This window comes from Parvimonas sp. M20, from assembly GCF_035282425.1.
Classification (GTDB): Bacteria; Bacillota; Clostridia; order Tissierellales; family Peptoniphilaceae; genus Parvimonas.
In genome coordinates this window covers 1-57,671 of sequence record NZ_JAYKBQ010000008.1, presented here as the reverse complement: position 1 = coordinate 57,671, position 57,671 = coordinate 1, and the positions used below count along the sequence as shown (strand labels likewise).

At 29.4% G+C, this 57,671-nt stretch carries 52 protein-coding genes (1 of these 52 running past the window's edge); 3 read left to right on the top strand and 49 right to left on the bottom strand.

The window, feature by feature from the left end:
* The 11 genes from VJI93_RS04965 to VJI93_RS04915 all read right to left on the bottom strand — a co-directional run.
* A protein-coding gene (locus VJI93_RS04965; protein WP_323999359.1) for a UDP-N-acetylmuramoyl-tripeptide--D-alanyl-D-alanine ligase crosses the window boundary here: on the bottom strand, positions 1-871 show its 5' portion. 500 nt of this gene lie to the left of the window's left edge; only the first 871 of its 1,371 coding nucleotides appear in the window; it begins with the start codon at positions 869-871; its stop codon lies beyond the left edge, outside the window.
* A gap of 2 nt (positions 872-873) precedes the next feature.
* Positions 874-1,947 carry a D-alanine--D-alanine ligase family protein gene (locus VJI93_RS04960; RefSeq protein WP_323999358.1) on the bottom strand — a complete coding sequence of 358 codons (1,074 nt, stop codon included), beginning with the start codon at positions 1,945-1,947 and terminating at the stop codon, positions 874-876.
* Between the two features lie 424 nt (positions 1,948-2,371).
* Positions 2,372-3,142 (bottom strand): YwaF family protein, encoded by a 771-nt coding sequence (locus VJI93_RS04955; RefSeq protein WP_323999356.1) that lies wholly within the window; start codon positions 3,140-3,142, stop codon positions 2,372-2,374.
* Positions 3,143-3,144: 2 nt separating this feature from the next.
* A complete protein-coding gene (locus VJI93_RS04950) occupies positions 3,145-4,050 on the bottom strand; it encodes a C39 family peptidase (protein WP_323999355.1) in 906 nt (301 codons plus the stop codon).
* A gap of 3 nt (positions 4,051-4,053) precedes the next feature.
* Positions 4,054-5,124 (bottom strand): peptide chain release factor 1, encoded by a 1,071-nt coding sequence (gene prfA, locus VJI93_RS04945; RefSeq protein WP_323999354.1) that lies wholly within the window; start codon positions 5,122-5,124, stop codon positions 4,054-4,056.
* Between the two features lie 287 nt (positions 5,125-5,411).
* The gene (locus VJI93_RS04940; RefSeq protein ID WP_324009213.1) at positions 5,412-6,494 is read right to left on the bottom strand and encodes an ABC transporter ATP-binding protein; all 1,083 of its coding nucleotides are present in this window, start codon (positions 6,492-6,494) and stop codon (positions 5,412-5,414) included.
* Complete coding sequence (locus VJI93_RS04935) at positions 6,495-7,022, bottom strand: ABC transporter transmembrane domain-containing protein (protein ID WP_323999351.1); 528 nt, start codon at positions 7,020-7,022, stop codon at positions 6,495-6,497. It abuts the gene before it with no gap.
* 50 nt (positions 7,023-7,072) lie between these two features.
* Positions 7,073-8,668 carry an ABC transporter ATP-binding protein gene (locus VJI93_RS04930; RefSeq protein ID WP_323999350.1) on the bottom strand — a complete coding sequence of 532 codons (1,596 nt, stop codon included), beginning with the start codon at positions 8,666-8,668 and terminating at the stop codon, positions 7,073-7,075.
* A 379-nt stretch (positions 8,669-9,047) separates the two neighbouring features.
* Positions 9,048-10,352, bottom strand: coding sequence for a betaine reductase selenoprotein B (gene grdH, locus VJI93_RS04925; protein WP_323999349.1), 1,305 nt, complete (start codon positions 10,350-10,352; stop codon positions 9,048-9,050).
* 11 nt (positions 10,353-10,363) lie between these two features.
* Positions 10,364-11,689, bottom strand: coding sequence for a glycine/sarcosine/betaine reductase component B subunit (locus VJI93_RS04920; protein ID WP_323999348.1), 1,326 nt, complete (start codon positions 11,687-11,689; stop codon positions 10,364-10,366).
* Between the two features lie 24 nt (positions 11,690-11,713).
* Positions 11,714-13,210 carry a BCCT family transporter gene (locus VJI93_RS04915; RefSeq protein WP_323999347.1) on the bottom strand — a complete coding sequence of 499 codons (1,497 nt, stop codon included), beginning with the start codon at positions 13,208-13,210 and terminating at the stop codon, positions 11,714-11,716.
* 415 nt (positions 13,211-13,625) lie between these two features.
* Here VJI93_RS04915 and VJI93_RS04910 point away from each other — a divergent pair, with 415 nt between their 5' ends.
* The 3 genes from VJI93_RS04910 to VJI93_RS04900 all read left to right on the top strand — a co-directional run bounded on the left by VJI93_RS04910 (position 13,626) and on the right by VJI93_RS04900 (position 15,934).
* A complete protein-coding gene (locus tag VJI93_RS04910; protein WP_323999346.1) occupies positions 13,626-14,279 on the top strand; it encodes a TetR/AcrR family transcriptional regulator in 654 nt (217 codons plus the stop codon).
* 147 nt (positions 14,280-14,426) lie between these two features.
* Positions 14,427-15,032: a TetR/AcrR family transcriptional regulator gene (locus VJI93_RS04905; protein WP_323999345.1), complete on the top strand. Its 606-nt coding sequence runs from the start codon at positions 14,427-14,429 to the stop codon at positions 15,030-15,032.
* Positions 15,032-15,934: an alpha/beta fold hydrolase gene (locus VJI93_RS04900; protein ID WP_323999344.1), complete on the top strand. Its 903-nt coding sequence runs from the start codon at positions 15,032-15,034 to the stop codon at positions 15,932-15,934. Before VJI93_RS04905 ends, VJI93_RS04900 begins: the two co-directional genes overlap by 1 nt.
* Before the next feature lie 54 nt (positions 15,935-15,988).
* On the opposite strand, the gene VJI93_RS04895 is transcribed toward VJI93_RS04900, so the two are convergent.
* The 38 genes from VJI93_RS04895 to VJI93_RS04710 all read right to left on the bottom strand — a co-directional run.
* Positions 15,989-16,369, bottom strand: a complete 381-nt coding sequence (locus VJI93_RS04895; protein ID WP_323999343.1) for a hypothetical protein — start codon at positions 16,367-16,369, stop codon at positions 15,989-15,991.
* 67 nt (positions 16,370-16,436) lie between these two features.
* Positions 16,437-17,522 carry an MGDG synthase family glycosyltransferase gene (locus VJI93_RS04890; protein ID WP_323999342.1) on the bottom strand — a complete coding sequence of 362 codons (1,086 nt, stop codon included), beginning with the start codon at positions 17,520-17,522 and terminating at the stop codon, positions 16,437-16,439.
* A gap of 49 nt (positions 17,523-17,571) precedes the next feature.
* Positions 17,572-21,213 carry a DNA-directed RNA polymerase subunit beta' gene (rpoC, locus tag VJI93_RS04885; RefSeq protein ID WP_323999341.1) on the bottom strand — a complete coding sequence of 1,214 codons (3,642 nt, stop codon included), beginning with the start codon at positions 21,211-21,213 and terminating at the stop codon, positions 17,572-17,574.
* A 23-nt stretch (positions 21,214-21,236) separates the two neighbouring features.
* On the bottom strand, positions 21,237-24,995 hold the full coding sequence (rpoB, locus tag VJI93_RS04880) for a DNA-directed RNA polymerase subunit beta (RefSeq protein WP_323999340.1): 3,759 nt from the start codon (positions 24,993-24,995) through the stop codon (positions 21,237-21,239).
* A 488-nt stretch (positions 24,996-25,483) separates the two neighbouring features.
* Complete coding sequence (locus tag VJI93_RS04875) at positions 25,484-25,660, bottom strand: hypothetical protein (protein ID WP_323999339.1); 177 nt, start codon at positions 25,658-25,660, stop codon at positions 25,484-25,486.
* Positions 25,661-25,766: 106 nt separating this feature from the next.
* Entirely contained in the window at positions 25,767-25,946 is a 180-nt protein-coding gene (locus VJI93_RS04870) for a hypothetical protein (protein WP_323999338.1), read from the bottom strand.
* A gap of 139 nt (positions 25,947-26,085) precedes the next feature.
* The gene (locus tag VJI93_RS04865; RefSeq protein ID WP_323999337.1) at positions 26,086-26,523 is read right to left on the bottom strand and encodes a GNAT family N-acetyltransferase; all 438 of its coding nucleotides are present in this window, start codon (positions 26,521-26,523) and stop codon (positions 26,086-26,088) included.
* Between the two features lie 96 nt (positions 26,524-26,619).
* Positions 26,620-26,940, bottom strand: a complete 321-nt coding sequence (locus VJI93_RS04860) for a DUF1294 domain-containing protein (RefSeq protein ID WP_323999336.1) — start codon at positions 26,938-26,940, stop codon at positions 26,620-26,622.
* A gap of 51 nt (positions 26,941-26,991) precedes the next feature.
* Positions 26,992-27,417, bottom strand: coding sequence for a Fe-S cluster assembly sulfur transfer protein SufU (gene sufU, locus VJI93_RS04855; protein WP_323999335.1), 426 nt, complete (start codon positions 27,415-27,417; stop codon positions 26,992-26,994).
* The gene (locus tag VJI93_RS04850) at positions 27,407-28,636 is read right to left on the bottom strand and encodes an aminotransferase class V-fold PLP-dependent enzyme (RefSeq protein WP_323999334.1); all 1,230 of its coding nucleotides are present in this window, start codon (positions 28,634-28,636) and stop codon (positions 27,407-27,409) included. Before VJI93_RS04850 ends, sufU begins: the two co-directional genes overlap by 11 nt.
* A gap of 1 nt (position 28,637) precedes the next feature.
* Positions 28,638-29,669, bottom strand: a complete 1,032-nt coding sequence (locus VJI93_RS04845; protein ID WP_323999333.1) for a SufB/SufD family protein — start codon at positions 29,667-29,669, stop codon at positions 28,638-28,640.
* An 11-nt stretch (positions 29,670-29,680) separates the two neighbouring features.
* The gene (gene sufB / locus VJI93_RS04840; protein ID WP_323999332.1) at positions 29,681-31,096 is read right to left on the bottom strand and encodes a Fe-S cluster assembly protein SufB; all 1,416 of its coding nucleotides are present in this window, start codon (positions 31,094-31,096) and stop codon (positions 29,681-29,683) included.
* Between the two features lie 2 nt (positions 31,097-31,098).
* Positions 31,099-31,839 carry a Fe-S cluster assembly ATPase SufC gene (sufC, locus tag VJI93_RS04835; RefSeq protein WP_323999331.1) on the bottom strand — a complete coding sequence of 247 codons (741 nt, stop codon included), beginning with the start codon at positions 31,837-31,839 and terminating at the stop codon, positions 31,099-31,101.
* Between the two features lie 96 nt (positions 31,840-31,935).
* Complete coding sequence (locus VJI93_RS04830) at positions 31,936-32,301, bottom strand: hypothetical protein (protein WP_323999329.1); 366 nt, start codon at positions 32,299-32,301, stop codon at positions 31,936-31,938.
* On the bottom strand, positions 32,292-33,575 hold the full coding sequence (locus VJI93_RS04825; RefSeq protein WP_323999328.1) for a DUF1576 domain-containing protein: 1,284 nt from the start codon (positions 33,573-33,575) through the stop codon (positions 32,292-32,294). The genes VJI93_RS04830 and VJI93_RS04825 overlap by 10 nt, the downstream gene beginning before the upstream one ends.
* 402 nt (positions 33,576-33,977) lie before the next feature.
* The gene (locus VJI93_RS04820) at positions 33,978-34,505 is read right to left on the bottom strand and encodes an isochorismatase family cysteine hydrolase (RefSeq protein ID WP_323999326.1); all 528 of its coding nucleotides are present in this window, start codon (positions 34,503-34,505) and stop codon (positions 33,978-33,980) included.
* Between the two features lie 21 nt (positions 34,506-34,526).
* Positions 34,527-35,615, bottom strand: coding sequence for a type II secretion system F family protein (locus VJI93_RS04815; protein WP_323999325.1), 1,089 nt, complete (start codon positions 35,613-35,615; stop codon positions 34,527-34,529).
* 1 nt (position 35,616) lies between these two features.
* The gene (locus tag VJI93_RS04810) at positions 35,617-36,807 is read right to left on the bottom strand and encodes a GspE/PulE family protein (RefSeq protein WP_323999324.1); all 1,191 of its coding nucleotides are present in this window, start codon (positions 36,805-36,807) and stop codon (positions 35,617-35,619) included.
* Positions 36,808-36,815: 8 nt separating this feature from the next.
* Entirely contained in the window at positions 36,816-37,622 is an 807-nt protein-coding gene (locus tag VJI93_RS04805; protein WP_323999322.1) for an HAD family hydrolase, read from the bottom strand.
* 47 nt (positions 37,623-37,669) lie between these two features.
* A complete protein-coding gene (gene glmS / locus VJI93_RS04800; RefSeq protein WP_323999320.1) occupies positions 37,670-39,496 on the bottom strand; it encodes a glutamine--fructose-6-phosphate transaminase (isomerizing) in 1,827 nt (608 codons plus the stop codon).
* 189 nt (positions 39,497-39,685) lie between these two features.
* Positions 39,686-40,135, bottom strand: coding sequence for an ASCH domain-containing protein (locus VJI93_RS04795; RefSeq protein WP_323999319.1), 450 nt, complete (start codon positions 40,133-40,135; stop codon positions 39,686-39,688).
* Between the two features lie 24 nt (positions 40,136-40,159).
* Complete coding sequence (locus VJI93_RS04790; RefSeq protein ID WP_323999318.1) at positions 40,160-40,696, bottom strand: GNAT family N-acetyltransferase; 537 nt, start codon at positions 40,694-40,696, stop codon at positions 40,160-40,162.
* A gap of 353 nt (positions 40,697-41,049) precedes the next feature.
* Entirely contained in the window at positions 41,050-41,334 is a 285-nt protein-coding gene (locus VJI93_RS04785; protein ID WP_323999317.1) for a CC/Se motif family (seleno)protein, read from the bottom strand.
* A gap of 64 nt (positions 41,335-41,398) precedes the next feature.
* On the bottom strand, positions 41,399-42,355 hold the full coding sequence (locus tag VJI93_RS04780) for an RluA family pseudouridine synthase (RefSeq protein WP_323999315.1): 957 nt from the start codon (positions 42,353-42,355) through the stop codon (positions 41,399-41,401).
* Positions 42,356-42,462: 107 nt separating this feature from the next.
* Entirely contained in the window at positions 42,463-43,047 is a 585-nt protein-coding gene (locus tag VJI93_RS04775) for a TetR/AcrR family transcriptional regulator (protein ID WP_323999314.1), read from the bottom strand.
* Positions 43,048-43,142: 95 nt separating this feature from the next.
* On the bottom strand, positions 43,143-45,203 hold the full coding sequence (gene fusA, locus VJI93_RS04770; protein ID WP_323999312.1) for an elongation factor G: 2,061 nt from the start codon (positions 45,201-45,203) through the stop codon (positions 43,143-43,145).
* A 223-nt stretch (positions 45,204-45,426) separates the two neighbouring features.
* The gene (locus VJI93_RS04765; RefSeq protein WP_323999311.1) at positions 45,427-46,311 is read right to left on the bottom strand and encodes a hypothetical protein; all 885 of its coding nucleotides are present in this window, start codon (positions 46,309-46,311) and stop codon (positions 45,427-45,429) included.
* A 190-nt stretch (positions 46,312-46,501) separates the two neighbouring features.
* The gene (locus VJI93_RS04760; protein WP_323999309.1) at positions 46,502-47,392 is read right to left on the bottom strand and encodes a hypothetical protein; all 891 of its coding nucleotides are present in this window, start codon (positions 47,390-47,392) and stop codon (positions 46,502-46,504) included.
* Between the two features lies 1 nt (position 47,393).
* Positions 47,394-49,475: a T7SS effector LXG polymorphic toxin gene (locus tag VJI93_RS04755; RefSeq protein WP_323999307.1), complete on the bottom strand. Its 2,082-nt coding sequence runs from the start codon at positions 49,473-49,475 to the stop codon at positions 47,394-47,396.
* A 243-nt stretch (positions 49,476-49,718) separates the two neighbouring features.
* Positions 49,719-50,552 carry an RnfABCDGE type electron transport complex subunit B gene (locus tag VJI93_RS04750; protein ID WP_323999305.1) on the bottom strand — a complete coding sequence of 278 codons (834 nt, stop codon included), beginning with the start codon at positions 50,550-50,552 and terminating at the stop codon, positions 49,719-49,721.
* 10 nt (positions 50,553-50,562) lie between these two features.
* Complete coding sequence (gene rsxA / locus VJI93_RS04745) at positions 50,563-51,138, bottom strand: electron transport complex subunit RsxA (protein ID WP_323999303.1); 576 nt, start codon at positions 51,136-51,138, stop codon at positions 50,563-50,565.
* Positions 51,138-51,752 carry an electron transport complex subunit E gene (locus VJI93_RS04740; RefSeq protein ID WP_323999302.1) on the bottom strand — a complete coding sequence of 205 codons (615 nt, stop codon included), beginning with the start codon at positions 51,750-51,752 and terminating at the stop codon, positions 51,138-51,140. The genes rsxA and VJI93_RS04740 overlap by 1 nt, the downstream gene beginning before the upstream one ends.
* 10 nt (positions 51,753-51,762) lie before the next feature.
* The gene (locus VJI93_RS04735) at positions 51,763-52,341 is read right to left on the bottom strand and encodes an RnfABCDGE type electron transport complex subunit G (RefSeq protein ID WP_323999301.1); all 579 of its coding nucleotides are present in this window, start codon (positions 52,339-52,341) and stop codon (positions 51,763-51,765) included.
* On the bottom strand, positions 52,341-53,798 hold the full coding sequence (locus VJI93_RS04730) for an RnfABCDGE type electron transport complex subunit D (RefSeq protein ID WP_323999299.1): 1,458 nt from the start codon (positions 53,796-53,798) through the stop codon (positions 52,341-52,343). Before VJI93_RS04730 ends, VJI93_RS04735 begins: the two co-directional genes overlap by 1 nt.
* Positions 53,799-53,808: 10 nt before the next feature.
* Positions 53,809-55,134, bottom strand: a complete 1,326-nt coding sequence (gene rsxC / locus VJI93_RS04725; protein ID WP_416384086.1) for an electron transport complex subunit RsxC — start codon at positions 55,132-55,134, stop codon at positions 53,809-53,811.
* A 392-nt stretch (positions 55,135-55,526) separates the two neighbouring features.
* Entirely contained in the window at positions 55,527-55,751 is a 225-nt protein-coding gene (locus VJI93_RS04720) for a helix-turn-helix transcriptional regulator (protein WP_323999296.1), read from the bottom strand.
* Between the two features lie 88 nt (positions 55,752-55,839).
* Positions 55,840-56,175 (bottom strand): SdpI family protein, encoded by a 336-nt coding sequence (locus VJI93_RS04715; RefSeq protein ID WP_323999295.1) that lies wholly within the window; start codon positions 56,173-56,175, stop codon positions 55,840-55,842.
* A 281-nt stretch (positions 56,176-56,456) separates the two neighbouring features.
* On the bottom strand, positions 56,457-57,671 hold a 1,215-nt coding region (locus tag VJI93_RS04710; protein ID WP_324009212.1), incomplete at its 5' end, for an Ig-like domain-containing protein.

Here is a 57,671-nt window from a genome sequence, read left to right as displayed (position 1 = left end):
CAACAGAAACATTGTAGATTTGATGTTTTCCTATAAAAGGAATACTATAAGCATACTCTCCGATTGAAAAACTGCTTCCCTCTTCATCGGAACGAATAGGTCTTATAATTACGTCAGAATCTTCTCTTGTTCCTATTTTGATAATTCTTTGAGGAATTGTATATTTCTTAACAACTTCTCTTAAAACTTCATCATCATTGTTATAAATAAAGACTCCATCAGGCTTTAATCCTTCTAAAATTTCAAACTTAGCCCTGGCAATATTTTCTTTAGTTCCAAGTTCTTGTAAATGACTATCTCCAATATTTGTGATAACTGCAATATCAGGTTTTGCAATATTTGTAAGAGTTCTAATATCTCCAAAATGATCCATTCCCATTTCTAAAACTATTGCCTGATCATCTAAATCCATTTCCATAATAGTTTTTGAAACACCTATTTCATTATTAAGATTTTTTGCAGTCTTATGAACTCTATATTTTTCTTCTAAAATTGCAGCTAAAATATCTTTAGTTCCTGTCTTACCATTTGAACCGGTTATTCCAATAACTTTAGCTTTTGTCGCCTTTAAATAACTACTTGCAAGTTTTTGATATGCTTGTAAAGTATCATCTACAACAATAATTCCAGCATCAAGATAAGGTGTAGGATGTTTTCTATCCCACAAAGTAGCAACTGCACCTTTTTGAATAGCATCAAAAGCAAAATTATGTCCATCAAATTTTTCTCCTACAAGAGGAATAAATAAATTATTTACTTGTATATTTCGCGTATCTGTAGAAATCCCTTCAATCACTGCATCTTTCATACTTACAGTAACTAAATGTCCTTCAACTATTTTAGCAATAGTTTCCAAAGTTGCTTTTAACATAATTACCCCCTATTTGTTGTCAAAGAATCTTTTTCTCTTTTATTTTCAATGGCAAGTTCAATCAACTCATCTAAAAAATCACTATAAGTCTTTCCGAAAGTTTTCATATACATTGCTGGTGCCATAGAAACGGCAGTCATTCCAGGGATTGTATTAATTTCATTAACTAGCATTTTTCTATCACTATCTCTTACAAAAATATCAACTCTTGCAAAGCCCTTACAATTTGTAACTGCATAAGCTCTCTTTGCTACAGATTGAATTTCTTTAATTTCTTCATCAGTTAAATCCCAAGGGATAATATGATCTGTAGTTTCGTCAAAATATTTTGCTTCATAGTCAAAAAACTCTCTAGTAACTTTTACGCCACCAGGTAAACTAGCTTTTAAAATATTATTCCCCATAACTAAAACTTGAAGTTCATCTCCAACAACTGCCTCTTCAACTAAAACTCTATTATCATACTTAAAAGCTTCAATTAGAGCTTGTTCAATTTCTTCTTTTTTAGTTACCTTTGTAACTCCGACACTTGAGCCCGCATTACAAGGCTTTACAAAAGAAACTTCTCCGATTCTTTCAAGAATATTTTTAATTTGTAAATCTTTATTTTTGTCAAACTCATACTTTGTAACTAAATAATATTCAGGTTGTAAAATTCCATTACCTGCAAAAACATCATTTGCCATTCCCTTATCCATACAAACGGCAGAAGATAAAACATTATTTCCCACATATGTAAGATCCATTATATCAAAAAAACCTTGAATAGTTCCATCTTCAGAAAATGTTCCATGCATTGCAGGAAAGAAAATAGCATTTTCATTTACAAAATTAGTTGCAAAAAATTGCGAAATAGAATCTGCAACATTTCCACTTCCTTTTACAACTAGCTCTTTTTCATTTTCAATATTTTTAGTATTTTCTCCTAGGTAATTCCATCTTCCACATTTATCTATATAAATAGGAAATATCTTATATTTTTTTCTATCTAAATTATTTACAACAGACTTAGCAGTTAAAACTGAAATTTCATGTTCAGTACTCTTCCCTCCATATAACAAATATAAATTTTTCATAATAAAACCCCTTCTTTATAATATAAATCTTATCTTATAGTATACCATAAAATGAGATTTTTTCATAATTCGATAAAAATATTTTTTGCTAAATTCAGTAAATAGCATCACTAAATCTATATTATTTTTATATTGTGTAAATACAATGACTATATATCATAATATTATTAGTATTTTTTTAACTTTTATCATCATTTATATGACTTCTGTTATATTCTCAACATTAGCTATAGTTTCCATAGCTGAACCTTATGTATCAAAAAAAAATAGTAATACAAAATCTAATTTAAATTACTAGAATTTCACAATAAAAAAGTACTACTCCCAAAACGCGAAAACAAGTAATGGATGCAGTACTTTTTATTGTAATTTATAATAGACTCTTCTATTTACTATTTCACTATTAATTCATCGTCAATTTTTTCTAATTCTCAATCTTTCTATTTATTATTTTAAATTTTCCATCTCTTGATTTCATAAAATATGAATGTACAAGGTATAACGCAAAATTTAATATCAACATCATTATCGCTATATATGTTAATGGATGCAATCTAACTGCTACATCTTTAAAAATTGGTGGTTCTGATAAGAAAGCATAATTACAGTCTGTCAGATTATTAAAAATAATAATCGCTATATGCAAAATATTTGTAAAAACAAAAACTTCCATATATTTTTTAAATGAAATTTCTATTTCCTCTACAAAGAATATATAACAACTTATCCAAAGTAACAAAGTATGTCCAACAAAAAAACTTATCCAAGTATAATGTGGAAATATAAATTTATCTAACTCTGGTGTTATAAGAGCTACAATCGAGCCTACAAAGCCTAAGTAGATACCTATTCTTTTCATTTTATTACTATTCAAAAATACCCCACAAATCAAACATAAAATCGCCACTCTACAATCATACAGAGGTAAACTTGTCTCTATTGAGAAAGCCCCACTTAATATATACCAAGCATATAATATTATTTGTTGAAATAATAATATTATAACAAAGATTTTCAAAATATTTTTATTGCCATTTTTAATTTTTTCTCTATATTTATAAATTAAAATTGCTCCTGTAAATGCAATTAAAACAAGTAAAATATGCGTTAAACCATATTTTTCTATGTCATATCCCTCAGGCTTTGACCTAAAGAAATAAATAAAAAAATCTAAAATTCTTTCTAAAAAATTCAACCCTACTCTCCTTTAGTAAAAGACCAAGCATTCTTTATCTGAGATTTTAATCTTTCAAAACTCCACTTTTCGCTTGTATTTGTAGGACTATTTGGGTCATTTATTATGAACATACCATCTTCATCAACTCCAACCAAAACAATATAATGTCCTATTGAAGAAAAATCTCCAGGCCCTACATTCGCAATTATAGGTCTTCCACTTTTTAATTCATTTTTAAAAACTTCTTCATCTGTCTTCAAATCTTTAACTTTTAATCCATATTTTTTGGGAACTTCTTTAAAATAATTCCAACCCGTTCCTGATCCTTCAGCGTATTCTTCATATTTTGCCAATTCAACAGGAGTTATGGAATTATCTTTCAAAAGTCCAGAAACAACCATTGCCATTGAAGTTGGTCCACAACCATTTATTGCTATATTATCATCAGTATATTTCTTTTGTCCCCAACGTCTATCCCATTGTAAATAATATGGAATATCTCTTTTAAAATCAACACTTTCGCCAGTAAAATTATCAACTGTTCTATTTTCAAGCTTGTCCTTAACAAAAAGTTTTGCAGAAGGATTTTTATAAAGCATAGCTAAATAACCATAACTTAATTTATCTTTGCTTTTTAATATTTCTTGAATATCTGAATCCTCACTATTTTTAAGACCTTCAAGAACAGTTTTTTCAGTTAAAATACTTGCCTTTTTACCTGTATTAACTTTTGTTGAAAGTTTAGTTACATCTATTCCATTAGCATTTAAAGGTTTTGGCTTAGTTTCAACCTCTTTCACTGTATTAACTACAGCTTTATTTTCTTTTTTCGCAAAAACGAAATTGAAAAATACGAAAACTCCAAATATATACAATACAAGATAAATACCAATTTTAGTTAATTTATTTTGTAAATTTTGATTCATAATCTACTCCGCAATTGCTAGCATCTTTTTAGCTTGATCACTTGTAATTAGAGCATCTATCATATCTGAAATATCTCCGTTTAAGAAACCATCCAATTGATAAATAGTCATATTTATTCTATGATCTGTAACTCTTCCTTGAGGGAAATTATATGTTCTTATTCTTTCAGATCTATCTCCTGACCCTATTTGTGATTTTCTTGCATCTGCAATGTCCTTATTTTGTTCTTCTTGATACTTTTCATAAAGTCTTGATTTCAAAATCTTCATTGCCTTATCCTTGTTCTTAAGTTGCGACTTTTCATCTTGACAAGTTACAACAACTCCTGTAGGAATATGTGTAATTCTAACAGCAGAGTCAGTTGTATTTACACATTGTCCACCATTACCACTCGCTCTATAAACATCAATTCTAAGATCATTTTGATTTATAACAACATCGACATCTTCAACTTCCGGTAAAACTGCAACAGTTGCTGCAGAAGTATGTATTCTTCCACTTGATTCCGTAGCAGGAACACGTTGAACTCTATGAACACCACTTTCATATTTTAGTTTTGAATATGCACCCTGACCTTTAACCAAGAAAACAACTTCTTTTATTCCTCCGACACCTTGTTCTGAAATACTCATTATTTCAGTTTTCCATCTTTGTTTGTCAGCAAACATTCTATACATTCTAAGCAAATCTTCTGCAAAAAGTCCCGCTTCATCTCCACCAGTACCGGCTCTTACTTCCATAAATACATTCTTTTCGTCATTAGGGTCTTTTGGTAATAATAAAATTTTAAGATCTTGTTCTTCCTTTTCAATACTATCTTCCAGCTCAGAAATTTCTTCCTTGACAAGTTCTTTCATTTCATCATCCAGACTTTCTTTTAACATCTCTTTATTTTCTTCAAGTTCTTTCTTATGCTTGGAATATTCTCTATATTTTTCAACAATCGGCTTCATATCGCCATGTTCTTTAGCAAGTTTTTGCCAAACATTCATATCTTTCATAATTTCAGGATCTATGATTTTCTTTTCAAGTTCCTCAAATTTTTCCACTAATAATTCTAATTTATCAAACAAAGTATATCTCTCCTTTTGTAACTACAATCAACTTTAATTTATCTTAACAATTTATTTTTATCTAAAATATGTAGCTTTATCAACAAGTGTAAAGCTAATAATTAAATCACAAATCCTTTTTGATTATTTTTTATGCTTGTTATGATGAAATATAAGTAGCTTTGCCATTGGGCGCAAAGTTACCTATATTATATCACATATATACACATATTGTAAATTTTTTTCACTAAAAAATCTGCTATAAAACAACCCGACACATAAGTATCGGGAATGAAATTCTTTTATCTTTATTTAGAAAGTTCTAAATTTTTGTTATTTATAGTATAAATTTCATCAGCAATTTCTTCATAAAGCAAATCGTGAGCTATTAAAATCATTATGCTTTTTCTCTTTTCTTCTTCTAGAAAATCTCTTAAAATAGCTTTTGATTCAACATCTAAATTTGCTGAAGGTTCATCAAGTAAAATAATACTCTTTTCTTGCATAAATGTTCTTATCAAAAATAGTTTTTGCTGTTCTCCAAGTGAAAGATTTGCAGGATTTGTTTTAACTTCATAATTTTCATCTTTTGCATTAAATCTTTTCAAAAGATTTCGCATCTTTGAAATTTGTTCTTCCCTTTCTATCTCAGTTAAAACTATATTTTCTCTAACAGTTCCGTTAAACAACATTGCAGGATTATATAAGTAGGAAATATCCTCTTTTTTATCCTCGGATATTCTAAAATATCCACCTTTTTCCTTAATTTGTTTTATGGAATAAACTCCTGCAAGTAAATTTAAAAGCGTAGTTTTTCCTGTTCCATTATCACCTTTTAGAATATAAAGCCCATTTTTAGAAATTGTAAAATCATCTATTTTAAATAATAACTCATCTTTTGCATTTGTAATTTCGACATTTTTAATTTCTATAGAATTTTCTTGTTTTACAAAAAGTTTTGAATAATTATTTTCTTCATTTTCATAGTTTAAAAAGTTTCTAATTCTTTCAAAACTTGCTACTGAAGAATTTGCATTTGCCTTTAAATTTGCAATGGACGTTATCGGAGTATAAATCATTTGAGCATATTGTAAAAACATAATCAATGTTCCAATAGTAAAAATTCCTCTATGAACAAAACTTGCCCCCAAGATTAACACTATAAAAGGGCTAAGAGTTGAAATAAATTTTGGAAATTCCATATTTAAAATTAAAAATTTATGTTTTGTACCTGTAATATTCCAACGTTTTTCTGCTATATAATTAAATTTCTTAAAAAACAAGCCCCAAGCCTTAAACAACTCAATACTTGTTTTTTTATAAACAACATCTTCTTCTTGCTCAAAAATTTTGTCATTTAATTTCATCTCTTCACTTGCAAGTTTTTCCATTCAATTTTTATTAAAATAATTTCCAAGATAATAAATCGGTATTAATACAAAAGTTATTATTGCAAGTATGTAATTAATTTTTATCAGTATAAGAGCTACTAATAAAATCTTTATAGAATCCACTACTAAATCTATTTTTAAATTAATATATGTATAAATTACAGCTATATCATAATTCAAAAGATTCAATACCTTAGCCTTGCTCATCCCCTCATAGTCCGGTGTATTTATCTTAGAAATCTTTTTTACAATTTGTTTTTGATATTTTAAAGCAGTTTTATTACAAAATATCTGATTTAGATAATCACATAAATAGCTAATTCCATGAACAAAAACTGCAAATACAATTATCCCAAATATGTATAAATATAACTTTCCACTGTCCATATTCCCTACATTATCAAGAATACTCTTAAAAATATAAGGAAAAATAAGTGAAATAAAATAAACTCCCAGCGAAAAAATACATAGAAAAATAACACTGGATTTTTTTAACTTAATCGGCAAATAGAATTTTGAATTTTTCATTAGAAAACAACTCCTCCTTAGGAAATATATATTTAACTTAGATACATTTATCAGTTTTTTATTATATTAATTTTTTCTCCTGTAAATTCTAAAATATAGTCATACATTATTAAATTTTCTTCTGAATAATTGTGAGAAATATTAATAAACCCTAAGTTTTTATCACTTAAAATCATTTTTTCAATTATTGAAATTGAATTTTTATCAATATTGCTCATGGCCTCATCAAATACCAAAAAATTACTATTTCTAAGTAAAGCTCTAGCAATTATAATTTTTTGTTTTTCACCACCGGAAATTGAAAGATTCAATTCATTCAAATTTTCGTTTCTATTTTCTATAAGTTTTTTATCCAAATTCACTTTATTTAAAATATCATAAATCAAATTATCCGCAAATTTTTTAAATAAAGTTATATTTGAAACTATATTTTCATTGAATAGGAAAGAATTTTGTTCAACATAGACAAGATTTTTTGAAATATTAGGATAATCCTTTATATTTTTACCATTTATCTTTATATTTCCACTATAATTTTCAAACTCCCCAAACAATAATTTCAAAATTGTACTCTTACCGGATCCATTTTGACCTCTTATGAGATACTTTTTCCCACTTTCAAAAACATTTGAAAAATTATCAATAATATATTTATTCTCATTATAAGAGAAACTTACATTTTCAAATTCAATTTTCTCAACTCTCTCTTGCTTATTTTCTTCAAACTCACAATCGGATAAGGTATTAAATAAATCATTTTTAACTTTCTTTATAGAAAATACAGTTATCAAATAGCTGGAAATGGTATTAATCGGATAGATTAACAACTCTGATAATTGCAATATGGCAATAAAAGCACCTATTGTTTCTTTTCCGCTGACAATAGAGCTGATTACAACATAATAAATTAGAAACTGGGATATAAACGAAATTGCTCCCATGCTAATTTCTAGAACTGCATTTTTTATGCTATATCTATAAGCATATTTTTGTTCATCAGATGAGATAGACTCCATTTTATCATTTATATTTTTTTCTACGGAATATCTTTTTATAGTGCCTATTCCCTCAACAATATCGTAAAAAGCTGTATTTAATCGTCTTAGTCCTAAAATGCTCTTTTCCCTTATTCTTTGCATATCTATTTCAAAAAAATAAGGAATTAGAATTGATATAATATTTGTTCCTAGAATAATAAATGATGCAATAATATTTAATGAAAACAGCAAATACATATACCAAATAATAGATACTGCTTGAAATATAATATGTGGTATTGTTAAATAGTATTCTTCTACAACAGATTCTATCTCATTATTATAAATAGAATAAAGCTCTTGAGGATTTTCTCCCTTTTTACCTTTAAACAAAATTCCTCTGACAAAAAGATTTCTAAGCTTCATGTATAATAATCTTCTATACTTAGCATTCAACAATTTACCAACAAATTCAGAACACAATACTAAAACTATTAGTAGTGCATATTTTACAAAATATCCAAAAATTTTATCAAATTGTTTTTCTGTAATACTATCAGTAATTTCCTTAATTATCATTGGCATATTAGCATTTGAATAAACTGTAAAAATACTAAAAATAACAATTAATATAGAATATAAATAAATATTTTTCTTTAATTTTTTCATAATAACTAATACTCCATAAATTTCAATTATACAAAATAATTTTTCAATATTTTACATAATCATTGTATCATAGTAAATGAGTTTTTTCAACGATTTAATAGTTTCTTATCTTTGTCTATAATATAGCTCTTGAATAAAAAAATAGCTATGCAAAAATTTTACATAGCTTATTTTCTATAAATTTTAAGTGTGGTATTTACATCCTAATAATATGATTGTGATTAGTGTGTTTATATTTGTTATTTTAAATCTATTCAAAATAATTATTACTTAAGAAGTAAATGTATTTTCAATATACCCTTTCTTAATAAAAAATATTTATTTTATAAAGATTTCTTCTAAAAATATTAAATCTTAAATCTATTCTTTATCATACTACTTAAATTTTAAATACAGTTTGTTCTTTAATATCAGTTGTTAATGCTTCTAAAGCTAATTTTGTTCTTGAGTAACGTAACTTATATTGTTCTTCTTTACTTGTACTAGGATCTCCTAGTGGATAAGGAATTGATATTGTAGGAACAATTCTATTTGTTCCTACTGTAATAGCAACTGGAACCAAATTACACATTTGTACGATTGGAATTCCTGCCTTTTCAATTTCTTTTACTATCGTTGCTCCGCAACGTGTACAGGTACCTCAAGTAGAAACCATAATACATGCATCAACTCCTGCCTCTTGAAGTTTAGCTAGCATTTCATGTCCCATTCTCTTTGCTTCTGCTTGTGTAGTTCCAGTTCCTACTGTTGAATAAAAATATTCATGTAACTCGCCGAATACACCTTCCTTTTTAAGCTCAACCAGCACATCCCAAGGAACAATTACATTAGGATTAGCATCTGCTGCCGCAGGGTCAAATCCGGCATGAATTGTTTTAAATTCTCCACCTTTTAATCTTTCCATTGATGAACAGTTATAACGTCCCCATCTTGTTGCTGATGCAGATTGAATCCTATCAGGATTGTCAACAGGAACAATACCTCCTGTGTTTAATACGGCAATTTTAGCTTTTTTCAAATCTTTTATAGGACTTGCTATTGGTACTAAATCTTTTTTAGGGATTGGAAGTTCTGTAATATATTCTTCTCCTGCAATCTTCTTAAGAAGCATATCAACTCCACGTCTTGCTGCTGAAACAGGTTCTTCCAACCAAACTTGATGTCTAATTCCCCTTTCGAAATATCCTTCAACTTTTGCACCTTTTGTTTCTTTTCCTAACAATATTTTATTTACATAAAGAGCCATTTTTTCTGTATCCTTTTTAACAAAAGCGGCTGAATTTCCTCCTTCAAAAATGGGCATCTTAAGTTTAAACATTTCTACACCTGGATTTTCAACATGCATTGAAGTTACAACAGGAACGTTAAATTTTTCTTTTACTGCTTCACAGATGTTTCCACAAGCAACACCATAACGTCCAGCTTGAAATGCAGGTCCTGCTATAAATACATCAAACTCAATTTTTTCCAACATTCCTAAAATTTCATTGATAGCATCTTGAGTATTAGAACCCATGTAGTTATCTCCACAAACAACTGTATGAGTTATTTCAGCATCCAATTTTGATTGTAGCGCAATACCGGGACCGATTTTTCCCTCTTTTAATTCAGGCTTGTAATCAGCCTTATCTTCTCCACCAATACCAGCAAAGAATTGATTTATATAATGAACAACTTTTTTCATATTAACACCCCTTAAAATTCTTTCATAGTTTTTATAGACCATCCTGCAATAGCGTCTCCACAGAACATTGCATTATTTTCCATAATTATAGAACCATCTTCTTTTACTGATGAACCTAGAATTTCATCAAAAGGCCAACCACCTGATAATCCATCTCTCGCAAGAGCTTCAAGTTCTCCAATAACTTTCTTTCTTGGTGGCAACTTAATTAATTCAGAAACATTTCCTGAAGAAACTAATGCATTAGCTTTTTCGTCTAAAACTACAAGTGGTTGAGATGCTCCATCACGACCTGTACATTCATTACTGATACCTACAGTTTTAACTCCAATATCTTCTAAAGCTACTATACATCTAATATAATCAGTATCAGGATTACCATATCCCTCTTCCGTAACTATTGCAGCTTCAGCTCCCAAATATTTTGCTATATTAGACATTATAATTGCTGATCTTTCTTTTTGATCTAAAGCAACATTTAAGTTAGACATTATAACTCCTACAAAGTTAATTGTTTTTCCGTGTTCTTTATATAGTTCTCTGATTGTTGGGAAATTTTGAAAATCATAAGTTGACCATTTTGATGAACAAGGCATAAAACTTCCTGAAATTATAGCTCCATCAAGCACTTCACATGGATTCATAAATGTAGGTACAAAATGATTCATATCCCATCCATAAATTAAATCATTATATCCCATTTCTTCCATTTGTGATTGAGGTTGCATTACCAAAACAACTTTAGGTAAACTATTTATTTTTTCACTTCTATTCAAGACTGGATCAAATTCAAAAACTTCTGTCTCTTCTGGATTTAATTCTTTTACTGTTTTTCCTAAATATTCTGCAAATTTGTGAGTTGCCCATCTAATTGCATGATTTTTCTTTTGTTGTTCATGTCTTTCAAATTCTTCATCAGTATCTGCAACAATGCAAATGTTAATTAACTGCCCAAATATAGTGTATTTTTGCCCTTCTCCGCACATATCAATCAATCCGTCTCCAAAACTTCCCCAGTGCATACCTACACCAAGAACACTTACACCTTTAAGAGCATGAAGTTTACCTTCTCCACAAGGAACTATATCTCCTGTTACACCCGGAAATAAGGTTCTTCCATCAACTCTAACTCGAGGTTCAACTGCTTCCTTTATAGGAACAATTCTAACATCTTCTCCCGGTTTTGCAATTTCTATATCAACTTCTGTGATATGTTCGTCTTGTAAAATAAATTTACAAGCCTCTTTTTTGTTAATTGTTAAAATTCCGTTTTCAAAGAAAGTTTTATCTCCAAAAACAACATCTTTAACATGAAAATTACCTATTTCTAATTTCATAGAAAACCTCCTTATTTTTAATTACTAAATTTTATTATCTATTATAAACTCATCTGTTTTCAATGCTTTCACAAGGGAATACATACTTAATAACATTATAAATGCAAACGGAAATGCAGCTATAATTGAAATAGTTTGTAACATTTTTAATCCACTTGTTGAACCTATCATAAGTGATAATGCAAGAGCTGACTGAACAACTCCCCAAATTGTTTTCTTTGTATTTGTAGGATTCAAATCTCCTTCTTGCGATAACATCCCTAAAACAAAAGTTGCAGAATTTGCAGACGTTATAAAGAATGTGAACAAAAGGATTATAGCAACAAATGATAGAATAGCCCCAAAAGGAATTTCACTCATTACTATAAAGAATGCAGTTGCTGAGCTTTTACTTGCTTCAAGTAAAACTTTTCCAGCAGTAGAAAAGTCAATTCCTGCAAAAATTGAAAACCAAATAAATGAAACTATTGTAGGAACCAACATAACTCCTGCAATAAACTCTTTTATGGTTCTTCCTTTAGAAATTCTTGCAATGAAAATTCCTGTAAATGGTGCCCAAGCTATCCACCAAGCCCAATAGAACACGGTCCAGTCACCAAACCATGAATTTTCTCCAAAAGCACCGACTTCCAATGAATTTTGAATAAAATTTTGAATATAAAGTCCTGTTCCTTCAACGAAAGTTCTTAATATTTTAACAGTTGGTCCAAGAAGAAATGATCCAACTAACAAAACTACAACCAAAATTAAATTCAAATCCGAAACAGTTTTAATTCCTTTTTCAACACCTGAAATAGCTGTCCAAGTATAAATTAAAGTAATTGAAATAACTAAAATTATCTGAACAATAGGAGTTTCAGGAACTTTGAACATATAATTCAATCCACTGTTGATTTGTTGGGTTCCAAGTCCTAAAGAAGTTGCCATTCCTGCAGCAGTAGCAAATACAGCCAAAATATCAATTATTTTCCCTAATGGGCCTCTAACCCCTTTTTCCCCTAATATAGGAATAAATATACTACTTATTAAACCTGGTTTTCCTTTTCTAAATTGCATATAAGCAAGTCCTAACCCTAATATACAATAATTCGCCCAAGGATGAAGTCCCCAGTGTAAAAATGATTTTGTAATTGCAAACTTAGCTGCTTCTTCTGTCATTCCTTTCCCATTTATTGGATTTAGATAATGACTTAAGGGTTCAGATATTCCAAAGAATACTAATCCAATTCCCATACCAGCAGAAAATAACATTGCAAACCAAGATGCATTTGAAAATTCCGGTTTTGAATCATCTCCACCTAACTTTATGTTTTTATACTTACTAAAGAATCCAATCCAAATTGCAAACACAATGAACGAAGTCATAGTAAAAGTGTAAAACCAGTTAAAATATGTAGATAAAAATTTAAAAGATGCATTACCAGCCGTTTCAAAAGATGACGGACTTAAAAATCCCCAAAAAACGATTGCTAATGTCAATACTATTGAAGCATAAAACACGGTATTACTTTTTTTGTTCATTTTTTCCTCCTTTTTTCTTTTTTAAATTCTTTTTTCTATCCTTTAAAATATAAAAAACCCACAAAAATTTCAAACTCTTAATTTTAATCATAGCAAATCTTTTTAAATTAAGTTATTTTATAATCATGATTATTTTTTAACCTATAATAAATATATCATAAATTTTAATCGTTTGCAATAGATTTTTATAAAAAAGTAATTTTATTTTTCTATTATTTTATTTTAAGTTGATATTAGATTATCAATTTTTTTCTAATTGAATTACTTTAAACGATATATAACAATTCAAAAAATATATTTTAACAAAAAAATACAAAGTTGGTTAATATTAATATATTTTTTAAATACTAAAATTGTTATATTTGATATTATCTCAATTTTATGTTAGAATAGTACGGTATATAGGAGAGTTGATATGAATGCTTTAGATAAAAAAATGATACAAAAATCTCGAATGGTAAAATATTTTGTTGATGCCACGATAGATATAATAGAAAAAGATGGCTATGATGCTGTTACAATACGAAAAGTTGCCGATATAGCCGGATATAACAGTGCAACCATTTATAATTATTTTGACAACTTAGAACATTTATTATTTTTTGCATCAATGCATTATTTACAAGAATATATAGATGAACTGCCAAGTTATGTAAAATCAGCAAATGATTCTAGGGATATATATTTGCTTGTTTGGCAATGTTACACAGATTGTGCTTTTAGAAGACCTGAAATTTATTATACTATTTTCTTTTCAAACTTAAAACAAAATTTAGAACAGTATGTTGAAAGTTATTACAGTTACTTTCCTTTAGATATTAAACAATATCCAAAAGCAGTTAGAGAAATGCTTTTGTCTAAATCTATAAAAACAAGAAGCTTTTATTTGATGCAAGATTGTATTGAAGAAAATATAGTTTCAGAAGAGAGAGCTGAAATTATTGATAATTTAGTAATTTGTGTATTTGAAAGTATGCTATTAAAAGTTTATAGTGAAAGTATAAGTGCTTCTGTCGCAAAAGAACTTGTAAATAATTATATAATTGAAATATTTGATAAAATGAGATAAGTATTTATCTCGTTTTTTTATAGGAAAATTTAGAATTATTTTGAATATAATATATTTGTAAAATAAAAACTCTTAAAACTTGACAGCTAATCGAAATTAGCTTATAATATAATTAAGCTAATCATAATTAGCTCGAGAGGAGAATTTATGAATACTAAAGATAAAATAATGTATGAAGCCTTAAAACTTTTTGCTCAAAAAGGATACTCTGATGTTTATGTAAAGGACATTGCAATGATGGTTGGTATTAAGGCTCCTAGCTTATATAAACATTTTAAAAGTAAACAAGAAATTTTTGAGAGCTGTATAGAAATATTTTATAAAAAAATGAATGAGAAACGAGATATACTTTTATTGCCTAGAAATTCTAACAACAGTGATATGTATCTTAATAAAAAAAGAGAAGATATTATTGAAATTTCAAAGGAATTATTTGAGTTTTATATTTTAGATGAAATCGCTTCAAATTTTAGAAAAATGTTAATAATAGATCGTTATAGAGAAAGTCAAATCAATGATTTGTATGAAAAAATCTTTTTAAATGAACCCATAAAATATCAAACACAAGTGTTTTCTCAATTAATCCCACCTAAAAAACTGAAATCTACCAGTGCAGAAGATATAGCTAAAATATTTTATTCCCAAATCTATTTTTTACTTCAAAAATATGATTGTAAAAAAGAAAGTTTAGAAGATGGAAAAAAAGAGCTTGAACACTTTATAAACCTATTTTGTAATACTTTGGAGTTGTGATGAAAAATTTAAAACTATTATTTGTTATTATAATTATATCTATATCATTTTATACTATAATTATGAGTATTAAGCTGACTATTGATTTAAAAGACGCTAAAGAACAATTAAAAAGCTATCAACCGAGTCAAATGATTCTATCTTATGGAAATATAGAATATCTCGACAGAGGAGATGGAGAAGTTTTACTAGTCTGCCATGGTATCTTTGGAGGTTTTGATCAGGGTTATGAAAGTTTAAAAGATTTAACTAAAGATTTTAGAATATTGTCCCCATCACGTTTTGGATACCTAAACAGTCATGTATTAGGAAAAGGAACTCCTGAAGAACAATGTAAAGCATATATTGAGCTTTTAGATAAATTAAATATCGATAAAGTATTTATTGTAGGGACTTCAGCAGGAGGAACTGTAGCAATTCGTTTTGCACTGGACTATCCAAATAGATGTAAAGGACTTATTCTATACAGTTCTGCAATGCCTGAGACAGAAAAACCTAAGAAAATAAATTTATATCAAGCACCTCCTAATTTTTTATGTAATAATCTTCCTATGTACTTGATTAGTCCTTTCTTTAAAACTATTATGGGTATGGAAAGGAATGTAGTCAAAACAATGTTACCAATTGATAAAAGAAAAAAAGGAGTAAAAATAGATGGAGAAATTACTAATCCAGATATGGCAGTGAATTATGATAATTATATTATTGAAGAAATTGAAATCCCAACATTAATTTTTCAATCAAAAGATGACAAAATAACAAAATATGAAAAATTTATTACTTCAGTAAAAAGATTTAAAAATAGCACTTTGAAAATATTTGAAACTGGTGGTCATCTTTTAGTAGGGCATGAAAAAGAAATTAATGACACAGTAAAAAATTTTATTAATGCTCATAAGTAAGTAATAAACAACAAAAAATGAGAGTTAACAAACTCTCATTAAAAATATATAATATTATTTTTGGGATCCTCCACTTTTTGATTCTTTTACATTCTTAATATAATTTTCAGCAGCCTTTCCTAATTTAATTACTTCTTCTTTATCAATTTTGTCTTCTTTAACTTGAGCAATTAAATTTTCATATTTTTTTTCAATGCTTTCTTTGTCAGAATCCTTTAAATTAGGAATTGTCAATTCAAGTGCTTTTTGTTCTTCTAAAGCCTTAATAGTTTTATTCTTTTCTTCTTCAGAAGCCTTTTCCTTCTTAGGTTCTTCTTTTTTTTCTTCCTTCTTTTCTTCTGCTTTCTTGTTTTCAGCTGGTTTTGATTGACAAGCAACCATTGATCCCATTAGGAATATAGCCATAGCAGAAATTAAATATTTTTTAATTTTCATATAAAACCTCCTAAAAATCTTTGTCCACAATGGATTATACTATAAGAAAACATTTTTGTCAATGAATTTAACTAATTTTTTCAACTAATTCTGCAATTTTGTCTACAGAAAATCCATCTGCAATATCTTTCATATTCAAAGCCATATATTCTACTCTTCTTCGATTTTTGTAAAACTTTTTTATTTCCTTTATAACAGCATCAACACTATTTGCATAAACACCTATTTCTTCCTCGACAATAAAATTTTTATTTTCTTCTTCATGTCCTGGAATAAAAAATGGGATTATAAGAGGAATATTTTTAATAATTGCCTCTGAAACTGTAAGTCCACCAGGTTTTGTAATCAAAATTTGATTTTCTTCCATCAGTCTTGCTATTTCATTTGTATAACCTAAAATTTCAAGTCTATTTTCATCTACAAACAGACTGTATTTTTTCTCAAGTTTTTCTTTTAATTCCTCATTTTTACCACAAACCATAGTAAGTTTGATATCATTTGAAATATCAAGTATCGGCATTATATATTCTGAAAAATCATTCATTCCCAAAGTTCCAAATATAGTTAAAATATTAAAGCCATCCTTTTTTTCAAAATGTCTTTCCTTAAAACTATCACTTATAGGAATTCCAAAAGCACAAATCCTATCTTGTTTTATTCCGTCGTCAATCATTCTATTTTTCGTGAATTCACTTGCTACAACATAATAATCCACATAGTCACTAAAATACATCTTATGTGTTATAAAATCTGTAATTACAGAAATGAAAGGAACATCATAATATTTTTTTTGCTTTATATGTTCCATTACCCCGATTGCAAAAACATGAGTACCTATAACTACATTAGGTTTTCTTTCTTCTAAAATAGGTAATATTTTATTGCTTAACATATTTAAAATCGGTTTTGAAAAAATATTTTGCGACTGTGTTATATTCGTTCCTTTGTATATAAGTCCGAAAATTTCGGGAGTTTTTGTTACTATTCCCAAATATCCACCAACAAGTAAACTATCTAACTTTTCAGAAATTCCTTTTAATAAATCTATTTCTTCTACATCAAAATCTCTTTGTTCGAGCTTTTCTCTTATATTATTAGCTGCCTTATTATGTCCACCACCAAAAGATGCTGTCAAAATTAAAGCTTTTTTCATCTTAATCCTCACTTTATAGAAAGAGTCGGAAAATTTCCGACTCTAAATATTATTCTTCAACTTTTTCCACGATTTCAACTTCTTCAGTTTCAACTTCTGTTTCAGTTTTTTCTTCTAATTCTTCTTCGATTGAATCGTCAACTTCTTGAATTTCTTCAGAATCACTATGTTCAAGAGTTTCTTCTCTAGCAAGTCTTTCTTCTTCCTCTAGTGTTTCATAATCAATTTCGATAGATTTATAGACTTTCATACCAGTTCCGGCAGGGATAAGTTTACCTAAGATTACATTTTCTTTTAATCCTATTAGTCCATCTGCTTTTCCTTTAATAGAAGCATCAGTTAAAACTCTAGTTGTTTCTTGGAATGATGCTGCTGATAAGAAACTTTCAGTAGCAAGCGATGCCTTAGTAATACCTAACAATACATTATCAAAAGTAGCTGGCATCTTGTCTTCTTCAAGCATTTTTCCATTAACAGCTTCTACTTCTCTGAAAGGAACTAAGCTTCCTTCTAAGAAATTAGTATCTCCTGAAGTATCGATTTTAACTTTAGAAAGCATTTGTTTTATAATGATTTCGATATGTCTATCATCGATGTCTACCCCTTGATTACGATAAACTTTTTGAACTTCTTTAGTGATATATTCTTGAACTCCTGTTGGACCTTTAATGGCTAAAATGTCATGTGGATTTATAGAACCCTCAGTAAGCATATCGCCTGCCTTGATTTCTTCTCCATCTTTAACTTTAATTCTAGCTCCATAAGGTATAGCATAAATTCTTTCATCACCATCGTCGGCAGTTACAACTATATCATATCTCTTCTTATTATCAACTAATTTTACAGTACCATCAATTTCAGTTATATAAGCAAGTCCTTTTGGTTTTCTCGCTTCGAAAAGTTCTTCAACACGCGGAAGACCTTGAGTGATTCCAACACCGGCAACCCCACCAGAGTGGAATGTTCTCATTGTAAGCTGAGTACCAGGTTCACCGATTGATTGAGCAGCTATAATTCCTACAGCTTCCCCAATGTTAACTGGATTTCCTGTTGCAAGGTTACGTCCGTAACATTTTGCACAAACGCCATGTTTGGATTTACAACCTAGAACAGAACGAACTTTTATTTCTGTAATTCCAAGTTTTTCAACTTTTTCTGCCAGACTTTCAGTAATCATTTCATTCTTATGAATTAAAATTTCTCCTGTAGTAGGATTTAATACGTCTTCGAATGAATGTCTACCTACAATTCTATCAGCAAGTTTTTCAACTATAGCATTTCCATCTTTAAAGTCTGTAGCTAATACATATTCATCTGTACAACAATCATCTTCTCTAACAATAACATCTTGAGAAACATCTACAAGTCTTCTTGTTAAATATCCAGAGTCAGCCGTTCTAAGAGCAGTATCTGAAAGTCCTTTTCTTGAACCATGAGTTGAAATAAAGAACTCTTGTACAGAAAGACCTTCTCTAAAGTTTGCTTTAATAGGAATTTCTACGATTCTACCAGTAGCAGAACTCATAAGTCCACGCATTCCAGCTAACTGTCTAATTTGGTTAATATTACCTCTGGCTCCTGAGTCAGCCATGATTGAAATACTATTTGTGGGATCTTGTTTTTCAACAAGAATCTTTGTAATATCTTCTGTAGCTTTTGTCCAAACAGAGATCACATATTCATATCTTTCTTGTTCAGAAACTAAACCATCTCTAAACAATTCTTCATAAACTGCAATCTTTTGTTCTGCTTCTTTAAGAATTTCCCATTTTTCTTCCGGAACTATTACATCATTCATTGAAATTGAAATAGCTCCAACAGTTGAATATTTATATCCTGTAGATTTTATATAGTCTAAAACTTCAGCAGTTTTTATATTTCCGTGTTTTCTAAAACATTTATCTACAATTTTACCAAGCATTTTTTTATCTACAAGTCTATCAACTTCTAATGAGTATTTATCTTTATTTCTATCAACAAATCCTAAATCTTGTGGAAGATGTTCATTAAATATAAATCTACCAACAGTTGATTTTACGATTTGACTTTCACCTGTTTCTTCATCTCTATATAACACATTAACAGTATCATGAATTTTAACATTATTTGTAGAATAAGCCTTAAACATTTCATCATAGTCCATAAATGAACGAAGAGCTTGTTCTTCAACAGTTCCACTTGTTAAATAATATGACCCCAATACCATATCCTGAGTAGGAGTTGTAATAGGCTTACCATCTTTTGGTGCCAAAATATTATTTGTAGAAAGCATTAAAAGTCTTGCTTCAGCTTGCGCTTCAGTTGATAAAGGTAAATGCACAGCCATTTGGTCGCCGTCAAAGTCGGCATTATATGCAGTACAAACCAATGGATGTAATTTTATTGCCTTTCCTTCAACTAAAACCGGTTCAAATGCTTGAATACCAAGTCTATGAAGAGTCGGTGCTCTGTTTAGAAGTACAGGATGATCTTTGATAACTTTATCCAAAATATCCCAAACATTTGAATTTAATCTTTCTACATATTTTTTCGCACTCTTAATATTATGAACAATTCCGTCTTCCACTAATTGTTTCATAATGAAAGGTTTGAATAATTCAAGAGCCATTTTTTTAGGAAGTCCACATTGGTGGAATTTCAAATCCGGACCTACTACGATTACAGAACGTCCTGAATAGTCAACACGCTTTCCGAGTAAGTTTTGTCTAAATCTTCCCGTCTTTCCCTTTAACATATCTGATAAAGATTTAAGCTCTCTATTTCCCGCCCCTGTTACAGCTTTTCCATGTCTACCATTATCAATTAATGTATCGACAGCTTCTTGTAACATTCTCTTTTCATTTCTCATAATGATTTCCGGAGCATGAATTTCTATAAGTTTTTTCAATCTGTTATTTCTATTTATAACACGTCTATACAAATCATTTAAGTCTGAAGTTGCAAATCTACCACCTTCAAGTTGAACCATAGGTCTTAAATCAGGTGGAATAACAGGGACAACATCAATAATCATCCATTCAGGTCTATTTCCTGATTTTCTAAAAGCTTCACAAACTTCAAGTCTTCTTGAAAGTCTAATTTTCTTTTGACCAGTTGCATCAACAAGACCCTTTTTCAATTCATTTGAAAGCTCATCTAAATTTATATTTTCCAAAAGCTCTTTAATAGATTCAGCACCCATTCCAACTCTGAAATTTTCTGCACCGAATTTTTCACAAGCTTCTCCGTATTCGCCTTCAGTTAGTAATTGTTTAACATAAAGGTCAGTATCTTTTGCATCAAGAACAACATAATTTGCAAAATATAGGATTTTTTCAAGAGCTCTTGGGCTCATATCCAATATAAGACCCATTCTTGAAGGTATTCCTTTAAAATACCATATATGAGAAACTGGAGCAACAAGTTCAATATGTCCCATTCTTTCGCGTCTTACTTTAGCCTTTGTGATTTCAACTCCACATTTTTCACATACGTTTCCCTTGTATTTTATTCTTTTATATTTACCACAATTACATTCCCAGTCTTTTACCGGTCCAAAAATCTTTTCACAGAAAAGTCCATCTTTTTCCGGTTTTAAAGTTCTGTAATTTATAGTTTCTGGTTTTTTAACTTCTCCTCTTGACCAACTTCTTATCTTATCAGGTGAAGCTAAGCCAATTTTCATTGCATCAAAATTATTTAATTCCAACAAGGAGTCCACTCCCTTCCTCTATGTTATTGATCAATATCTTCTTCTATAAATATTTCGTCTTGTTCTACTTCTTCTGAACTACTTTTTCCTTTTTCATCTTTATCCTCTAAGAAACTAAGGTCAAAACCGTCAAAATCTTCTTCCTTATTTCCAGACTGATCATAGAATGAATCAAAGTCAAAATCTTCTTCCTCTTCTTCGTTGGCATACTCTTCATTTAAAACAAGTTGAGCCTTGATTTCATCGGAATTTTCTCTAAGTTTGATTTCTTCTCCTTCTTCATCAATCAATTTAACATCTAAGCATAATGATTGTAATTCTTTCATAAGAACTTTGAAGGATTCAGGAATACCCGGTTCAGGAATATTTACACCCTTAACAATTGATTCATAAGTCTTAACTCTACCTACAATATCATCACTCTTAACAGTCAACATTTCTTGTAAAGTATGACTCGCACCATATGCTTCCAATGCCCAAACTTCCATTTCCCCAAATCTTTGTCCACCAAATTGTGCCTTACCACCAAGTGGTTGTTGTGTAACTAAAGAATAAGGTCCGATAGATCTTGCATGAATCTTTTCATCTACCAAATGGTGAAGTTTTAACATATACATATAACCAACAGTTACAGGATTGTCAAATTCATCTCCAGTTCTTCCGTCTCTAAGTTTTATTTTTCCTGATTCAGGACAACCAGCAAGCTTTAATGCATCAAGAACATCAATATCACTTGCTCCGTCAAATACAGGTGTTGCAACTTTCCAACCAAGTCTTTTAGCTGCAAGTCCTAAATGCACTTCAAGTACTTGTCCGATGTTCATACGAGAAGGTACCCCTAATGGATTAAGAACGATTTGTAAAGGAGTTCCATCTGGTAAGAATGGCATATCTTCTTGAGGCATTATTCTTGAAATAACCCCTTTGTTACCATGTCTACCACACATTTTATCCCCTACATTAATCTTTCTCTTAGTGGCTACATAAACTCTAACTACTTCATTAACTCCTGGTGGTAATTCATCTCCATTTTTTCTACTGTAACATTTAACATCTACAACAATACCAGTTTCTCCATGAGGAACTCTTAAAGAAGTATCTCTTACTTCTCTAGCTTTTTCTCCGAAAATAGCTCTTAAAAGTCTTTCTTCAGCACTTAACTCAGTTTCTCCCTTAGGTGATACTTTACCAACTAAGATATCTCCCGAATTAACTTCAGCACCGATTCTTATAATACCATTTTCGTCCAAGTTTTTTCTCATATCTTCACCGATATTTATAACATCTCTTGTGATTTCTTCAGAACCTAATTTAATTTCTCTAGCTTCACATTCATGTTCTTCAATGTGTAGTGAAGTTAAAACGTCATCTATAACAAGTTGTTCATTTAACAACATCGCATCTTCATAGTTATAGCCTTCCCAGTTCATAAATGCCATTAAAATATTTTTACCTAATGCGATTTCTCCATTTTCAGTTGAAGGACCGTCGGCAATAATATCTCCGGCATTAATTCTGTCATTTTCACTAACTATAGGTCTTTGATTGATTGTTGTTCCTTGGTTTGAACGTTTAAATTTAAGTAATCTATATTTATCAACTACATTATCTAAATCTCTTTTGATATGAATTTCATCACTATCAACTCTAGTAACAATTCCTGAATTTTTCGCAACAATAACAACACCACTATCTCTTGCTGCCTTATGTTCTATACCAGTTCCTACAATAGGAGCTTCAGTAACAAGTAGAGGCACCGCCTGTCTTTGCATGTTTGAACCCATCAATGCACGAGTAGCATCGTCGTTTTCAAGGAAAGGAATCATCGCTGTACCAACTGATACAATTTGTTGTGGAGAAACGTCCATAAGTTGAATTGTATCTCTTGGATAAATATCATTTTCGCCATTAATACCACGACCACTTACTCTTTCGTTTACAAAACGTCCATTTTCATCAAGTGGTTCATTGGCTTGAGCAATAATAACTTCATCTTCTTCATCGGCTGTTAAATAAACAATATCCTTTGTAGCAATTCCGTTATTTACAACACGATATGGTGTTTCAATAAATCCATATTGATCAACTCTTGCATAAGTTGTAAGAGAAGTAATAAGACCAATGTTTGGACCTTCTGGAGTTTCTATCGGACAAATTCTTCCGTAGTGACTTTCATGAACGTCTCTTACTTCGTATCCTGCTCTATCTCTACTAAGACCACCAGGTCCTAAAGCTGATAATCTTCTCTTATGAGTAAGTTCTGCAAGTGGATTGTTTTGATCCATGAATTGTGATAATTGTGAAGAACCGAAGAATTCTTTTAAAGATGCAACAAGAGGTCTTATATTAATAAGTCCTTGTGGCGTAGCAAGATCTGGATCTTGAGTTGACATTCTTTCTCTAACAACTCTTTCCATTCTTGATAAACCAATTCTAAATTGATTTTGTAAAAGTTCTCCAACGGCTCTAACTCTTCTATTTCCTAAATGGTCAATGTCATCACAAATTCCAAGACCATAGAATAAGTTAAATTCATAACTTACAGTAGCTTCAATATCATCACGAATAATATGAGTAGGAGAAAGCTCTTTAACCCTATTTCTTACAGCTCTCTTAACTTGTGTTTCATATTCTTCGCCTTCATATTCTGATGCAGCTTCTAAAATTTCCATCATAACCGGATAGTAAATTTTTTCTGAAAGTCCGTTGCATGAAATATCAAATCCCAATTCAAACGCACTAATATCAACAAAGTGGTTACCAACAACGATAATCTCTTTGTCTTCAACTTTTACATGAACTCTCTTATATCCTGCATTTTCAATTTTTTCAGCAAGTTCTTCTGAAATATAATCTCCAACACTTGCGATTTTTTCCATTTCACCGAATTTATCAGTCTTGAAAATATCTTCAGCTAAAATTGTTCCTATTAATCTATTTCTTAAAGCTAATTTCTTATTAAATTTATATCTACCAACTTTTGCAAGATCATATCTTCTTGGATCGAAAAGTAAATTATGTAATAAACTTTCCCCACTTTCAACAGTAGCAGGATCCCCCGGTTTTAATTTTCTATAAATTTCAAGAATAGCTTCTTGATAACTCTTTGTTATATCTTTTTCCAAAGTAGTATGAAGTTCTTTAATATCTCCGAAATTTTCAACCATTTCTTCATTTGTTTCATATAACAACGCCCTAATCATAGTTGTTATAGGCAATTTTCTTGTTCGGTCAATACGAACACTTACAACTCCGTTTGTGTCGGTATCATATTCTAACCAAGCACCTCTGTTCGGAATTACTGTTGAAGAAAATAACTTATTACCTGACTTGTCAATTTCTTCTCCATAATATACACCCGGACTTCTAACAAGCTGACTTACGATAACTCTTTCAGCACCATTAATAATAAAAGTCCCGTTGTCAGTCATCAAAGGAATTTCTCCCATAAACACTTCTTGTTCTTTAACTTCGCCTGTATTATTGTTTGTTAAACGAACATCTACTTTTAGAAGTGTTGAATAGTTCATATCCCTATCCTTACATTCTTGTTCTGAATACTTTGGAGCATTTTCTAAACGATAATTTAAAAATTCCAACTTCATCGCTTCGGAATAGTCCCTAATTGGACTAATATCGTCAAAAACATCTCTAATTCCTTGCTTAATAAACCAATCATAACTATCAGTTTGAATGGCAATTAGGTTTGGAAGATCCAAAACATTTTGAATTTTTGAATAACTAACCCTTTCTGTGATTCCATACTTTTCAGTATGTGTCATAAAACTTCACCCCTTTGAAAAATTAAAAAAAAGATAAAAATACATATTATCCCACTATTACATTATTATCTTTAAATTTTAACAGATTTTCCGTAAAATGTAAAGCCTTTTTTAGAATTTTTTCATTTTTTTAGACAGAAATTGACCTTTGAACCTGATAATTTTAATTTCACATTATGAATACTTTAATTAAATACTATATTGTGGTATAATACAGTTGTAAATATATTGTTTTGATAGTTCAATAAACTACTATTTAATATTAATCTAAAGGAGGCAATTATGAGAAAAAAATGGATGAATTATTTAACAATCACTATAATAGTATTTTTAATTATATTTCATTTCAAAGAGCTTTCCACTATAACATTTGTCTGCTTTGGAATAGTATTAGCCTCTCATTTATACGATCTATTTAAAGATAGATTTTAATTTAATTTCAGAATCAAAAAAGGAAGTAATTTTTATCACTTCCTTTAAATAATTTTTTATTTCTTTTCTAACTTTGACTCCAGTTCTTTTATTGTATTATTTAATTCATCCATTTTAGATATCATTTTTTTATTATTTTTCTTAATTGTTCTCTCTACACTGTAAATTGAAAATACTATCACAGTACATTGTATAGATAATAATGTAATCTGTAATCCATCTAAATTACTCATATTAAACCCTCCTATTAAGCCAATAATCTTTAAAATTCATATTTGATTTTATATTCTATAAATAAGTAAATAAGTTTTAAAATAAATATAAATCAGAAAACGATTTCTAACTAACATTATTTTTTTGAGATTCTAATTCCAAGATATTTTTATTTAATTCATCTATTTTAGACAACATTTCTTCTTTGCTTTTCTTAATTGCTTTTTCCACACTATAATTAGAAAATACAATCGCACAACATTGCACTGATATTAACCCCAATATTATTATTACTGAATCAGACATATAAACACCTCCACATACTATATTTATATAATTAGATTAATAAGAGTATAAATAAACCATCGCTCTACTCTTACAATTTAATTGTATACTTGTAAATGAAAATTGTCAATACTGATTACTGTGTTTTGAAAAAATATTTTTATAATTTTTTCCTAAGTTCATATGCTGAATATTTTATATCAGTTCCTGATTTAATAAATTCAGTTTCTTTAAAAATTTCAAATCCATCCTTAAAACAAATCTTCAAAGATGAAATATTATCTTTTGCAATTAATGTGTTTATAATTTCTGCATTATGTAATTTTAAAAATTTACACAAACCATTAACGAGTTCCGCCCCATATCCTTTATTCCATTCGGTTCGCTTTATCGAATATCCAATACCCCATATTCTCTTACTCTTTTCAACTTCAAAAGCACAAGCTGTTCCAATTATTTCATCATTTTCTTTTTTAAAAACAGAAAAATAGAAATCGTCAGTCCATTTTTCTGAATTTTCCAACTCATCTTTCAATATATCTCTAAGTTCATCTCCATTTTTGTAAAATGGATCACATATATTTCCCGGATATTTCATTTCCCCATTCTTTTGCTGCGTAGTCACAATCAGAAAACCTCATATCCGCTATATTCAATCTTTCTGTATAAAATCTAATATTCCTCATAACATCACCTAAAATATGTATTTATATAAATAATATAAAATCAATACTTTCACGACAAAAAACAGTGGTACTAAAATCCTAAATTTCAGCTTTTTAGTTTTATGTCTAAATATTTGCATGGATAGAAAAGCTCCGATAGAGCCGAACAAAAAAGCTGATAATAATAAATTATTCTCTGAAATTCTATTCTTGCCTTTTATAGCTTTTCTTTTATCAATATAAAATATTGTAAAAGATATTAAATTCATTAAAAAAATTATAAAAATCAACAATTTATCGTTTTTTAACAAACTGTCCAAAAGCAAATATAATATGAAAAAAATTCTCATATACCCTCCATAATACAAAAAAGTCGCAACTCAAAAGAGCTACGACCTTATTTAATTAGCTTCGATTATATTTTTTAATGTATGCCAAGCAAGAACCGCACATTTAACTCTTGCAGGCATTGTAGAAATATTTTGAAGAGCTATAGCATCCTTAAGTTTTTTTAGCTCATCTCCCTCAAGCCCTTCTGTAATCATTGCCAAAAATGTTTCACAAAGTTCTTTTGCTTCATCTAAAGTTTTTCCTCTAACCAAATCAATCATAAGTGATGTTGAAGCTTGAGAAATAGCACAACCTACACCAACATAAGAGGCATCTTTGATAATACCGTCTTCAATATCCAATTGTAATGTAATTTCATCTCCACAACTTGGATTATGACCTTTTTCTTCGTGTGTCGGATGATTTAAGTATCTTTTGTTTTTTGTATTTCTACTTTCTTCTGTTATTATCTCAGTATAAATCTCTCTAATATCCAAGATGTAATATTCTCCTTACTTCTTTTAATTTTTCAATGAAATATTCTACTTCTTCTTTAGTGTTATAGAAAGAAAAACTTACTCTACAAGTTGCATTTTCTTTTAAATATCTATGCAAAGGCTCTGCACAATGATGTCCACTTCTTATTGCAATTCCAAAGCTATCAAGTATTGAAGATACATCATGTGGATGTACTTCTTTTACATTAAAAGCTATTACAGGACATCTATTTTCGTCCTCCGTAGTATAAGTCTTTACGAAATCTAACTTTTTCATTTCTTCAAAAGCAAAATTCATAAGTTCTCTTTCCAATTTTTCTATATAATCAAATCCCAATTCTTCTAGGTAGTCAATAGCAGAACCAAGTGAAGCAACTGCTCCTACATTTTGTGTTCCCGCTTCAAAACGACCTGCAGGTAAAAGATATGTTGAATAATCTTCATATACATATTCAATCATATCTCCTCCATAAAGGAATGGATCCATTTCTTTTAAAAGTTCAAACTTTCCATAAAGCACGCCTACACCCATTGCACTTAGCATTTTATGTCCTGAAAAAACTAAGAAATCAACATCTAAATCTTGAACATCCAATTTTTTATGTGCAACAATTTGTGATGCATCAACTAAAACTTTTGCCCCATTTTTATGTGCAATTTCAATAATCTTTTTGATGTCAGGCATTGTAGCTACCACATTTGATGCAGCAGTTATACAAACTAATTTTACTTTGTCAGAAATTTTTTCTTCAAAAGATTTCATGTCAAGTTGTAAGTTATCATCAAGATAAATATAATTAAGTTTAGCACCTGTCTTTTCTTTTAAAAATTGCCAAGTACATAGATTACTATGATGTTCCATAATACTAAGTATTATTTCATCATCTTTTTTCAATTTATTAAGATGACAATGGGCGACTAAGTTAAGTGCCTCACTTGCATTTTTTGTAAAAATTATTTCAGTAGTTCTTTTTGCATTAAGAAAATTCTTAACTCTCTTTCTAGTTCCCTCATAAATTTCAGTCGCAAACATACTAAGGTAATGACTACCTCTATGTGGACTTCCATTTTGATAAGAATAATAATTTGTTATAGTATCAATAACAGCTTGTGGTTTTTGACTTGTAGCTGCATTGTCTAAATATATAACTTTTTTCCCAACTTTTTCTTCATTCAAATATGGAAAATCTTTTCTAATATCAAGAACAGTTTTAGTCATATTATACCTCCGAAAGTTTTTTGGATAAAGTTGTATAAACTCTCTTTCTTATTTCTTCATTTTCTATCAGATCAATAGTTTCAGCAAATTTTGATTCTAAAATCAATCTCTTTGCTTCTGATTCGCTAAATCCACGACTCATAATGTAGAACAATATATTATCATCAATTTCCCCGGCACTTGCTGCATGAAGTCCTTCAACATCATCTTCAGTACAAAGCAAAATTGGAACTGCAACATTTTTTATATCATCTGAAAGCAATGTTACATATTCTTGCTCAGACCCCTTTGAAGTAGATGACCCACGTTTAAAGTCGATGGTAACTTTACAAGTCTTTTGAGCTCTATCAGCTAATGCTCCCTTAATTGCCAAATCATAATTTGTAGCACGTCCTCTTTGAATTGCCACATAGTTATAATCTAGTTTTTGTTCGTTTTTACCGAAATAAATAGAATTTACATTAACATTTGAATTATTGTCAACAAGATCACCAATGTAGGATAGATAATTTTCTTTTCCTCCTAAATCAACTTGAACAAATTCAACATTCGCATTTTCTTTAACTTTGTAATAAACGCTTTGAATACTCAAAATATCTAAAGAAAATCTTTGAGAAATGTAAATTTTAACATCACTATTTTTTTCAGCTTCAACTTCTATAATAGAATGTCTGAAACCTTTAATATTTTCTTTTGAAAAATAATCCAAAGTTAAATTTAAAGTTGAATTTTCTTCGGCTCTTATTTTTATAATATCAATTAATTGATTATTTTCTTCGTTTAACTCTAATGAAACAACTTGATTTAAAGAATTATCTTCTGTTGAAATAAAATCCAATTCAAGATTTGTAATTTTTTTTAATTTTTCAGTTAATTCATTTGAAAATGAAAATTTTTCATAAGAAAAATCAAGATTTTTGTTTTCACCCTTAATTAAAGAATATTCTTTTGAATTTAGATTAGGCAATAGCACTTCTGTATTATTAACTCTTGTTGCATTCCAAGTGTTACTTGGTATAAAATTTCCTCTCATACAGACACCCCCTAACCAATAGTTCCTTCAAGTTCAAGATTAATCAGTGCATTCATTTCAACAGCATATTCTAAAGGCAATTCCTTTGCTATCGGTTCAGCAAAACCTCTTACAATCATAGCTTTTGCTTCTTCTTCAGGAATGCCACGAGTCATAAGGTAGAAAATTACATCATCATTAATCCTACCTATTTTTGCTTCATGTCCTAAATCAATGTCTGATGTTTGAATATCTATAACAGGAATTGTATCTGATTGAGATTCTTGATCCAACATTAAGGATTCACAAGTTACAGTTGATTTACAACCATGACAATTAGGTTTTACACTTACAAGTCCTCTGTAAATTGCAACTCCATTACCCTTAGATATGGATTTTGAATTTATTGATGAGCTTGTTCTTGGAGCTGCATGAATTACTTTTGCTCCAGTATCTAAGTACTGATCATTCCCTGCAAAAGTGATTCCTGTAAATTCACTCTTTGCTCCTTCTCCTCTCAATACACTCATCGGATATAACAAACTTACCTTTGAACCAAAAGATCCTGAAACCCATTCAATAGTTCCATTTTCATCAACCATAGCTCTTTTTGTATTTAAGTTATACATATTTCTTGACCAGTTTTCTATTGTAGAATATCTTAAGGTTGCATTTTTCTTTACGAAAAGTTCAACCGCTCCTGCATGAACATTTAAAACATTGTATTTTGGAGCTGAACAGCCCTCAATAAAATGGCAATAAGCTCCCTCTTCAATAATAATTAAAGTATGTTCAAATTGCCCTGCACCCGGTGCATTAAGTCTGAAATATGATTGTAGTGGAATGCTTACATTGACTCCCTTTGGAACATAAACAAAAGAACCACCACTCCAAACTGCATAATGTAATGCAGCATATCTATGATCTTCAGGTTTTATACAAGTCATAAAATATTCTTTTATTATATCAGGATATTCTCTTACGGCAGTTTCAAAATCAGTGTAAATTACACCTTGATTTTTCATTTTTTCAGTCAAATTGTGATAAACAACTTCACTGTCGTATTGAGCTCCAACTCCTGAAAGTGCACTTTTATATTCTGCTTCTGGGATTCCAAGCGCATCAAATGTTCCCTTAATATCCTCAGGCAACTCATTCCAATCTTCACTCATCTTTGCGTCTGGACGAATGTAAGTTGTAATCTCATTTATATCAACAGGAGATAAATCGGGTCCCCAGTTTGGATTTTTAGAATTTTCAAAAACTTCCAATGCTTTAAGTCTTAATTCCAACATCCAGTCAGGTTCATTTTTCTCCTTAGAAATCTGCATAACAATATCACGAGTTAAGCCTTTTTTAGTTTTTGAAAAATACCTTACTTCATTTTTTATATCATAGACACCTCTGTCCATTTCTTCTACTTGTGTTTTTTTTCTTTCTGATGTCATAACTACACCTCTTGCTCAACCCAAGAATAACCTTCTTTTTGGATTTTATCTATCAAAGAAGCGTCTGATGTTTTTACAATTTTGCCATCATATAAAACATGAACATAATCCGGTTTAATTCTTGATAATATTGCTCTATGATGCGTTATAATCAAAATTGATTTATTCTCACTTTTAAATTTTTCAACATTTTCAGAAACAACTTTAACTGCATCAATATCAAGCCCAGAGTCTGTTTCATCCAACATTACAAGTGAGGGATTTAACATAACCATTTGCAAAATTTCAGTCTTCTTCTTTTCTCCACCAGAAAAACCAACATTCAAATATCTTTGGGCATAAGAAGTATCCATTGTTAAATTTTCCATTTTTCCTTCAAGCTCTCTTTGAAATTCAATAACACTTTCTTTTTCTCCTGTTATTGACATTCTTGAAGCTCTAATGAAATTTGAAACGGTAACTCCAGGAACTTCTTCCGGATTTTGAAAAGACATAAACATTCCAAGTTTTGCTCTTTCATCTGCCCTTAATTCATTTATATTTTCACCCTTAAAAAGTATATCTCCAGATGTAACTTCATAATTAGGATGAGCCATAATAGAATTGGTAAGTGTAGATTTACCAGCTCCATTAGGTCCCATAATAACATGAACCTTTCCTTCAAAAATATCTAAATTGATACCTTTTAAAATTTCTTTATCTCCAACATTAACATGGAGATTTTTTACCTCTAATATTTTCATATATGTTACTCCTTATAGTAGTTTTATTTAGCATAATTGTAGTACCCAAAGAGTAAGACAATAAACTAATATGTATAACTCAACAAATATTAAAGGCTAGAATTTTCTAACTAACAAAATAGTCAAAAGACCATCGTCAGAATAAGAAACTATTGCTTCGTCAACCATAGATCCCAATGCATCTATATTTGATATATCACTTGAATTACTTCCCAAGCCTATTAAATTATCATAATAATTTTCAAACTCTGGAAGTCTTGCAGAATTCGAAATTCTATTTAATTCGTCCAAATCTTTCGGTTTTATTTTAACATTTCCCTCAGCAATAACTCTTAGAGAATTTTTTTCTATTTTAAAATCTATTTTTAAATCTTGAACTCTTTTACTAAAATAATAATGAACGAGTCCACTAACAATTAACTTAGCACAATTTTCTTCATTTTTTATTGTATTCAAAACCATTCCTCCCCTGTTTTATCAAAAAATCTCGAATTTCTAATTGACTCAAAAATTGGAACTAAAGTTGCAGCAACAAATCCACCTGAAAATCCGTTGTTATAAAGATTTAATCCCCCATGTAAAAGCCCTACGCTAGAAACAATAGAAACATGACAGAAACCTGCAAACATTCCAGCAATAAATCCATACTCTCCAGCAACTGGAGCTAAATTTGTTGCAAATAAAATAGTAACTGTTGCAGAAACACTATGTGGATCATAAATATTTAAAAAGTATGCAATTAATGTTCCTACAAGAATTGGTAATACATTCCTTATGTGCTTTCCAAATATTCCAAAGCCAAAAATTGTAAATATCCCACCAAGAATAGGTCCGTTTAAAGGTTGATTCATAATCAAAACATAAGTAGTATATAAAATTGCCAGTGCAGACATATTAATCATGCTGACCCCTCTACCATAAATATTCCCAAAATCAGAAGGTGCCCTACCACTATTTTTTAATAAATTTCCTAAATTTTTAAAACTAAATCCATTCAGATAAAATCCTAAAGCAAAAACTATAACAAAAAAAACATACATTATAATTGCAATCCGTAAATTTCCATCACTTACAACATTTACATTTTTAACTTCTAAATTAAAAGATTTAAAAACCCCTTGAATAAAAAGTCCAATAACTCCACATGTAAACCCAATATTATATAGACTGTAACCTTGATGAAAACGTAAAAACGAAGATGAAAGTGCCGGAATAATAATTCCAATTAAAATACCGACTGCATAAGAAATAAGTAGTCCTTTAAAAAACGGAAGTCCAATTCCAAAACAGAGATAACTTACAACAGGGCCAAGAGCAGTACCAAATAGACTATTCATTGTCAATGTATTAAATTTTAAACCTTCGATTTTACCATAAAGGTAAACTCCAAAAGTTATTGGAATTGTATTAAATAGATTTTTTCCAAAAAGGGAAAAACCAAAAAGCGTAAAAAGTGCGGCTATAATGGGGCCTGTCAATAATTGTTTTCTTCTCCACAACACAAAAGATGCAAGTAACATAAGAAACCCAGCATTTAAAAAGGTTGCTCCTATTCCTCCTACTGCCATATAGTCAGTAAGTAAATGACTTGGAGATTTTAAAATATTAATATATCCGTATAAAATTTCTTTAGGACTGTCAAAAAGAAATCCTACAGACATCGATAAAATAGAAAATATAAATATCGCATCATATCTATAATGGTTTTTTACATATATTTTTTCTCTACTCAACACATTTCCTCCAAAACTTTCTCACATATATTGTAACATATTAAAAAAGAAATGTGAATAACTAAAGTACTTAAATATAAAAAAGATTATAAAATTTAGTCGCTACACAAAAATTATTTATTTTCTTATCGATATTTATTATTAATAACAAGTTTTAAAAATATTTTTCTCCTCTAGTCGTATTAAATAAAGACGTTCTCGTCGCTAACTAAATTATACAACTTATATTAATAATTTTCAAGAATAATACTGGACTTAATTATATTTATAATAAAGTTATATATAGCAAAAAAGCAAGTTAGTTTTAAAATAACTTGCTTTTTATTGTGAAACAACGAGGTTCCCGGCTACCCACCCGATGTGAATAATCGTGGAAGGGTGGGATTCTTATTTATTGAAAATTTATTAAATAAATTCTTCTTTATATTCATCTAAATACAAAACATTTACCATATTTGACCAATTTAGAATTGACCCTATAAAATCTTGAATATCTAATCCAGGCATTTCATAAGTATTTTCATCACAAACCGTTCCAGTTGCATCTTCTATAAAATAGACCTTAAAATTTTTATCAGCAGCAACTATAGACGTAAACAAACAACAATATTCAGTATTAAAGCCACAAATAACCAATTCTGTGATGCCTTCATTTTTTAAAATTTTTTCAAGATTAGTATTGAAAAATGAGTCTGGCTTACTTTTCTCAACTATATATTTTGCATTTATATCCAAATTATCAATTATTTCAATGCCTTCACAATTTTTATATAAAGGGCTTTCTACACTTTCATCAAGATGTTTTGTAAAAACAATTGGCATGTTTTTACATTTAAAATCCTCAATCAACCACCTAATTTTATTTATTTCGTTACTACAATCTCTTTGACTTATTATCCCTTTCTGTAAATCAATTACAAGTAATGCTCTCATATATTACCTCCATTAAAATAATTACTCTATACTTATTCCATTTGATAAATCAAAAATTGGTATTGCTATTGCAAATACGATGAATGCTACAAATAAGGAGATTAAAACGATAATTAAAGGTTGTAAATACTGTAAAATTTTATCAACAGAATAATTTATTTTTGAATCATAGTATTCCGTTGCACTCTCCAATATTTTAACTAAATTTTCACTACTTTCCCCTATTGCAAGCATATTTATAAATGCAGGATTAAAAATCAAATCATCATTTAATGACTTTGAAATTAAATTACCACTTTTTATTTCTAAAATCGCCTTTTCCAAATGTTCTTGTATAAATACATTTCTAGTAGAATTTTTTATTATATCCAAGCTATCAACTATATTTATATTTCCATTAAGCAAGATAGTAAAATTTTTTGCAATTACAGAAGTTATATAGTTTTGATAATGCGATTTTATATATGGAATTTTAAATAGCAATTTTCCAAAAAATCTTCTAACTTTATATTTTTTTGAAATTAGTTTTAGAAATAGGATAAAAACCAAGATTCCTAAAATAATATAAAGATAATTATATTTAACAAAATCAATGCTTTTAACTAAAAACTTTGTAATAGCAGGTAATTCAATATTACTATCTTCAAAAATATCCAAGAATGTCGGTATAACATTATTCAAAAGAAAAATTAAAACTATAACTGTAACCGACAATAAAATAAAAGGATAAGTTAATAAACTTATAAGTTTTTGTTTAAGTTTATACTTTTTTTCATAGTACAAAGATAGATATAGAAAAACCTCAGACAGTCTTTCTGAACTTTCTCCGGACTTTATTAAAGATAAAAATAAATTGTCAAATTTATTGACTTTTAAAAAGGAGTTATACAAATCATGTCCCTGCAATAAATTTTCATAAACTTCTGAAAAAATTTTCTTTAAATTTTTATTTGGTGAAGTTTTTGAAAGCAAGTTTATAGTTTCTGCAGTATTAATATTTGATTTTAAAAGAAGCCCTGCCTCTTTTAAAGAAATACTTAAATCTAATAAATTGTGTTTATTTCCTATTTCCATATTCAAAATATTAAAAACTTTTTCTTTAAAGCTCATTTTAAAATTCTCCTAATGAAAATAAAATTTTATTTACTTCCTCAAAACTCGTTATTCCATCTGCAATTTTTCTTAATCCGTTTTTATATAAACTTTCATTTCCGTTTTTCTTAAAATATTCGTAAAGTCTTACACTATTACAATTTCCATTTATTATTTCTTTTATTTCATCATCTAAAATTAAAGATTCCAAAATTAAAGTTCTACCAATATATCCTCTATTGCAATGTTCACAACCACATTTTTCATAGATATATTCAGGTGTTTCAAGATTATTTTTCTTAAAAATCTCTTTTTCAAAATTTGTTAAATCTCTTTTAATTTTACATTTTGGGCAAAGTTTTCTAACAAGTCTTTGAGATAGAATTGCTATTACCCCCGAAGAAATAACATAATTTTCTATTCCTAAATTCAAAAGTCTTATTATTGCCGAAACCGTGTCTGCAGTATGCAAAGTCGTAAAGATAAGATGCCCTGTTATTCCTGCTCTTAGAGCAATGTTTGCAGTTTCCCTATCTCTCATCTCTCCAACTAATCCAACTTCAAAATCTTGTCTTAACATCGCCCTAAGACCTGTCGCAAAATCAAGTCCCAGAGCCGAATTTATATTTATCTGATTTATCCCGCTAATCCTAACTTCAACAGGATCTTCTAAAGTAATTATGTTGATATTTTCATTTTGTAATTTTTTTACAAATGAATACAATGTAGATGACTTTCCACTTCCCGTAGGACCACTTATAATTAGAACTCCATTTGGACTTTTTATTATATTTTCAATTAATTGTCTTTCTTCATCATATAATCCTAAATTTTCTATATCGATTTTAAAATTTCCAGCATTTAAAATTCTCATTACAATTTTTTCACCCAAAATTACAGGAACTGAAGCAATTCTGATGTCAACTAAATTTCCATTATAATCAAAATCTAGCCTACCATCTTGTGGCATTCTCTTAATTGTAATATCCATTTTTGAAATAATCTTTATACGAGAAATAATAATTGGAGCATTTAAACTATTTATTTGATAAATGTCAATTAGCTCTCCATCTATTCTGTATCTTATATAAAAATTGTCTTCTCTAGGTTCAAAATGTATATCTGAAGCATTATTCTTTATTGCATTTAAGATAACTTCATTTACAAAATTTTCTACATTCTCAATTTTTTCAACAAAATTCTTTTCCATAATTTCCTCTAAACAAATTTTCTTATAGCTTTTGCAACCCCATCATTTTTATTCGTATCAGTTATATAATCAACATTTTTCTTAACATTTTCCATTGCATTTCCCATTGCAACAGAAAGCCCACAAATATTGAGCATTGGTATATCATTTTCTCCATCGCCCATTGCAATAGTTTCAGATATATCAATATTGTTAAGTCGACATATTTCTCTTAAACAAGAGCCCTTATCCGTATCTTTTGCCATTAACTCAAGAAAAAATGGAAGAGAAAAAGAAATGGTGTATTCATTCTTTATGGTATTGGTAAATTTATTGTCCAATTCTTTTAATACATCATATTCTTGACATATTCCTATTTTCAAAATTTTTTCTTCCAATTTATTATCTTTAATATATTGTTTTACATCTTTAACTCTAGCTATTTTTGGATTTATAAATTTTGAAATAATTTCAACATATTCATCTTTTGAATCTTTTGTAAAAATAAAGTCCTTTAAGAAAACTATGGGCGAAAAACCATTATCTTCAATAATATCTAAAATATCGAAAAGATACTTTTTTTCCAAGCTCTTTACGAATTTTGGGACTTCACTATAAGTTGTAGAGATCAAACTACCATTTAAGGCTCCATAGTAAGTATCTAAATTTAAACTTTTTAAAATTTCCTTGATTGTAAATTCTTCTCTACCTGAAATAAAAGCGATTTTAACACCTTTGTTCATCGCATAAAATAAGCTGTCTTTAACTTCTTCAGATATTTCGTGATCCTCGTTAAAAGTAGTGCCATCCATATCAAGTGCTATTAACTTATACATAATCCTCTCCTTTATATAAAAAAAGGGACTTCCCAGTCCCTTTAAATCTATTCAACCGTAACAGATTTTGCTAAATTTCTTGGCTTGTCAACATCATTTCCCTTTGCTAATGATGCATAGTAAGCAATAAGTTGACTTGCGACAACTGAAATTATAGGCATTAAAATTTCGATAGTACCAGGAATTAATATTCTTTCATCAGAAACATCAAGATTGTTATCTAAATGAGTTATTTCAAAAACTTTAGCTCCTCTGGCTTTCACTTCTTTTACATTTGAAATAATCTTTTCATATAATCTTTCTTGAGTTGCAATTACAAAAACAGGCGTTCCGTCCTCAATCAATGCAATAGTTCCATGCTTTAACTCTCCAGCTGCAAAGCTTTCAGTGTAAATATATGAAATTTCTTTTAATTTCAATGCACTTTCCATAGCAGTATAGTAGTCAAGACCTCTTCCTAGATAGAAACAAGTAGTCTTATCCTTTAATTCTAATGCAATTTTTTTGTAAATTTCTGTATCTTTTAATAATAATTCTATCTTACTAGGCAATTCCTTTAAATGATTAATTATATTCTTATATTCATCGTCAGAAATTGTTCCTAAAATTTCTGCAAATTTTAAAGCAATCATATAAAGAGCTGTAACTTGTGTTGTATATCCTTTAGTACTTGCAACAGCAATTTCTGGACCTGCCCAAGTATAGAATACATTGTCAGATTCTCTAGCTATTGAAGAACCTACAACATTTGTAACACTCAAGATAGTTGCTCCTTTAGTTTTAGCTTCTCTAAGAGCAGCCAAAGTATCAGCAGTTTCTCCAGATTGACTGATTATTATAACTAAAGTTTTATCATCAATCATTCTGTCGGAATATCTAAATTCAGAAGCAACATCAACAATTACTGGAAATCCCAAAGCCTTTTCTAAAATTTCTCTACTTACAAGACCTGAATGGTAAGCTGTACCACAGGCAACAACATAACATTTATTGAACTTTTTCAAATTTCCTTCTAAAAGATTTTCCATTCCATCTAGAATTAATTTATCATTTTCATTTAATCTTCTACAGAAAGTTTCTTCTATTACTTTTGGTTGTTCGTAAATTTCTTTTAACATAAAATGATCATATCCGTCCTTAGTAGCTGATTCAACAGACCAATCAATATGTTTAATTTCTCTTGTTACAACATTATTTTTTTCATCATAGATAGTATATTTTCCATCTTTAAAATGAATTAAATCTCCATTTTCAAGATATATAACATCTCTTGTATATTTTAAAACTGCAATAACATCTGAAGCTATATAAAATTCTCCATCTCCAACACCTACAATCAATGGACTTTCTTTTCTTGTTCCGATAAGTTCATTAGTATCTTGTCTTAAAATACCAAAGGCATAACTACCCTTAACCTTTTCTCTCATCTTAAAAACAGTGCTTAAGAAATCTCCATCATCCAAATCTTCCAATAATTGTGGGATAACTTCAGTATCTGTTTCAGATTTAAAAACAAAATTCTTCTTTAAAAGTTCTTCTTTTAAAAGTAGATAATTTTCAATTATTCCATTATGAACAACTGCAAATTTTGAATTCATACTCAAATGTGGATGTGAATTTTCATTTGATGGAACTCCATGTGTAGCCCATCTTGTATGACCTACTCCAATATTCGAAATTTTTTCTTTGTATTCTCTTTCTAATTTTTCTCTTAAATTACTAATTCTTCCAACAGTTTTAACAACATCTATCTTATTATCTTCTAAGAATGCAATTCCTGATGAATCATATCCTCTATATTCTAAAGTTTCCAGTCCATTTAAAATTATATCAATGGCATTTGAACTGCCAATATATCCAACAATACCGCACATAAAATTTCCTCCTAACAATAATTTTACTGCTACTTATTCACATATTTTATCATATTTTACAATTATTTTCAAGTGACAAACTAGCTTAGATTGATAAATCCAGTAGTCTACTATTTTGATATTATAAATTTTTAACAAGTTCAGCAAACAAAAAAAACAGTAAATCATCTAATTTACTGTTTTCATTAATTAATACACTTTTTCAAATACTTCACATACCATTGGAGCTTGTTCATAAAATTCTTTACATACATTTTTAAATTCTTCCTTAAAAAATTCATCATGAACTCTTTTCCAATACTCATAACTCCTATCACCCTCACCTTCAAGAAAAGCATGATTAGATGATATTACATTATATTCTAAAATATATACCTCTCTTGTAACGGTAATACATATAGGCTCATCTGAACCATTTAAAATAATATTGTATTCACCAACTTTTGGAATTTCTTCATCTTCTTCGTATAAATCATAAGCTCCTGTTGTGGCAGTTTTAATCCCCTTATTGACTAAATCAGCTAACTCATCAGCCATTTCTTTAGTATTTCCAAAACTCCATGCTTCATATTTTGTATCTAACGGAATATTCTGTTCCTTACAAAAACTTTTCCAATATTCTTTAATTTTATCATTCATAAATCTAATCCCTAAAAATACCTATTATTCAAACAAATCTATCCAATATCTTTCTAAATAAACTTTATCTTTTAGCTCATAAACAGTAGATTCATAAATTCCTCCATTGTTTATAATTACTCTTTTACTCGCTTCGTTTTCCTTTAAACAGGTTATTAATATTTTTTCAAATCCCATTTCTTTACATATGGGTAAAATTTCTTTTAACATTAGAGTTGCATAACCTTTTTTTCTTTCAGAATGACATACTGAATATCCAATATGGCCACCATATTTTTCAAAAAAGTCATTTAGATAATGTCTTATTTGAATAACACCTATAATTTTTTTGTCATCTTCCCTAATAAAAATAAATTGAGTTTGTGGTACATATTCTTTTGGACAGGTATTCTCGGATGAAAAATCTTCAATCTGTTTTATCCAGTCAGAAATATTTTCCGTTTTCCTTAAAGATAGGCAACCATCCATATCTCCACCATTTATTAAAAATTCTTGTCTAAAATTTTGTATTTCTTTTTCATATTCCATTGTTGGAATAATCAATTTAAAACCTTTAGCCATATTATCCCTCATCTGTAAAATTGGTTATACATATTAATTATTTTATAATTGCTATCAAATATTCCAAACCATAAAAATTTGTAGAAGAAATTTCAACAAATGCATCTTTTGGAATTTTCCTACTTACATATACATTATATTCATCTACCTTAAAAAAGTCAAAAGCATTAGTATTCTTTGGTATACCAATCGAAACCGATGGTTTTAATTCAGTCGAACAATTTCAGTTACTCCAACCCTTAAGTTCAACAAGTATATCTCTTTGATTTTCTTTTAAAAGTTTGTTTGCTTCTTTATTTATAACAACTTTAATAAAAACCACCCCTAACAAAAAAGACTGAATTAACAGCCTTTTAAACAATTATTCCATTAACTACTAAATTTTCAATAAAAAGAAAACTCATAGTTGAAACATTAACAGTATCATTAACTGCATTTATTCCATTCATAACATACACATCTATACCATCTACATTTTCTAATGTGTATTTTTCTAAATCTAAAGGTCTACCTAATGAAGCCATTGGTTTTAAAACAACACCACTTCAAGAACTACAACCTTTAACATCAATGGTAATGATATTATTATTTTTTTTGTTCAAAAATCTTTTAGCTTTTTCATCAATTAAAATTTTCATAATACTCTCCTATAATGTTCTGATATGAAGAATATACCCATCACAAAAGTTATATAACTTTCTATCAAAATATTTTTCGAATTATATTTTTATAAATATCATCCATTGGAGCAAAAAATTCTTTATTATTAAGATAACTCAAATCTCCAACAATATCTTTAAAAATTATTGTTTCCGCATGTAAAAATTGGCTTCTTAAATCAAAATTATCTCTAAAAAACTTATTTATCTCTGATTTCCCATATTTAATATCACCTATAATAAAGAATCCCTTACTACTTAAATGACTTCTAATCTGATGTGTTCTTCCGGTAATAAGTTTTATTTTAAGCAGACTAAAATCATCATTATTTTTTTCTACATAAACTTCTGTTATTGAGTCTTTCCCATTTTTAGAAATAGTTGATTTATTTTTTTCTTCGTTTTTTTCAAGTCTTTCATTAATTACAAAATTTTTCTTAACTTTTCCAATCACAATAGTTTTATAATACTTTTCAATTGACTTTTCTTTTATCCTATTTAAATCTCTAAGTGCCATTGAATTTTTAGCACCTATAACAAGACCTGAAGTATTTCTATCCAATCTGTTAATTATTGCGGGAACAAAAGTTTTTTCAGCTCTAGGATTATACTCTCCATTTTCAAGCAAATATCCAATCATAAAATCAACCAGATTATTCGCATAATCTTCCTTAGAAGATGCATGAGATAATAAATTTTTAGGCTTGTTCATAACTATAATATTTTCATCTTCATAAACAATATCCAGTTTTTTTGAATATGAATATTTCTTTAACTTTGAAACAATCAACTTTTCTAATTCTTCCTCGTAAATAAAAATATTGATTACATCATTTTCAGCTAAAATATAGCTTGAATCAACCTTTTTTCTATTAACTTTTATCTTTTTTGTTCTTAAAAATTTTTGAATCATAGAAGTACTTGCATTATTCAAATATTTTTTTAAAAATCTGTCAATTCTTTGTCCCGAATCATTATTATTAACTTCAATATCTCTCATAAATCTCTCACTTATCTAAAATTTCAAATCAATAAAACAAATTATAAACCATAAATTTTTTTATGTCAACAAAAAATCTCAAAGCAAAACTTTGAAAACATCTTAATCTACTTCTCTGAATTCTCTAAATATTCTCGAATAAACTTTTTAAGAAGTAATCTATTCTTTAAAAACGAATTTTTAGCACTTAGTATTTCTCTTCCCAAAACTAAACTGTTCATAAAATCTGTTAAAAAGTCATATTCATAATAATTAAAGGAAAAACCAAACTTTTCATAAATTTTTTTTAACTCAATGAAAGTTTCTTCTTTCAATTTCAAGAATAATTTTTCTAAATTTTCATCGTATTGCTTCTCTTGAAGAAACATAACATACACTTTAGAAAGCTCATTATCATCTAAAATTTTTTCCGTCATCATTTCTGCAACAGCATCATATTTATCAAGATTTTTATTACTTGTCAAAAAATTATCTACTATATTATATCTATATTCACAACCATCTTCCATTAAATCAAAGAGCATGTCAGAAATGCTTTTATAATATCTATAAACTCCACCCTTGCTCATTCCACTCTCTGAAATAACATCCTCCATAGTTGTGTTATGAAATCCCTTACGAAGAAAAACATTTTTAGCAGCATATCTTATCTGCCATTTTCTCTCCTCTGCAGGTAATCTTTCATTACGCATATACTCTCTCCTTTAGTTCTTCATATGTAAAAAAAATCCACCCTTACGTAATGTGTTATATAGTAGAAGGGTGGATTTTATAATTATCTACTTATCTATTTTTCTGCTTTTGATTCTTCAATAATCTTTTCCGCAATATTTACAGGGACTTCTTCATACCTATCAAATTCCATTGTGAAATCTCCTCTTGCTTGAGTCATTGATCTTAAATCTATAGCATATTCAAAAAGTTCTGAATGTGGTGCTTCACCAATAACAAGTTGAGTTCCATCTTCAAGCATTTCCATACCTAAAACTTTTCCTCTTCTCTTATTTAAGTCACCCATTACATCTCCCATATAACTTTCAGGAATTCTAACTTCCACTTTCATTATAGGTTCAAGTAAAACAGGATGTGCTTGTTCCATACCTTTTTTAAATGCTAGAGAAGCAGCAATTTTAAATGCCATTTCATTTGAGTCAACAGGGTGATATGAACCATCATAAAGAGTTGCCTTAACATTTACAACACGATATCCTGCTAAAATTCCTTTTTCAAGACTATCTCTAATACCTTTTTCAACAGCAGGGAAGTAATTTCTAGGAACAGCTCCTCCAAAAACTTCTTCTGTGAATTCAAATTCTTCTGTTGAAGGTTCAAATCTCATAAATACATCTCCGTATTGACCTGCACCACCTGATTGTTTTTTATGTTTTCCTTGAACATCAGATTTTCCTTTAATAGTTTCTCTATAGGCAATTCTCAAAGGAATAATATTTGTTTCTACACCATAAACATTTTTAAGTTTATCTAAAACTATTTGAAGTTGAACATTTCCTTGTCCACCTATTAAATGCTGTTTAGTTTCTATATTTCTTTCAGATACAAAGCTTGGATCTTCTTCATGTAATTTATGAAGAGCTTGTGATATCTTATCTTCATCATTTTTAGATTTAGGTTCTATTGCAAAATAAAGATTTGGTTTTGGATATTTAATATTCTTATAAAGAGTTTTATTCTGCTTATCACAAATAGTATCTCCTGTTTCAGTTAAATTAAGTTTTGAAACAGCTCCAATATCTCCTGCAACAATTTCTGATGTTTCTATTTGAGTTTTTCCTCTTAGGAAGAAAAGACCAGCAGCCTTATCCAATTCATCTTTAGTTGAATTGAAAATTTCAGTATCTTTAGTGATTTTTCCACTCATAACTTTAAAAATAGAAATTCTTCCAACGAATGGGTCAACAATAGTTTTGAAAATAACCGCTGAGAAAGGTTCATCTACACAAATCTTTCTAACGTTATCATCTTCATTTCTAAAGCCTCTTTTTGCTCTTTCGTCATTTGGAGCAGGCATATAATCTGTTATAACATCAAGTAACATATCAATTCCAGCACCTGTTGTCGCTGAACCACAAATCAAAGGAACAGCTGAACCGTTCAACAATGCGCTTGTAACGCCCTTCATAAATTCTTCATGGCTAAATTCTTCTCCATCAAAAAACTTTTCCATAAGTTCATCATCGGTTTCTGCAACAACTTCCACTATTGTATCATAAACATGATTTACTTCTTCAATTCTTATTTCAGGAATTTCAACTTCTTTTCTTTCAAATCCATCATATTCATAAGCTTTTTTATTTAAAACATCAATAATACCTTTAAAATTTTCACCTTCACCTAATGCAAGTGTAAATGGAATAACTTTTTTACCAAAAGTTATATGTAAATCACTAACCACTTTTGCGAAGTTTACATTTTCCTTATCCATTTTATTTACAAAAATGATTCTTGGCAACTCAATACTTTCAGTATATTTCAAGACCTTTTCAGCCCCCACTTCTATACCATTTTGTGCATCCAAAACAACTAAAGCAGCTTCTGATGCTCTAAGAGAGCTATAAACTTCCCCACTAAAATCAAAATATCCCGGAGTGTCAATTAAATTTATCTTAAAGTCTCTCCATTCAACTGGTGCAATTGCAGTTGAAATAGAAACTCCTCTTGAAATTTCTTCTTTATCAAAGTCAGTTACGGTGTTTCCGTCCTCAATCTTACCAAGTCTTTTCAAATTGCCCGTTTTATAAAGTAAAGCCTCACAAACTGAAGTCTTACCACTGGCACTATGTCCAACTAATGCAAGATTTCTAATCTTTTCTGTCGAATATGATTTCATATCTAATTCCCCCTAACATATTGTAAAATAGATAAATTAATACCTTAAAGATATTATAATATGGAAATGTTTTCAAGTCAAGTTTTTTTATAAAAAAACTATAACTCATTTCTCGTCTAATTAAATTCATTATTTTAAAATATACACTTTTGCTCTTGTTCCTTCCAAAAGATTTAATCACAAACTAATTTTGTAAATGTAAAAAAATATTAATAGTAAATAATTAAAGGATGTTCACTGACTTAACAAATTTTTTAAAATTTTTCTTTATTTTTTCTTGCAATTCTAGTGGTGTATTTACTAAATCAATTTGAAATGTAAGCTCTAATACTTCTTCTCCATCTTTATATAAGTATGAATGTTTTTCTATCTTTTTATTTTTTCCAGTAATTTCTACATAGTATTCTTTGTTGTCAATCTCTTTATATTTAAAAGATTTTAAATCCCCATGCCATCTTGCCCATGTTTTCTTTATATCTTCACTTGAAAAACTTTCATATGCAGTATCTATCATAAATCCTATATAGTTATTTTCATATTCTTCGTGAATATATATTTGATAAGCATCTGTATGTCCATCTTCTATATCTATATATTCATCAGGAAGTAGTTTATAACTAACTTTTGAATCATCTGCTGTTTCAAATCCAACATTCTTAAAATTATTTTCAAAATCTATATCCTTAGAATTTAATGCTAAATTACGTACGGTTTCTCCCAAAACTTCCGGATTGATTGGTAATGTTAGTTCTATAGTGTCATTCGGATTTTCACTCAATTCATAACCTTTCCCAGAATAATACCAAACTTCAAGCTCAATTCTATCATCATATTTTAAAATATCTATAGATTTATATTTTTTACTAAATGTGTTGTAAGATTTTATTCCTGTTATTGTCCAAAAATCTTTTTTTGAATTTCTACGTTTGGCTTTTTCTGAATATTCTAATTTAGTTAATATCTCTTTTCCAAACTCTGTATTAGTCATTGTATATGAATAAATTTTATCCTGATATTGACTTTTCCACAAACCAATTTCACTTAGTATGTTTGGAATTATCAGTATATTATCACCCAAATATACTGATACACATGCCTTTTCTATCATCTTAATTTCCTCCAACTATTATTTTTAATATTATATTGTTCTTATTTGCATATTCAATTGCATTATTAATACAATTTATTTGACTATTTATTTTTTTATTATATCACCAATATAAAAATTATACAAAAAGAGAAGAAATCTCGTGATTTCTTCTCTTCATAACTTTTAAAATGTAAAAACTTCATTACTACTATTTATTAACTACTTTAACTGACTTAACAAATTTCTTAAAATCTTTCTTTATTTTTTCTTGTAAATCTAATGGAGTATTTACTAAGTCAATTTCAAATGTAAGCTCTAAAACTTCTTCTCCATCTCTAAATAAATATGAATGTTTTTCTATCTTTTTATTTTTTCCAGAAACTTCTGCATAGTATTCTTTATCGTCAATCTCTTTATACTTAAATGATTTTAAATCCCCATGCCATCTTGTCCATGTTTTTTTTATATCTTCACTTGAAAAACTTTCATATGCAGTATCTATCATAAATCCTATATAGTTATTTTCATATTCTTCATGAATATATATTTGATAAGCATCTGTATGTCCATCTTCTATATCTATATATTCATCAGGAAGTAGCTTATAACTAACTTTTGAATCATCTGCTGTTTCAAAACCACCATTCTTAGAAATATTTTCAAAATCTATATCCTTAGAATTTAATGCTAAATTACGTACAGTTTCTCCCAATACTTCCGGATTTATTGGTAATAATAGTTCAACTGTTTCTTCGGGATTTTTACTTGATTCATAACCTTTACCGGTATTATACCAAACTTCAATTTCAATTCTATCATCATATTTTACAATAAGTATTAATTTGTATTTTTTACAAAATGTGTTATAAGATTTTATTCCTGTTACTGCCCAAAAATGTTTTTTAGAATTTTTATGTTTTGAATTTTCTGAATATTCTAATTTATTTAATATCTCTTTTCCAAACTCTGTATTAGTCATTGAATATGAATAAACCTTATCCTGATATTGACTTACCCATAATCCTCTTTCATCCGTTATATCAGGTACTATTATTATATTATCACCTAAATATACTGATACACTCGCCTTTTCTATCATACTAATTTCCTCCAACTATTATTTTTAATATTATATTGTTCTTATTCGCATATTCAATTGCATTGTTAATACCCTTTATTTGACTTTCGTTAAGAGTTACATTTGGAACATACATCTCTAAACATTTATATGAATATTTTTTAGGATTAATTCTAACCCCATCCCAAACTGTTTCTTTAAATTTAATTAACTTATTAATATCACTTTTAATGGTATATTCCAATCTTTTCCCATTTAGATAAGTTTTTGCTGATAAATCTCTACTTTTTATACTGGTTATTACTCTATCTTTTAGCTTATCAATAACAGGAAAATTAGATCCCAAATTATTATTCTCTTTCATATTATCAATTTCTTTTCCTCTTTTAAATTTATCTTCTAGCCATATTCTTGCTCTTAATTTTACTTTCTCTACAGTTGTATTAAGTTTTAAAAATGATTTGTCTACAGTCAAACTTTTAAACACTTTAATCTTGCCATTAGCATCAGTATATTTCCATATCTGAGATCCATCTTTAAATTTTTCAATTTTTAAGCTTCCTCCCTTTTCAAACCAATTTTTTGGTATTGGGGCATTTTTTGGCTTATTATCAGATATAAACTTTGTAACTTTTCCAGGATTATCTAATTTTAATTTTTCCCAGCTATTAAAATCTTTTACTTCTATAGGTTTTTCTACAATGTTATCACTAAATTCTACCGGCTTTTCAGGAATGTTCTCTTTCACCACCTCTGGTTTTTCAGGAATATTCTCTTTCGCTACATTCGGATTATCAGTAATGTTTTCTTTTACTTCTATTGGTTTTTCAATAGCTTTACTATTCAAAGTAAACCTACCAGCAATTTGTGAAGCTTTGTATCCTGCATATATAGAAAATAAAACCTGTCCAATTCTTGCATTTTCTTCTGAAAATCCAAGTTGTTTCAGTCCATAATAGCCAACTTTTCCTCCTACCCATGCTCCTGCACTTCCTGCTAAAAATTGAAAACCTCCTTTAACAATACTATTTGTTTTTCCTATTGGTATAAGTATTGATGAACCTTTTGTAAAAATCTGTCCTAATCCATGGTACAATTTATCATTTCCTAAAAATACAGTATCTCTTATAGGATTAAAAGCTCCAGTTTTGTTATCTCCTAAAGAGCCATAAATTACATCCTGACCAGCTTCTGTCATATTAGATACTGAATATGCTACTGTTCCTGTTCCACATATTTTCCCAGCAAGTACTACTAATGGCGTTGCTGATCCTCCCGTTGCTACTATTGCTGCTGTTCCAACTAAAAGTGTAAGTCCTCCAACAATTAAGTTTTTTATACCTTTATTTCTTCTCTCTTTTGCAAAAATTTGTTCCCATCTAACTTTGTCTCTTTTGTCTGCCTCTTCTATTATATTTTTCCTATTGGAAAGATATCTATTAGAATTATCTAAAGCAATAGCTAATTCTTTTGCAAAGTCTATTTTAGCTAAGTCTCCTGATTGGTAGGTGCTTATATCACGAGCTTTATTGCTATAGCTTTCCATGAAATTTCTTGTAGATACCAATAACTCCTTAAAAAGCTTTAAATCTTGTGATTGATGCAATTTCTCATATGAAACTATTCTGCTATTAAGAGTGTCTAACCCACTAATTAAAAAATTATAGTTAGAAATCATAGTATCATGGCTATTTCCACTGTAACTTATTAAATCAGAAACTTTATTTTTTGTTGCTACTAGTAAATCTATCTGATTTGCAAAATTACTTCTAGAATAAGACAATTCATTCCTTAAGTTTACAAAAGTTTGTTCAGAGAGCTTCGCTTTAGAATCACTATCTATATTATAGTACCCATCTTTATATAACAAGAAAGAATAAGCATAATCCTGAATTAATTTTTGCATTGAAACTAACAAAGTTCCATGAACTTCACATAGATATACTTTAATGCTATCCATTGTCTCTCCCTTAAGAGAAGAGTCATCAGAAAAATTTTTAATTGCTTCCATAAGATTTTTTATTGAATTATTCCAAATTGCTATGGAATTGGAGAGTTCTCTTTGAACATTGGTTATATCTTCAAAATGAATTTTATATTCCACTTCAATATCCCCCTATCTATCATAAACTAAAAATCCTTTTCAACTTACTATGTAAACATATTAGTTAAATTAAGTTTTGAAACTAACATACATTTATTCTATCATTTAATATAATATTATCTATTATGTAAATTTAATATGTACACTCATTAAACAGCATTTCTATATCTTATATTATTATATCATTAATATAAAAATAATACAAAAAGAGAAGAAATCATTAAATTTCTTCTCTAATTAAGTTTATGCTACTTCATTTACTTTTTCAGCCATTTTCTTTATTAATCCTGGATGAATTGCATTTGTAGGACATTTATCTGCAGCTTGTAAAAGTAAATCTTCCTCTAAACCTTGTTTATAATTTACAACAGCCAAATTGTTTTCGATAACAAATGCTTCAGGATATACTCTTGCACACATTTTACAACCGATACATCCAACTTTACAAGCATTTTTAACAACATTTCCAGCTGCAAAGCTCTTACATTTTACCATAACTGTTTGTTCATAAGGAACTAAATCAATTAAGTTCTTTGGACAAATTTCTATACATTTGTTACATGCTGTACAATTTTCTTTATTTACAACTGCAAGTCCATTTATCATATCTATTGCATTGAATCCACAAACATCTTGACAAGTACCACAGCCCAAACATCCATAAGCACAAGTCTTACTTCCTCCTTGCATTGAGTTGTTTACTCTACAATCTCTAATGCCAGTATATATGTATTTTTCTTTTGCAAAATCTTTGTCTCCTTGACACATTACACAAGCTACCATTCTTTGAACTTCACCAGCTTCAGTTCCTAAAAGTTTTGCAAGCCTTGCAACTAAGTCAGCTCCACCAACAGGACAAGCATTTATTCCTGCTGATCCTTCAGCAATAGCCTTCGCAAGACCATCACAACCTGGAAAGCCACAAGCACCACAGTTTGCGCCTGGTAATTCGTTTCTAACTTGTATAACTTTTTCATCAACTTTTACAAAAAATACTTTTGATGCAAATCCGAGTATCAATGCAAATAAAATACCTAAAACACTAAGTAACAAAACCGGTATCATTATATCATTCATAATCTCACCTCTATACTAATCCCGCAAATCCATAAAATGCCAAAGACATAAGTCCAATGGTAATTAATGTAAGAGGAACTCCTTCAAGATTTTTAGGAACTTCTGTTACTTCCAACTTTTCTCTTATAGAAGCCAAGCACACAATGGCTAATAAAAATCCAAGTGATGCCCCCATACCATTAAATATTGTTTCTAACAAATTATATTCTTTTTGTATATTTGTAATTGCAACTCCTAAAACTACACAGTTTGTAGTTATAAGTGGAAGGAAAACTCCCAATGCATTATAAAGATTTGGACTCATCTTTTTGAGTACCATTTCAACAAATTGCACTAAAGTCGCTATTACAAGTATAAACACGATTGTTTGTAAATATTCAAGTCCTAAAGTATCCAATAATGTTTTTTGAATTACCCAAGTTACAGCACTTGAAATTGTAATTACGAATGTAACTGCCATACCCATACCAAATGCAGTTTCAACTTTATTTGATACACCAATCAATGGACAAATTCCCAAGAATTGTCCTAAAACATAGTTATTTACTAAAATTGATGCAACTAAAATTTTTAATATTGTACCCATTAGTTACCTCCTTCTTTTTTAGCATTAACTTTTCTACTTATCATATTAAATCCTGCTACTAAAAGTCCAAGAATAATAAAGGCTCCTGGAGCTTGTGTGATAACACCTATACTTACATAATTTTTCCCAAGAATTGGAAATCCTAACCAAGTCCCATTACCTAAAATTTCACGAACACTTGCCAGTACAATCAATGCACAAGTAAAACCAACTCCTTGTCCTATTCCGTCTATCATTGATGAAAAAACCGAATTCTTTGATGCAAAAGATTCTGCTCTTGCTAAGATTAAACAGTTTACTACTATAAGTGGTATAAATAATCCCAAGCTATCGTAAAGTGCAGGTATATATGCTGACAAGAACATTTGTACTAATGTTACGAATGTCGCTATAATTACAACATATGCTGGTATTCTAACTTTATCCGGAATAAATTTTCTAAGGCTCGAAATTACAATATTTGAACAAGTTACTACAAATATTACTGATGAACCCATCCCTATTGCATTTACAACGCTTGTTGTTACGGCTAATACTGAACACATCCCAACAAGTTGAACAAGTACAGGGTTATTTGAAAATATACCATCAAAGAAAATCTTTTTTAATTTCATATCATCCCTCCTACTTTTCAAGTTCTTGTAATGCGTCTATTGCAGCATTTAACCCATTTAGAACGGCATTAACACTTATTGTTGTTCCTGTTATTGCTTGAATATCATTATCTGCATCTGGATTTAAATTTTTAACTAAATGCTCAGTAACTTTATTTCCAACAACACTTTTAGCATATTCGTCAGTTGTTACTCTACTTCCAAGTCCAGGTGTTTCACTATGTTTTAAAACTTTGAAACCAACTATAGTTTTATTTTCAATATTTACAGCCATAAGCATTGAAATATCTCCACCATAACCATTTTTCCCCAATGTTTTAAAAACATATCCAACTGTTTTATCTGATTTCTTCGCAACTTCTATCTTTTCTATATTTTTTATCTTTGTTTTTATTGTATTAAGTTTTGCTTCTTCTAAAGTTTCAAACTTATCTGCATCGGCAAAAACTTCTTTTAAAGCTGCCTCATATTGAGCCTTTTCTCTTGCTTTAATCACCGGAGAAGTAAAACTATTTGCAAATGCAAGAACGAAACCTGCAATTGCAGTAATTAAAAACAATCTGACTGTCAATTTAATAGTTTCTTTCATTACTTTTTAACTCTCCCTTCTCCAAAAACTTTAGGGACACAATATTTTTCTAAAAGTGGTGTTAAAATATTCATAAATAGGATAGAATAACTTACACCTTCAGGTAAATTACCAAAGTTTCTTATAAGTGCGGTAATTATACCACAACCCATTGCGAAAAATATTTGAGCCTTTCTATTAACGGGAGCTGACACATAATCAGTAGCCATAAAGAATGCCCCTAATATTAGTCCACCCATCAAAAGTTGAACTGGTAAATTTGCTACAGGAGTTCCTGTAAGAGCTAAAACAACAGCTGTTGTAGATATAAATACAAGTGGAATTCTAAGCTGAATAACTCCTCTATACAATAAATATCCCGCTCCAATCAATAAACATATAGTTGAAACTTCACCGATACAACCTCCTCTAACACCTATGAATGCTTCAAGAAAATTTACTTGAGTTCCCTTTGATAAAGGTGTCGCAAAAGTTGTAGCATCTAGTGAAGAATAAGTCGATGAATTTATTAAATTTGAAATCCCTGAGTTAGGTGCAACGTAATTTGCCATCGCCGTTGGGAATGATGCCATTAATGCAGCTCTTGCAGCAAGTGCAGGGTTCATAAAGTTCATTCCAAGTCCCCCGTATAATTGCTTAACGATTATAATGGCAAATATACTTCCAAGTGCAACCATCCAATAAGGAATAGTAACCGGAACATTGAAAGCTAAAAGCATTCCAGTAATTACTGCTGAATGATCTTTTATAGTAATTGATTTATGTGTTAATTTTTCGTAAAGATATTCAGAACCTACAGCAAAAACTACTGACACTAATGTAACCAATAAGGCTCTAAGCCCAAAGAAATAAATTCCAGCAAGTAATGTTGGTATTAAAGCTATAACAACATCTCTCATAACAGTACTTACTGTTGCTTCACTTCTCAAATGAGGGGATGATCCTACAAATAATTTGATTTGAGGTTCTTCATTACGTCCACCTCTTGTAGGTCTTTCTCTTCTTTCTCTTGCAGGTTTTTCTTCTGAAGCTTCACCACTTTCTGCTGACCTCTCTCTTCTTTCTCTTGTAGGTCTTTCAGATCTCTCTCTAGGTTCTCTAGGAGTTCTTTCGCGTCTTTCTCTAACTGGTCTTTCGCTTTTTGCCTCTTCTCCTGATTCTGAATTTTCTGTTGTTTCAGAACTTGTTGATACCTCATCAGAGGCAACCCTTGAGCTTCTTTCTCTTGCAGGACGTTCCACTCTTTCTCTAGGCTCTCTAGGAGTTCTTTCACGTCTTTCTCTAACTGGTCTTTCTTTTTTTATTTCTTCTGAAGTAGAAGTTTCTTCAACATTTTCAGTTGCAACCTCTTTTACTTCTTCAATATTTTCAGATACAACTTCATTTTCTTTTGTATCTATATCTGTTCCCTTTTCCAATTCAGAAGGGGCTTCAACTTTTAAATCTTTTTCGTCCATAGTACCCTCCTTATGCTCTCTTTCCTTTACCTTGTTTTCTAACTTCGGCTTTTCCAAGTCTAATAGTTTCAACTAAAGGTCTGTTTGATGGACAAATATATGAGCAGGAACCGCATTCAATACAATCCATTAAATGTAATTTTTCCGCATCTTCAACTCTATGTTTCAAAGTATAAAGCTGTAAATATAAAGGCTGTAAGTACACAGGACATATATCAACACATCTACCACATCTTATGCAAGGACTTACAGCTTTAGGAGCGCTTTCTTCCTGAGTCATAAAAAGTAGTCCACCCATAGCTTTACCTGTAGTAACATTAGGAGTATATTGTGTTTCACCCATCATCGGTCCACCTGAAATAATTTTTCCAGGTTCACTTTCATATCCTCCAATAAATTCTACAATATCAGAAACTTTTGATCCTACTCTAACCATAACATTTTGTGGTTCTTTTAGTGCATGTCCTGTCATAGTAACCAATTTTTCATATAGAGGTTTCCCATGTAAAACAGCGTCATTAATTGCAATCGCAGTATTAGCATTTATTACTCTTATACCAACCGCAGAAGTAGAAGCTCCTGAAGGTACAACTATTCCAGTTGTAGCTTGGATAAGTCTTTTTTGATCTCCTTGAGGATATTTAGTCTTTACAACACTTACAGTTACCTCAGGATGAGACTTTGACGCTTCTTTTAACTTATCAATAGCAAGTGGTTTATTGTCTTCGATACCTAAAATACCTTTTTTTGCCCCCATTGCCTTCATTGCAAGTAAAAGTCCCATAACAACTTTTTCAGGATATAATTCCATCATAAGTTGATCACTTGTTAAATATGGCTCACATTCAGCGCAGTTTATTATTATGTAATCTGTAATTTGTCCTTCTCTAGCTGTCAACTTTACATGAGTAGGAAATCCTGCGCCTCCAAGTCCGACAATGCCGGCTTCTTTTATGGCGTCTATTATGTCTGTCGCGCTTACTTCATCAATTGTTAAATTTTTTTCTTCATATCCCAATTCGTCTAAACCATCATTTTCGATAGTTACTCCTTGACACATAACACCAGTTGCAGTCATAATCTCATCAATAGACTTAACTTTCCCACTAACACTTGAATGTACATTTGCAGAAATAAAAGCTGACGCTTCTCCAATTTTTTGTCCAACTTTTACCAAATCATTTTTACTAACCAAACAAGTAGCGGGTGCTCCTGAGTGTTGTGATAGAGGTATTGTTACTATCTTAGGAACAAAACCAAAATTGACAGGTTTCGAATTAGTCAACTCTTTAAAGTCGTGGATATGCTTTCCACCTTTAAAAGTGTTCACACTCACTTTATTCACCTCTTTTTATTATCACAATTTTTAAAACCTCTGTATAAACAAAATTAACAATATCAATAATTGTTAGTACAGAAAAACAAAATTTTAAAAACTTGTATTCATAATTATTTTACAACATTTTTACTTCAATGTCAATTTAAAATTAGGTAGTAAAGCGATTTAATTGTTATGATACAATTGATGTGAGACCAAGGGTACAAAAAAAGATTGGGATTTTATTTCCCAATCTCCAGAGTGCAGACAAAGCATAAGTTTTGTCTGTGCTTTTTTTACAAATTAAAAGGCTGAGGATCTTTTACTCCCAAACCCTATACTGAACCTTAATAAAAAAAGAAGCAATATTAATGAAACTGCTTCTTCAAAAATATATTCATCACAGAATATCATTCGCAACCTTTATGGCAATAAGTCTCGTTCCCATCCAAATCAAATATTTTATAAATACACTCCCCCAGTACTTCTGATATATCATTGGCTAGTTTCAAGCTCGGAACAACTTTACCAGTTTCTATTTTATTTATGCTCACTCTCGAAACTCCTACCTTTTTAGCCAAACGATGTTGTGATAGCCCTAATGGTTTTCTATATTCTTTAATTCTATTTCTCACTATTTAACAATCACCTTCCATATAATAATTTAATATAAAATCCTATTAATTATCTTCAAAAATCAATAATATCACATTGAATACAAAACTACACTTCTTTAATCTTTTTATTTACGAATAAGGTTAACGCAATCATACTGATAATACTAATAGATGTAACAATTAAAGAATTCCATTCCATTGAAACTATTTTAATATATCTCATTATAGCGACAAAAATAAATAAAACTATCCCTACTCTAAAACAATATTTCCCACATAACAAATTTGCCTTCTTCCAATTTTCTTCATTTTTCATTGATAAAGAAGTCCTCATTCCCGAATAACGATTAATATCACCATTAGCAATTTTTTTCCACCATGGATATGAAACAATCATTAGAACCGGTATGATATAATCTATGACCATAAAGAAATATTTCATGCTAAATCACCTCCACTTGTCTAATTACTACTAATTGTTCTAACTTGCTACATGTATCCAATATTGAACAAATAAACACTGCTTTCTTGTATTTCAAATATTTTTCATCATTCTTATGTAGCATTTTCAACATCTTCTTTTATATTATTATACTACTTTTTCCTTATTTTCTCCACTAAAAAAGTGCCAATGTTTTATCATTGACACCTTTGTCATCAGTCTGAAGATTGGGATTTTTATTCCCAATCTCTTCTCTATCAAATATTTACTTTTTCAAGAATTTATTTCTTTTTCTTTCTTCTATATCTGATCTTCATCGCACCTAGTGCTCCTGTTGATAATCCCAATAATACTGTATACAATGCTGTGTTTGCTCCGTATCCTGTTTTTGGTATTGCTGGCTTCGGTCTTAATGGTGTTAGATTTGTTGTTTCATTTGTATCAAATGTATTACTTCCATCTGCTACTTTTGCCTTATTTAATATCTTTTCTCCATTTACATTTGCGTTTACTTTTACCTTGAATGTAACTTCTACTGTTTCTCCATCTGCTACTTTTTCTTTTGTCCAAGTAATTTCTCCATCTTTGTAAATTCCACCATTATCTGCTGATCCTTCTACATATCTCGTATGTTCTGGTATCATATCCTTTATTACAACCTTTTGTTCTTTTCCTGTTGTATTCTTGTAAGTTATCTTATAAAGTAATTCATCTTTTCCCCTTACTCCCTTACCATCAATACTTGTTTTGTCATCTTGACTATTGAATACATCCTTAACCGGTCTTGTTGCTGTTGGATTTGTTGTTTCATTTGTATTGAAATTATTATTTCCATCAACTACATTTGCCTTATTTAGAATCTTTTCTCCACTTACATTCTCATCTACTTTTACCTTAAATGTAACTTCTACTGTTTCTCCATCTGCTACATTTTCTTTTGTCCAAGTGATTTCTCCGTCTTTGTAAATTCCTTTGTTATCTGCGGAATCTTTTACATATGTTGTATGTTCCGGGATTCTATCTTTTATTACGACCTTTTGAACTTTTCCTGTTGTATTCTTGTAAGTTATCTTGTAAAGTAATTCTTGCCCTGCTTTTACTTCATTACCGTCTATACTTGTATTTGTATCTTTACTATCAAAGACATCTTTTAATGGTTTTGTAGAAGTTGGATTTGTTGTTTCATTTGTGTCAAATGTATTACTTCCATCTGCTACTTTTGCTTTATTTAAGATTCTTTCTCCATTTACATTGTCGTCTACTTTTACCTTAAATGTAACTTCTACTGTTTCTCCATCTGCTACTTTTTCTTTTGTCCAAGTGATTTCTCCGTCTTTGTAAATTCCTTTGTTATCTGCTGAATCTTTTACATATGTTGTATGTTCCGGGATTCTATCTTTTATTACAACTTTTTGTACTTTTCCTGTTGTATTTTTGTAAGTTATTTTGTAAAGTAGTTCTTGGCCTGCTTTTACTTCATTACTATCTATACTTGT

Coding starts and splice junctions, on each gene's coding strand:
- VJI93_RS04760 (WP_323999309.1), bottom strand. CDS start 47,392: ATGATAGAAAAGGCGAGTGTATCAGTATATTTAGGTGATAATATAATA.
- VJI93_RS04910 (WP_323999346.1), top strand. CDS start 13,626: ATGAATGCTTTAGATAAAAAAATGATACAAAAATCTCGAATGGTAAAA.
- VJI93_RS04810 (WP_323999324.1), bottom strand. CDS start 36,807: ATGGAAAAGAATTTTGTTGAAAAAATTGAGAATGTAGAAAATTTTGTA.
- VJI93_RS04790 (WP_323999318.1), bottom strand. CDS start 40,696: ATGGCTAAAGGTTTTAAATTGATTATTCCAACAATGGAATATGAAAAA.
- VJI93_RS04905 (WP_323999345.1), top strand. CDS start 14,427: ATGAATACTAAAGATAAAATAATGTATGAAGCCTTAAAACTTTTTGCT.
- VJI93_RS04895 (WP_323999343.1), bottom strand. CDS start 16,369: ATGAAAATTAAAAAATATTTAATTTCTGCTATGGCTATATTCCTAATG.
- rsxA (WP_323999303.1), bottom strand. CDS start 51,138: ATGGGTACAATATTAAAAATTTTAGTTGCATCAATTTTAGTAAATAAC.
- sufC (WP_323999331.1), bottom strand. CDS start 31,839: ATGAAAATATTAGAGGTAAAAAATCTCCATGTTAATGTTGGAGATAAA.
- VJI93_RS04795 (WP_323999319.1), bottom strand. CDS start 40,135: ATGAATGATAAAATTAAAGAATATTGGAAAAGTTTTTGTAAGGAACAG.
- VJI93_RS04920 (WP_323999348.1), bottom strand. CDS start 11,689: ATGAAATTAGAAATAGGTAATTTTCATGTTAAAGATGTTGTTTTTGGA.
- VJI93_RS04830 (WP_323999329.1), bottom strand. CDS start 32,301: ATGGTTTTGAATACAATAAAAAATGAAGAAAATTGTGCTAAGTTAATT.
- VJI93_RS04780 (WP_323999315.1), bottom strand. CDS start 42,355: ATGAGAGATATTGAAGTTAATAATAATGATTCGGGACAAAGAATTGAC.
- VJI93_RS04960 (WP_323999358.1), bottom strand. CDS start 1,947: ATGAAAAATTTATATTTGTTATATGGAGGGAAGAGTACTGAACATGAA.
- VJI93_RS04805 (WP_323999322.1), bottom strand. CDS start 37,622: ATGTATAAGTTAATAGCACTTGATATGGATGGCACTACTTTTAACGAG.
- VJI93_RS04735 (WP_323999301.1), bottom strand. CDS start 52,341: ATGAAAGAAACTATTAAATTGACAGTCAGATTGTTTTTAATTACTGCA.
- VJI93_RS04900 (WP_323999344.1), top strand. CDS start 15,032: ATGAAAAATTTAAAACTATTATTTGTTATTATAATTATATCTATATCA.
- VJI93_RS04865 (WP_323999337.1), bottom strand. CDS start 26,523: ATGAAATATCCGGGAAATATATGTGATCCATTTTACAAAAATGGAGAT.
- sufB (WP_323999332.1), bottom strand. CDS start 31,096: ATGACATCAGAAAGAAAAAAAACACAAGTAGAAGAAATGGACAGAGGT.
- VJI93_RS04935 (WP_323999351.1), bottom strand. CDS start 7,022: ATGAAAAATTCAAAATTCTATTTGCCGATTAAGTTAAAAAAATCCAGT.
- VJI93_RS04915 (WP_323999347.1), bottom strand. CDS start 13,210: ATGAACAAAAAAAGTAATACCGTGTTTTATGCTTCAATAGTATTGACA.
- fusA (WP_323999312.1), bottom strand. CDS start 45,203: ATGAAATCATATTCGACAGAAAAGATTAGAAATCTTGCATTAGTTGGA.
- VJI93_RS04715 (WP_323999295.1), bottom strand. CDS start 56,175: ATGAAATATTTCTTTATGGTCATAGATTATATCATACCGGTTCTAATG.
- VJI93_RS04850 (WP_323999334.1), bottom strand. CDS start 28,636: ATGACTAAAACTGTTCTTGATATTAGAAAAGATTTTCCATATTTGAAT.
- VJI93_RS04750 (WP_323999305.1), bottom strand. CDS start 50,552: ATGAATGATATAATGATACCGGTTTTGTTACTTAGTGTTTTAGGTATT.
- VJI93_RS04890 (WP_323999342.1), bottom strand. CDS start 17,522: ATGAAAAAAGCTTTAATTTTGACAGCATCTTTTGGTGGTGGACATAAT.
- VJI93_RS04845 (WP_323999333.1), bottom strand. CDS start 29,669: ATGAGAGGAAATTTTATACCAAGTAACACTTGGAATGCAACAAGAGTT.
- VJI93_RS04820 (WP_323999326.1), bottom strand. CDS start 34,505: ATGAGAGCATTACTTGTAATTGATTTACAGAAAGGGATAATAAGTCAA.
- glmS (WP_323999320.1), bottom strand. CDS start 39,496: ATGTGCGGTATTGTTGGATATATTGGCAGTTCAAATGCCATTGATATA.
- VJI93_RS04815 (WP_323999325.1), bottom strand. CDS start 35,615: ATGAGCTTTAAAGAAAAAGTTTTTAATATTTTGAATATGGAAATAGGA.
- VJI93_RS04940 (WP_324009213.1), bottom strand. CDS start 6,494: ATGGAAAAACTTGCAAGTGAAGAGATGAAATTAAATGACAAAATTTTT.
- VJI93_RS04870 (WP_323999338.1), bottom strand. CDS start 25,946: ATGTCTGATTCAGTAATAATAATATTGGGGTTAATATCAGTGCAATGT.
- VJI93_RS04930 (WP_323999350.1), bottom strand. CDS start 8,668: ATGAAAAAATTAAAGAAAAATATTTATTTATATTCTATATTAATTGTT.
- VJI93_RS04860 (WP_323999336.1), bottom strand. CDS start 26,940: ATGAGAATTTTTTTCATATTATATTTGCTTTTGGACAGTTTGTTAAAA.
- VJI93_RS04730 (WP_323999299.1), bottom strand. CDS start 53,798: ATGGACGAAAAAGATTTAAAAGTTGAAGCCCCTTCTGAATTGGAAAAG.
- VJI93_RS04875 (WP_323999339.1), bottom strand. CDS start 25,660: ATGAGTAATTTAGATGGATTACAGATTACATTATTATCTATACAATGT.
- VJI93_RS04775 (WP_323999314.1), bottom strand. CDS start 43,047: ATGCGTAATGAAAGATTACCTGCAGAGGAGAGAAAATGGCAGATAAGA.
- rpoB (WP_323999340.1), bottom strand. CDS start 24,995: ATGACACATACTGAAAAGTATGGAATCACAGAAAGGGTTAGTTATTCA.
- VJI93_RS04765 (WP_323999311.1), bottom strand. CDS start 46,311: ATGATAGAAAAGGCATGTGTATCAGTATATTTGGGTGATAATATACTG.
- VJI93_RS04950 (WP_323999355.1), bottom strand. CDS start 4,050: ATGAATCAAAATTTACAAAATAAATTAACTAAAATTGGTATTTATCTT.
- VJI93_RS04740 (WP_323999302.1), bottom strand. CDS start 51,752: ATGAAATTAAAAAAGATTTTCTTTGATGGTATATTTTCAAATAACCCT.